Below are 44,719 nucleotides of genomic sequence, written 5' to 3' on the forward strand. Positions count from 1 at the left end.
CCATAGCTTGCGTCCCGTAGAGAAGGGTACATCGGTTTTTGAATGAAAATATAAAACTAAACAAATTCTGCAAGTCTGGAATTTTATATGACACAGCAATAGCGATCGCTCTCGTATTGCAAAATTAACAAAGGAAATAAAAATCTAACCTAGCTAGCTGTGGTCAAAAAATAGTATATATTTTTACTTTGCAGTACTCTTCTTATTCATCGCACGCTATGCATTTTGGCAAAATTTGTATTTACGATAATCCAGACCGGAATTATTACTAGTTGGATTGTATAAGATACTTATGATAATTTAAGCATTAACCACAATTAGAGGTTGAGAATGGCGAGTACATCCAACGTCCAGATTACTATCGCCTTGCAAGAGCCTGGTTTAGATGACGATGAACTGCAAGACCAAACGCAGAGACTATTGCAACAGATGCTGGAACTGGATGAAGTGGAAGATGCTAGTCTTTACCGTGAAGCAGAAGCACCGGAAGGAAGCAAGTCACTTACAGGGCTAGCTGTGGGTTGGCTAACAACGCAGGTGAATGCCAAGAATATTAAAGCACTGATGGGATTTTTAGGCGATCGCCTTGGTAACAAAACTATTGAACTAGAAATCGAGTCTAATGGCAAGAAACTCAAAGTCAAAGCCAGTAGTCGGCAAGAGTTAGAAGCAGCAATTGAGGCAGCACAGAAATTTGTAGCAGGATAGAGAATCTCAAATGGTTAAGGTAGCGTTGCTGATTGGGGTGAGTGAGTATGAGCCTGGGTTAAACCCACTACCTGGTGCTGTAAAAGATGTTGAGGCGATGCAGCAAGTGCTGTTACACCCAGAAATGGGTGGCTTTACTGAGACAGATATTATGGTGCTAAAAAATCCCCAGCGCCAAGATATGGAGGAAGCTATCGAAAATCTATTTGCCCATCGTCAAAAAGATGATCTGTTAGTTCTCTTTTTCTCTGGTCATGGGATTAAGGATGACACTGGCAGACTGTTTTTAGCAACCCGCACCACACGCAAAACTCCCAGAGGTGATTTAATTCGCTCATCGGCAGTAGCAGCCAGTGTTGTCCATGAAAGCATGAGCCGCAGCCGTTCTAAACGGCAAGTTGTCATTTTGGATAGTTGCTTTAGTGGTGCTTTTGCTGAGGGTTTATCAGCCAAAGATGACGGCAATGTAAATATCCGTGAGCAATTAGGAGGAGAGGGGCGGGCTGTTCTCACTTCATCCAGTTCAACTCAATATTCCTTTGAGCAGCAGGGGTCAGACCTCTCAATTTATACTCGTTATTTGATTGAAGGAATTACAACTGGGGCGGCAGACCTAGATGAAGATGGGGTTGTCTCAATTGACGAGCTGCATGAGTATGCCAGCAGAAAAGTTAGAGAAATACAGCCGACGATGAGGCCAGAAATCTACACAAGTAGAGAAGGCTTTAAGATTCGACTTACAAAAGTTCCGCAAGGTGATCCCAAACAGAAGTATCGCAAAGAAGTAGCGCGGTACAGTAGCCGTGGCGATGTTTCTTTTGTGGGTCGCAAGACTTTGGATGCCCTCAGAAGCCGCTTGGGACTATCCGAGATTGAAGCAACTGCAATTGAAGATGAGATGTTAGCAGTTGCTCGTCAGGAATTTAAACAAAAGTTACAGCAATATGAGCGGGACTTTAGTGAGGCACTCCAGCAGCAAGTAGCTCTCAGTGAAGATGATCTCAATATGCTACGACAGAATCTTCAGCAAATTTTGGGGCTGAGGAATGAGGATACAATGCCAATTGAGGCGCAGGTTAAAGCCAGAATTGAAGCATATAAGCAACACCTGCAACTGTACAGGCAGTCGTTAGCTAAAGCAATGCGACAAGAGTATCCCCTAAGTCAACCTACTCGCCATCAATTGCAACAAATGCAGCATGAATGGCAACTTAAGGATGAGGATTTAGCTGCAATTGAAAATAGCCTTAGAGCAGAGGTGGAGGCATATCGACAAAAGTTACAGCAGTTTGAGCAGGCATTTATAAGAGCTGTGCAGCAGGAATATCCTTTGAGCCAAGCAAACCATAATCAACTGTGGCAACAGCAGCAACTCTTAGGTCTAAAAGCTGAAGATATTCACCCAATTACAGCCCGAATCATAGCAGAGGCAGAGGCCTATCAACAAAAATTGCAGCAGTATGAACAAGTAATAACTCAAGCAATTGAGCATCAGTACCCGTTTACAGAAGAGATTCGTGAAGAGTTAAGGCGATATCAGCACGTTTTAGAAATTAGGGATGAAGAAGTAGCACAAATTGAAGAAAAAGTTATTCGACAAAGAAACACAAATCAACCTCAAATTCAGCAATCAAATACTTATGAACCACCAGTAGACCAATCACATTCAATTGATGTAGATAAGTTTTTAGAAGAGGTAAAAGCAGATGAATTACCAACTCAGTTTTTATCAAAGCGAGTAACTCAGGTAATTCCAGAGACTAAGCCAGTCAAAACTCCTAAATTACCGCTACAGTTGATAGTTCCGCTAATATTTGTGGTAGCAACAGGTTCTCTAGGATTGTTCGTGAAGCAACTGCGATCGCCATCAGGCTTATTTCCATTTCTTCCCAATCCCACACCAACTCAAAAGCCTACCGCCGAAGCGACACCCGTAGCGCGATCGCTTGATAATCTTTCTCCTGGTTGGGTAATTAAAACCAATAATGACATCTCTTTGGAAAACAACCAATCACTTCCCCGTGGAGCTTTTTTAGAAGTTATTGAGAAAAAATCAAATCCAAATCCTGCTTCTGGAAGTTTTTTGGTGTCTATGCGAGTCTGTGCTAATAAAAGTACACCAACTCAAACTAATATAGTATTGATGGACTTATCCAAACTAAAACGCTTTGGAGTCTCTGTTTTACAATCAGATGTACCAAATCCATGTGCAATCGTCACGCAACCGTCAGCTATAGCTACTCCATAAGCTGACACCAGTCCAACTTAATCAAATACTCGATATAACTACAGTCTTGATTACTGTAAAATTTCAATAATTTTATTAATCACCTCTGTTAATTTTTCAAGTTTTATTTGACCTGCTTGATATAAAACAATTTGTTTATCAGCAGTAAAAATCCGATTTGGTCTGATATTACTGGATTGATTTAATCGACCGTAACTAAAATCACTATTATCTAGTTGAATAGCATAAATATCGCCAACAGCTTGGCTTGTAATTTGGCAAAGGATCAGATCATCTCCCTGAAGAGTAGCAATAACTAAAGCAGGTCTACGTTTTGTTTGAGTTAAGTCTGAAAATGGAAATGGAACAATAACAACATCACCTTTTACAAATCCTGCCATGCTGAATCTTCCTCTGGTCTTAACCAATCTTTTTGCAGTGATGATTCACTCATAATGGTAATTTCTAAAGTTTTATCTTTCTGGTACTTGGCTTGCAAAAACTGAACAAAATCTAAAATTTCCTGTAACAGAGGTTCAGGTAATTTTTCTAGTTCTTGTGTAATCTGTTCTTTAAGCATAATTGTCTTATTTTGTGTTTCGGCAATATCTAAAATAATATTTATCATATCGGTTTTTGAATTAAAATATAAAACCAAACAAATTCTGCAAGTGTGAAATTTTACATAACACTCAGCAGCGATCGCAGATGATGACAATAGTTATTCAATTTGCGATCGCAACTCCTGATAGCTTTAAAATTAAGGTTATAGAGTATTCTTACTTTAAGATGATGTAAAATTTGTACCCTCAGAATGAGGCTCTTCAACCTCTAGTAGGAGTGTCATGTTCCATTCAGCGCCTACGATGAAGAACTAGGTAATCAAATCGCAGTATATCTGCCTTTTAAATTATGGACTGGAAGTATAAGTGGAAAAATGGCTATAAACCAAGCCGAGATGAAGCGGCAAAAAACCCTCATCTGTTAGATGAGAGTCAGTTCGAGAACGAGCAAGACCGAAAGCTAGCTGAAGAATCAGCAAGGAAGCATTTGGGTATACCTGCACCAACTATAGACGAAGATCAGTCAATACTACCTCATTAGCTTCTTCTAATGAACAAGGTTGATAACGCCATTTCCAAACAAGATTTTGCAACAAATAAACTGGCTATAGGGGCGTACAGATGTACACCCCTAATTATGTATCTCTAGCACTATGTACGCTCCACACCATTAGGAAGTTCGATAAAATGCAGATTTCTCAAATTTTTAATCGATTAAACAATAGCAAATTTACTAAGTTACTCAGTCAAACAGTAGCTTTAGGCGTAAGTGCTTTTGTTCTCCTCTCAACTAGTAATGCCAATGCCGCCGAGCAAGTTGTTTTAAAGTATGGTACTTTTCAGGGGCAAGTTTCTGTTCAAGAATTAAGTCAGTTTACAGAAACAGGCAAGACTACCCCCACATTACAAGCTTATTTAGAGGCAGCCAAACAAGATCCCGCAGTAGCTCGTAAAGCACTGAAAGCACCAATAAAAGCCGATCCTGCCTTTTTAAATAACTTACTGTCAAGCTGGGCAGGGCCAATTTTAGTTAACCAAATTGGTGAAGTAGTTCATCCCCCCGCAGGACAACTAGATCAGCAAGCGCTGCGAAGTGCTTTAAGTACATCTATTCAACAAAATGGTGAAGTTACACTCCTTGGAGCCATTCAGAATTATCCTAATACTTCTGTTGAACTTGAAGGCGATCGCCTCATCTCTGTTTATGAACGCCTAAGCAGTCTTGCAGAACTCTTATGATAGCTAGTTCCTGCTGAAATTTAATACCCATGAGTCTATCTTAGGGTTCTATTCTGTGACTGAGAAATTCCCTAACGTAATTGTAGAGTTAGGGAAAAGTTTATATGACGACTAACGTTTCTAGAAATATTAACAAGGATGTTAATGGAGCGCTGATAAGTGGTGTTCTCCTAAGTGTTTTCGGGGTGATTGCGATCGCAGCGCCTAATTTCACCACCCTATTCGCCGAGACTTGGATTGCGGTGATTTTGATTTTCGCTGGATTTACAAAACTAGTTTATGCCACTCAAACCCGCCACGAAGGAGGTTTTATTTGGAAACTTCTATTGAGCGGACTCTATATCGCAACGGGTATAATGCTGTTTGTTTATCCTTTTACAGGTATTCTCACACTGACTCTGTTGCTTGGTACCTTTTTGGTAACTGAAGGCACATTCGAGTTAATTCTGGCATTCCGGTTACGTCCCCAAGAGAACTGGACGTGGATACTAGGTGATGGCATTATTACACTGGTCTTAGGTGCAATGATTTGGTTCCAGTGGCCCTTCAATGCGCCCTGGCTTCTTGGCACACTAGTTGGTGTCAGCATTATTTTTACTGGAATTTCACGCGTAATGCTGTCATTGAATGCGCGTTCTACCTCAAATCCTCCTGACCAAGCAGCAAATCCTACTTAGTAGATAGAGTATGGGGAATGGGGAAAAACGATTACTAATGACCCATTCCCAAACTTGTTGAGTAGTGAAAGTTTAATAAGAGATTGTAGCAGCGATGCCTAGGTTGGGCTACGCCTACGCCAAGAAAATTGCTAAATTAACTAAGGAAATCAAAATCAAGGCCAGCTAGCTGCAATCTACGATGGTATCTATTGCTACTCCCTTCTCGGATATTCAAAACCATTGGGCACGCTTATTTATTACAGCCTTAGCTCAACGTGGTATTGTCAGTGGGTCGCCGAATGGCACATATCGTCCCGATAACTCACTCACTCGCGCTGAATTTGCCGCCATCATCGCCAACGCATTTGGCACAGTTACTAAGAAGCGGCAATACGTACCTTTTGTGGATGTACCCATAAATTATTGGGCAGCAGCTGCCATTCAAACAGCTTACGAAAAAGCATTTATTAGCGGGTTTCCTGATAAAAGTTTCCGCCCCGCCGAGCGAATTACTAGGGCGGAAGTTTTAATTTCTTTGGTAGCGGGCTTAGAAATTGCCACCAAGATAAAACCAGACCTCCTCTCAACACTCCCACAAATTTATCAAGATTCTATTCAGATTCCTACGTATGGGAGAAATCAGGTAGCTATTGCCACTAGTGCTGGATTAGTGGTTAGTTTCCCAAATATCAAATTACTCAATCCCAATCTTGCAGCTACCCGTGCAGATGTAGCAGTAATTATTTATCAAGCTTTGGTGTATTTAGGCAAAGCAGAAAAAATTGCCTCTAGTTACTTAGTACAGCCGCCAACACTAACACCAACGCCAACACCAATACCAACACCAACGCCAATACCAATACCAATACCAATACCAACACCTATACCAATACCAATACCAACACCAGCTGGTAGCGTTAGGGTAAATCATAGTCGGGAATTCCGAGGGGCGTGGGTAGTATCTGTGTGGAATGGTGATTGGCCTTCTAAGGCGGGACTTTCTGTTGCTCAACAGAAAGCTGAACTCACTGAGATTATTACTAAATTACAAGCGCTAAACTTCAATGCCCTTATCTTTCAGGTGCGACCGGAGGGAGACGCTTTATATGAATCGCAATTAGAGCCTTGGAGTGCCTGGATTACAGGAACTCAGGGAAAAGCACCAGAACCATTTTACGATCCTTTAGCGTTTGCGATCGCAGAATGTCACAAGCGTAATATTGAACTCCATGCTTGGTTCAACCCTTACCGCGCCAGCACTTCCACCGACCCAGCTAAAACAGTACGTCCCCACATAGCAGCGACTAATCCAGAAAGCGTTTATTTATGGAAAACTCAACGCTGGATGGACCCAGGATTGAAAATAGTTCAAGATAGAGCTTACAACGTAATTCTAGATGTAGTGAAGCGCTACGATGTTGATGGCATTCACTTAGATGATTATTTTTATCCATATCCCATCGAGGGGCAACCTTTCCCCGATAACAAAACTTATGCTGCATATCAAGCAGCTGGTGGTTCACTCAACCTTGGTGACTGGCGACGCGACAATGTTAACAAAATGGTACAGCGTCTCTGGCAGGGAATTAAAGCAGCTAAACCCGATGTGAAATTTGGTATCAGCCCCTTTGGGATTTATCGTCCCGGACAACCTGCTGGCATTACTGGGTTAGATGCTTACAATGTGTTGTATGCCGACTCGAAAAAATGGTTAGAAGAAGGGTGGATTGATTATATTGCACCTCAACTTTACTGGCGCACAGATCAAACACAACAAAGTTATTCAGCATTGCTACAGTGGTGGACACAGGTAAACACAAAGCAAAGACACGTTTACGCTGGTAACAATTTGACAGAACCAAGCAACAAGAGTCGAGAGAGTGATGAGATTGAAAAGCAGGTGAAAATTAGTCGTAGCCAAGCAGGACGGTTATCACTGGGCAATATCTTCTTTAATCTCGGTGTTTTGACGCAAAATAGTCAGGGCATTGCTGATAAATTCCAAAGTCTGCTTTATAACAAACCTGCGCTACCGCCAACTTTGCCTTGGCAAGATACAACGCCACCCCCTCCACCCATTGGATTACAAGTCAATAACCGCAAACTGAGTTGGCAGCCTGGAGATAATCAGCCAGTTCGTTCTTGGACGCTTTATCGACAAACTGGTGATACTTGGACAATTCAGCGAATTTTGTCTGCTGGCACAACCTTCGCTACCGTTCAACAAGCGGGAACTTATGCCGTATGTGCGGTGGATAGATTGGCCAATGAGAGTGCGGGAACAGTGATTACAGTGAGTTGAACAAAGGTGCTGCTTAGACATCTCAAAATAATGATGTAGGCACAATTGATGAATTGTGCCTATCGAGAATTTATTTGTTGAAGTTCTCTAATGTGCAAGTCTATCTGCATAGTTTAGGCATAGCGATATCTATCTTTTTGAGGAACAATTGAGATTTGCATAGGTTTTAAGGAACGGATTAACCTTTCGGTAGATTAAGACAGAATCATCAAAACTGTATATTTGGATGGGGTAACACATAATTTGCCACAAAACCTCATGCTAAATCAGTAATTTCAAGATAAACAGATGAAATTTTGATTGAATTCTAGTTAATTTGTTCCTTATCCTCATAAGCCATGACATCCCCTGAGCCTCAAACTGATTTTGGAGAAAAAGCTCCACAAACCTCATTTGAGCCACCTTCTGGAAAACGGCGGTGGCTTTGGTTATTTTTAGCGGCACTACTACTATTGTTAGGGGGCGGAACAGCCCTCGTTTGGCGTTTGCTCACTCCGCAAAATTCAGCGCCTTCAACTACTAACGCTCAACCTCAAGGGGTAAGAGTCAAAGTATCCACAGTACAAAGCGGCATAATTGAGGAAAGTTCAGATTTTATTGCTAGCCTAAAATCCCAGCGCTCAGTCATCCTCCAGCCGAGGATTCAGGGCCAAGTTACCCAAATATTTGTGAAATCGGGAGATCCAGTAGCCGAAGGGGCGGCAATTATCCAAGTAGATCGTCGTACATCACAAGCAGCGATCGCTCCTAACAATGCTGCGCCTCAAGGATTTTTATTGCAACTGGAAACTGCCCGCACTGTACTCAAATCTCTAGAAGCCCAACGAGCATCCTACGTTGCGAATGTGCAATTGTATCAGCAAACCTACGAAAAGTACTCCATTTTAGCTGAACAAGGAGCCGTGTCTCGACAGACTCGCAATCAGTTTGCCGATCGACTTGCCAATGCTAAAACTAGTCTTGATGCAATTGATTCCAGGATTCAAGCCCAAAGATCCAATATATTGCAGGCTGAAAAAACGTTGCAGCAAGCTAATGTAAATACTCAAACACAACAAATCCAATCTGACAAAATTACCGCTCCTTTTAGTGGCACAGTTGGCAACATTGCTGTGAAAGTAGGTGATTTAGTTAATACTTCCACACAATTAGTTAATCTCACGCAAAATCGGCCTTTAGAAGTCAACATCTCTGTGCCACTACAGCAAGGGCCGCAATTGCGTAAGGGAATGCCAGTGGAAGTAATGAATACACAAGGTCAAAAGCTGGGTAGAAGTAGAGTATTTTTCATTGCGCCTACTGCTAATAACGAAACACAAGGGATACTGATCAAAGCACTTTTTGACAATCCTAACGGTCAGCTACGTGCAGATCAATTGGTAAGGGCTAGATTATTTTGGAATCAGCGCCCCGGAATTTTAATCCCCACAACTGCAATGACTCGTGTAGGTGGCGACACTTTCGTGTATGTAGTTGAAACCGAAACATCTCCCCAAGGTGTATCTCAACAAGTAGCTCGACAAAAGCGCGTGAAGCTAGGCGAAATCAAAGGTAATAATTACCAAGTTCTTGAAGGATTACAACCAGAAGATAAAGTTATTATCTCAGGGTTACTCAATCTTAGAGATGGCGCTGCGATCGTTCCAGAATCTTAATTAAGGGGAGTGGGTAGAGACGCGATTAATCGAGTCTCTACTAAGCATTTGGCAAGTGGAGGACATGAGATTAATAACCGAATGACAAAAGACAAAAGACAAATGACAAAATTTAACCTTAGTACAGTACTTTAACAGCAGATAATCACCTTGGTGAAGCAAAATAAAACTAGATTAATCTATGGCATCTTTATCAGGGAAAGTTGCAATTATCACTGGTTCATCGCGGGGAATTGGACGAGCGATCGCACTAAAATTAGCTGGTAACGGCGCATCTATTGTCGTCAACTATGCGGGTAATGCAGCCAAAGCAGAGGAAGTTGTTGCAGAAATTGAAAAGTTGGGAGTAGAAGCGATCGCTATCCAAGCCGATATTAGCAAAGTACCCGACATCCAACGCCTGTTTGAGCAAACACTTGAGCGTTTTGGTAAAGTCGATATTTTGGTCAACAATGCCGGAATCGCCTTCTATAAACCAATTACTCAGGTGAGTGAAGAAGATTTCGATGCGATTTTTGCTATTAACGTCAAAGGTACTTTTTTTACTTGTCAACAAGCCGCGCAACACCTATCAGAAGGCGGAAGGATTATCAACTTTTCGTCATCAACTACGGTGATGATGCTGCCAACTTATAGCGCTTATGTCGGAACTAAGGGTGCTGTTGAACAAATCACGCGGGTATTAGCTAAAGAATTGGGTGCAAAAGCGATCGCAGTTAATGTTATTTCTCCTGGCCCTACCGATACAGAACTATTCCGAGAAGGCAAAACCCAAGAACAAATAGATCGTTTAGCTCAAATGGCTGCTTTTGGCAAACTGGGAGATGTGCAAGAAATCGCCGATGTCGTAGCGTTTCTCGCTAGCGACGAAGCCAGATGGATTACTGGGCAAAACATCCGTGTAAACGGTGGAATCGCCTGAGATAATTAAAGTTCTCCTCATAAACCAATACAGTTCAGATAAGACCAAAACACTTGTCTGGACGGCGATTTATCGCGTCTCAAAAACCCAAAATTTTTGCCAGTAGCCCTTAACCCAAGCGTATTGCCTCATAAACGCGATATTCTCCGTTTCAAAACCTTAGCTAGTAACCTGGGCATTGCTAGTCCTGTTAGGGTAGGCGAAAATGAGACTGCTACTCTGATTCATTCGAGCTTTTTACTCGAATATAATTGTCCAAGAGCAGCTAACAAAACGGATTGCTAAATATGGGCTGAAAAAGTTTGTATAAACCGTTTCTAGCTTATACAAAGAACGGCTCGTTTATCCGGTTGTAGAGTCTGTGTTTTCGTACTAAATATCACTTCGCTGTCATCCAAAATTATGGATTTGTCCAACTTTACTACACTTCAAAACTTAGAAGCTGCCTTCGGTGGTGAATCGATGGCAAATCGCAAGTATTTGTTTTTTGCTGACGTAGCGCGTCAACTTGGGTTTCCAGACTTGGCAAAACTTTTTAAAGAAACAGCAGATCAAGAAACTGAACACGCTTTTGCACATTTTAAGTTGCTGCATCCAGAACTTGTGGTAGAAAATGCGGCTGCTTTAACTGATGAACAAAAACGAGAAATTATATCTCGCTGTTTATCTTTGGCAATTGAAGGCGAGACTTATGAATATACTACAATGTATCCAGAGTTTGCTGCCGATGCCCAACGCGATCGCGACAATCCTGCGGCTGAAGAATTTCTCAAACAAGTTAAAGAATCTACCGATCATGCCAACACATTTCGAGAAGCTGCACACCGTTTTGGCTTGCTAAAATTCATCGAAAATTACCACGCCGATCGCTATGCTGAAGCTCTAGAAGTATTAAATGGAGGACAAACAGCAACCAGAGTTGCAGCTGAAGATCCTAAAACTCGTAAATGGATTTGTAGACAATGCAGCATGATTTACGATCCCGTTGCTGGCGATCCCGATTCTGGGATTGCACCTGGTACACCTTTTGAAGAAATTCCTGATGATTGGAAATGTCCAATTTGCGGCGCTAGCAAAAAAACTTTTAAGCCATTTGAGGAAAAAGTTGCAGCTTAGGACGACAATTAATTAGGCACTCTTTTTAGCATATAAACGCGAAGCGTCTTAAGCATACTTCGCGTTTTCGATTATTTATCGCAACAGAATTCAGGAGTCAGGATTCAGAATGGGTTAAATTACTCGCTACCGGTAACAGAATGGATTGTGACCGAAAAAGATTATATTGCAACGCTTACGAGCATCTTAATTCTGACTCATTAATTCTGACTTCTGAAGTCTTCTTCAATATTCTCAAATTAGCAAGCTAATTACCAGGTGGACACAATTGCTGCACTTTTTGAGGAAGTTGCCGACACATTTGCTGGAATCCTTGAGGATTAATTTGCCACCAAGCAAATAATCCTAAACTTGTACCCCCTACAAGCAACGCAAAAATTCCCCCCAGCATTACCAAGCGTTTACCCCGATTAGGTTTTGTAATTAAGGTTGGTGGAATTTCTGGGCTTGTAACTGATTCCTCTGAAGTATCTAAATCTAGATCCAAATCTAGATCCAAATCTAGCAAAGTTTGCGAACTTTCTGTGAAGGAAATTAATTCCTGTTGTTCCTCTAATTCCTGTTGTTCCTCTAATTCCTCTAATTCCTCTTGTTCTTCTTTTATCTCTGCTTCTATAATCTCTTCTGGCAACGCCGGAGTCACAGGTACTAAATATTCGGGAGAAACACGGCAATAAGTGAGAACAACTGACGTATTATCACGCCCATTTTTTTCGTTTGCCAAGTTAATCCAGTTGCGGACAGCATCTTCAACTGTCATCTGGCCTTTTAACACGGGTATTGCGTAATCTTGCCAATATTGTTCCACCCTGTTATTATCACTTAAACCATCAGAACACAGTAGTAATATGCCATCTTCTTCCACAATAAATCGCTGAATCTTGAGACGTAAAGATTCTGCATTTCTTGTCCCCAACGCTTGAGTTAAGGCAGTAGCATCTGTTCTTATTAATGCTTTTCGATACAAACTTTTGGCAAAGCGGACTTCTCGCGTCGCCACATCATCATCTACTGTGAGTAGCTGACAATAGTTGCGAGTAATCCAATAGGCACGGCTATCGCCAACATTAGCCAAGTAAAGTTCATGGGTATTATTTGATTGCCACCCAGTACTTGTCTGTACTCGTTGTGGAACTTGCAACGCCATGACAATGGTTGTAGCCATACGTTCTTTACCTTGACGTTTTTGTTCGTTATTGCGGGCACAAATCACATTATTTACCACCCGTAAGCTTGCTTCTAATTGTTCTTGCAATAACTCTGGTGATACAAGTGCAGCTTGTTCTGTAACCTCCGCTAGTAAGGCGCGAATTTGCAACTTTACAGACTGCACTGCCAATTTACTGGCAACCTCGCCGCCTTCGTGCCCACCAATGCCATCGCAAACAATTGACAAGTGGGACAATAAAGGCTCATCTAAGTCATTCAAAGTATTCGGGTAGCAAGCATCTTCATTTTGCGCCATAATCGGCCCAATATCTGTAGAGCCTGCCACTTTAAAAACTAGTGGTAATTCTGCCGCAGATGCTAGTAATAAACCATTGAGTTGAGTAGCAACATCATCCAACTCAATTTCCGTTTCACACATCTCCTGGACTATGTTCTGCAACCCTTTAGCTACTGATGTCTTTGCAGAAGCTACCCAAAACTGCCAACACTCCCCCAGATTTTTTAAACTCAGCTTCTCATCTTCTGATGTTTGGTAGAGTTCCAACAGTCGCACACACCAACCTTGGACTCTCAAGTTGTCTACTACCAGTAAACTGCGGCTAAGTCCTAATTCTGATAAAGGTGTCCAAAGTTGGAGAATTTGCCACAGCCAATAAACTTGTCGTACCGCCGTTGCTTGCTCCCAAGCCTCAACAATAGTTGGATAGATATTTCCTGTGTCATCTATCGGCACATTTTCTAATAACAAGATATCAGTTGTATCTTCCTCACCATCACTAGCAAACCCATAAGCTTGGGGCAGATGTAACCGTTCTTGATATAACCGTAGATAAGGAATTACTTCCTTCGGTAATTCTTCAGGGACATCTGGTGGTAGTCCTGGTTGAGTATCCAGCCAAATCTGGCGAGTAATTACTCCATATCTGTCTGCTACTTTTGTGCCTGGTGTAATTTGAGCAGACAATGAGCCAGTAGCCCAAAGATAACGGTGAACCAAGGGAGTTTGGCAACTTGCACAAACACGATCTCCAATAGGATTAATGGGGCTATTACAGCCTGGATTTATACAATAAATTGTCAGTTGAGTAGAAATCATAAAAGTATAAATTTAAAAACCAATCAACTCATGAATTTCGATTACATTTAGCTGGCAATGGCTTGAAGGCTAGAATAGACTGGATTTGTGTACCGCTAGCTACATCTGGTTACTGAAAGTAATCAAAATTATTGGTAAAAAGACCAAGTTTTGCTTTCTGTAAATAACTTACGTCTGGCTGTATCTAATCGTAGAAATGGATTTACGTCAATGTAGAGTCTAGGATGGCACTATGCCAAGTTTGACCTTAATCTGGCTTCTGGCGGGAGCAGTTTTGTGTCTCATGGAACTGTTCTTACCATCGGCGTTTGTCGCCTTCATGATGGGAATTAGCGCTTTTGTGGTGGCGCTGCTGTCTGGAGTGGGTTTGGGAAATGTATGGTTGCAAGTTGTAGTTTGGCTATTACTTTCCACATTTCTAATCATGCTTTCTCGTCGGTTTTTGCAACCACGACGACGCAAATCGAAAATTCAGGATGCAGTCATAGCCGAAACTTTAACCGAAATTCTGCCTGGTAAAACAGGGCGGGTGTTGTATGAGGGAAATTCCTGGCAAGCACGATGTGACGATGACAAATTTACTGTAGCACCCCATCAAAGAGTTTATGTGGTTAGGAGAGAGGGTACTACTTTGATTGTGATACCAGAAAATTTGTTGAATTCTTAATTATTGGGAATGGGGAATTGGGAATTGGGAATGGGGCATTGGTTATTTTCTTTATTTCCCCATCTCGTCCATTTCCTACTCTCTTTGACATTTAATACTTAAAAAATCAGGAGATTCACAATGGAACAGTTTTTTTTGCTCGTACTTTTAGCCCTTGGTGGTTCTGCCGTCGCGGGATCTGTGAAAGTCGTCAATCAGGGCAATGAAGCTTTGGTGGAAAGATTGGGTAGTTATAACAAAAAACTGGAACCAGGACTAAACGTGATCTTTCCTTTCATAGATAAAATTGTCTACAAAGAAACTATCCGCGAAAAAGTCTTAGATATTCCTCCACAACAGTGTATCACCCGCGACAATGTTGGCATTGAGGTAGATGCAGTGTTTTACTGGCGCATCGTGGATATGGAAAAAGCCTGGTACAAGGTAGAAAATCTCCAGGCTGCAATGATAAATATGGTGCTAACTCAAATTCGCGCTGAAATGGGGCAACTGGAGTTGGATCAAACTTTTACTGCTCGTTCTCACATTAGTGAACTTTTGCTACGGGATTTGGACGTTGCTACCGATCCTTGGGGAGTGAAAGTTACACGGGTAGAACTGCGAGATATTATTCCATCTCAGGCAGTGCGAGAATCGATGGAATTGCAAATGTCGGCAGAACGACGCAAACGCGCAGCAATTTTAACTTCTGAGGGTGAACGCGAAGCTGCTGTCAATAGCGCCAGAGGTAAAGCTGACGCGCAACTCCTGGATGCGGAAGCTCGTCAAAAATCGACAATTCTGCAAGCGGAAGCTGAACAAAAGGCGATCATTTTGAAGGCTCAAGCGGAACGTCAGCAGCAAGTTTTGAAAGCGCAGGCGATCGCAGAATCAGCAGACATTATTGCCCAAAAACTCCAGACTAATCCCAATGCTAATAAAGCAGTGGAAGTTCTGTTTGCTTTGGGCTATCTCGATATGGGCGCGACAATTGGTAGAAGCGATAGCAGCAAGGTATTGTTTATAGATCCGCGTACTATTCCTGCTGCTTTTGAAGGTATGCGTTCCGTTATCTCAAATGGTCAGGTTGACTCTAACGAGTTGTTTTCTAAGCAAATACCAGGATTAGAAAATAACCGCCCTGGTTAGGAGTGAGGAGTGGCATTGGTGTCAACTTCAGTTTAAAACCCTTTTCAAACTTCGTTTCCAGTCTCAGACTGGGAACGAGACAATCACAATTATCTACTGACAACCTTTTTCAGCTATTCTGACTGATAATTCCCCCATAGAGGTTAACTTCGCTAAAATCGGCATTATCGAAGTCGTTCCTCAAAATAGCACCACTAAGGTCAATAATGAGGATGGAAGTAAAATACGCTTTATTCCTCTCATAGAATTGGTATGATTATTGACCAATCCCAGTAGCTTGATTTACTTGGCATTGGCTGCACAACCCAAAAAACTCTAGGGTGTGGTAAAAAACTTTAAACTTATGGCTAGATTCTAACTGCTCTTCTAAATCATGCACGGGGCATTGATGAATTGGAATTGAGACACCGCATTGCAAGCAGGTAAGGTGATGTTTGTCTTGCTGGGCTAGGCTATAGAGGGCTTCACCATTAGCCAAATTCCGTACTTGTACTATGCCTTCGAGTTTTAAGGCTTCTAAAGAACGGTAAACTGTTGCTAAACCCATACTCTGATTTGTATTACGTAATTCTACGTAAATATCCTGGGCAGAAATGCCTTTTTTGATAGTTTTCAGCAGGTTGAAAATACGCTCTTGACTGCGGGTGCGTATAGCTCTCATAGACAATTATTTAAATATGCCACTGTAGTTGAAGCTGTTAGATGGGCTAATTGATCAATTAACTTTAACTGCTTCGTAATCTTATTTTCACTCAGTTGGAACAGAAAGTTATAGTATAGCGATCGCAGCATTCAGCAAAAGCCGTGCAAACCAAGTATCTAGCCAAAATTTTTGTGACACTTCGTCCTTCAGTCTTAGACCCTGCTGGTGTGGCTGTACAATCCGGTCTTCAGCAACTGGGATACGATAACGTTGACCAGGTGCGGATTGGCAAGTACATTGAACTCACCATCACCTCGACTGAGGAAAAGAAAGCTCGTCAAGACCTTGATCGCATTTGTGACCAAATGCTAGCAAATCCCGTAATTGAAAATTACCGCTTTGAGTTGATTGAAGTCGAAACCCAAACGGGAGTCTTTTAGGGCATTGGGAATAGGGCATTGGGCATTGGGCATGGGGCATTAAGCATTGGGAATAAAGAAGAGACAAGTCAGAGGGGGAAGACTTGTTCAATAATTCTCCATTCCCCATTCCCCATCCCCCATCCCCCATTCCCCATCCCCCATTCCCCATCCCCCATTCCCCATCCCCCATTCCCCATCCCCCATTCCCCATTCCCCAATCATGAAATTTGGTGTTGTTGTTTTTCCAGGTTCTAATTGCGATCGCGATGTTGCTTATGTAACCAGAGATTTGCTTTTACAACCAACTCGTATGGTTTGGCATCAAGAAACAGACATTGCTGATTTGGATGTCGTCATCATCCCTGGTGGCTTTAGTTACGGGGATTATCTGCGCTGCGGTGCGATCGCACGTTTTTCACCCGTGATGCAGCAGGTTGTCGAACATTCTCAAAAGGGTAAGTTTGTCATTGGTATTTGTAACGGTTTTCAGGTATTAACTGAAGCTCGACTTTTGCCAGGGATGTTAACCAGAAATCGGGATTTGCATTTTATTTGCGATCGCGTCCCCTTAAAAGTTGAGCGTACCAATCTCTTATGGACGCAAGCCTATACCAATAGTGAAGTTATCACTTTGCCTATTGCCCACGGAGAGGGACGATTCTACGCGGATGAAGCTACTCTGGCAGAAATTGAAGATAACGGGCAAGTCGTGTTTCGTTATGAAGGGGAGAATCCCAACGGTTCACTGAACAACATTGCCGGGATTTGCAATCGTCAGGGCAATGTGTTGGGAATGATGCCGCACCCAGAAAGGGCATCTGACGCAATGCTGGGTAATAGTGATGGCTTAAGGCTCTTTCAGGGCTTGTTAGAGAAGGTAGCCGCATTAGCGTAGCCTAGAGCAAATATGGGGCGAGATCGCTTTCTGAAAGATAGATGAAGATTCTTCTAAAGATAGCGATCGCTCCATCACATCAAGTTTTAGAATTTGCATCACGAAACAGTCCATCGTAGATATCACTTCTACAAATTAACGCAAGAGTCAGTATTCCCCTGCCCGCTTTTTCAACACAATTACTAATTCGTAATTCGTAATTAAAATGGTTTGAGTAAATAGCCAAATTTTTTTAAAATTATTTAAAATTAGCGGTCTACAATTAGTTGCAGATTTAGACTCCAACTAATTCAATTACGAATTACGAATTATCAATTACGAATTATTTTAACGTACCTCTTTAAGACTATCAATTTGCTTGGTAAACAACTCAGTAAATAAACTAAGCACAGTCCGTTCTTCGCGTACTTTTATATTGGCACTGATTGACATACCTGATTGCAATGTGACGTTTTTACCCTTAATTACTAAAGATTGTTTATCCAATGAAATTTTTGCCGGAAATCTATAAAATTGATGTGTTTGGTCTGGCGGTAATGCGTCTGATCCTATCCCCATCACTTCCCCTTTGATATCGCCAAATTCGCTGTAAGGAAAAGAATCAATTCTCACATCTACTTTCATGCCTTTTCGCACAAAACCGATATCTTTGTTAGTGATGAAAACTTCAGCTATATAGTTTTCCTTTGGGACAATTTGCAGCATTTTTGTCGTCGGGTTCGCTACAAATCCAGGATTTTTCGCTTGTAAATCGAAAACTGTTCCAGCTACAGGCGCACGAAGTTCTTGATACTTAACGTTTAACTGTGTTTGAGAGATTTTACTATTGACATCTGCCAAACGCTGTTCATTATCTAGGATAACTTTCATGAATTGACTATCTATTGCGGCAATACGTTGTTTGTTATCAGCTATCTTATCCAAAACGTTTTTATCAGAAACAGCCACCGTATTGCTTAATTCTTGTTGGCTCTTCTCTATATCAAACTGGAGGCGTTTTTCTTCCTCACCTAGTTGTGCTACTTCCGCCGTGCGGTTTTGTACTTCTTGTTGCTGGTTGAGATACTGAAGTTGAGAAATACCACCTTCTTCTGATAATATTTTCAATTTATCTAAAATACCCTGTTGAATGGCTAAACTCGCTTTACTATCTTCCAGCTTAAATTTATTTTGAGCTAGTTGTTTTTTGATTTTTTCTACTTCCAACTGCGCCGCAGCAGAACGAGAATCTAATTCTTTTTTGGCAACTCGGAGACGTTGTTGCTCATCAATTCCTAAAGTAGAATCTCGACCAGAATTTCTTAATTGAGTCCGTAATAAGTCATTTTCTTCTACTAACGCTACCCGACTTTTCAGTAGAAAAGCAGTTTCTTGTGGCAAATTACCGCGCAAATATAAAAGTTCAGATCCCCCGGCAGTAGTTGCCCCCATTAATCGCCGATAAATTTGATTTTCTTTAATTAATGCAACACGAATTTTATTCAAAGAATTTAATTCGGCAACACTGGCTATGGAATCAAAAGTCAGCAACAAATCTCCTGGCTTTACCTCTTGTCCATCTTTAACATTAACTGTTTTCACAACTCCACTAACAGGAGCCTGAACTTCTTTTATTGTTCCTTGCGGCTTTAATTGACCTGTTGCTGGCACTACTTGCTCAATTTTCGCAAAATAAGCCCAAGCAATTCCAAAGCAGGCTAACCCCATGAGAGTAACCATAATTGCCCGCGACCAAACTGGAGATTGACGCAAGACAATTGCTTGCTCAAATTCCTCATTACTTGAGTTAATTAAAGACTCTTGAGCAGCTTTCTGTTGTTTTGTAAGTACCGGTGAATCTTGTTTGACTCCATTTTTGTGATTCCCGTTTTTCTGATTGCCGTTGTGGTGATTCCCATTAAGTTGAGTCATAACGATTTTGGGTTTTGGATTTTAGATTTTGGATTTGTTCTTGGGTGAACACTGTTCAAATTATGTAATGCTATGCCGCCAATAATAACTAACTATAAATTCACATCTTGTTGCTGATACAGATAATAATAATGACCTTTAGTAGCCATTAATTCTTGATGGCTACCTTGTTCTATAACCCTACTATTATCCATTACAACAATCATGTCTGCATTACTGACGGTGTTTAGTCGGTGGGTAATAAAAAATACTGTATCACCCTTAAATGCTTTGGCTAAATTGAGACATATTTGCCGTTCTGTGGGATAGTCTAGGGCGCTAGTTGCTTCATCTAAAACTAATAATTTTGGTCGTTGTAACACAGAACGAGCGATCGCAATTCTTTGTCGTTGTCCACCTGAAAGTGCAGAACCCCGTTCTCCCACGCGCGTGTTGTAACCGTTGGGCAAGTTCATAATAAACTCATGAGCGCACGCAACCTGAGCCGCTTCGATTATTTCTTCGGTTGTCGCATCGGGATTCGTCAGAGCAATATTTTCTTGAACGCTACCGTCAAACAACAATGTTTCTTGGGGAACTACGCCAATTTGTCGTCGCAGTGAATAAAGTTCGACTTTGGCAATATCATAACCATCAATCAAAATTCTGCCGGACTCAGTTTCGTAAAGTCTCAGCAGCAATTTCATCATCGTACTTTTACCCGATCCACTTTGTCCGACGATGCCAATAAATTTTCCTGGCGCAAATTCGAGGTTGACGTTGGAAAGTTGCAGAGGGCCACTCGTCCCAAATCGAAAGGAAACATTTTCATATTTTACTGCTCCCTTAATCGTCGGTAAGGGTATGTTGTAGCGGTCTGTTTCTCCTTCTTGTGGCGTATCGACAATATCGCTTAAACGTTCTAGAGACAAGGCTGTTTCTTGGAAGCTTTGCCAGAGTTGAGCTAAACGTAATATTGGGCTGGTGACGTAACCCGATATAATTCTAAAGGCAATTAATTCGCCTAAAGTTAATTCTTGTTGCAGGACTAAATAAGCTCCTACCCACAAAACTAGTAAACTGCTGAGTTTGTTGAGAAAGTTACTGGTGGAGTTCGCGAGGGTGGAAGTTACAACTGTTTTAAAACCAGCAGCGACAAACCGAGCGTAACGCTCTTGCCAAGAAAAGCGCGATCGCAATTCAATATTTTGCGCTTTTACGGTTTGAATTCCTGACATCACCTCCACTAAATAAGATTGAGTTTCGGCATTGCGTTCGGCTTTAGCACGTAACTGTCTGCTAATGGTGGGAGATGCAATTAAGGTAATCACGATAAACACGGGAATTGTGCTTAAGCCTACCAAGGTGAGTTGCCAACTGTAAATCAGCATTACACCGATATACACCACCGAGAACAGAGCATCTAATCCCACTGTTAAGGCAGTACCAGTCAAAAATTGGCGAATATTTTCTAATTCGTTGATGCGAGTGGAAAGTTCACCCACCGGTCGGCGTTCAAAATAACGCAGTGGTAAACGTAATAAGTGGTCGATAATTTGCGACCCTAAACCCATATCGATCCGGTTAGTGGTATCGACAAATAAGTAAGTTCGTAAGGTAGTCAGTACTGCTTCAAATAATCCGACTACTAATAGTAAAATCCCCAAAATATGTAGTGTGCCAATACTATTTTGAGTGATAACTTTGTCGATAATTAACTGAACTACCAGAGGATTTGCTAATGCTGCCAACTGCACGAAAAAGGAGGCGATAAAAACCTCAATCAACACTCGACGGTGCTTTGACAAATATGGCAGAAACCACCGTAAACTAAAACGTTCTTGGGGTGTTTGGTTGGTAGCACTGAGCAGTAATACTCTAGCTTGGGGCGGAAAGTTGGTTGGATCAACATCTAATTGTTCAACCAATTGAGCAGGTTTACAGCGCACAATTCCTTTGGATGGGACACCAACAACCACCGTATTTGCATCTGCCGCATATAAAACTGCAAAATTATCACCATAGCGAATCAATGCCGGTGTAGGAATACGCGTTACTGAGGAGACTGGTATTTCTATTAACTGCGCCTTAAGTCCGATTAATTCTGCCAGGTAAGCAGTAACTTGAAACGATATAAGACCCTGACGTTTGACTTGCTCAGTTAAGATGCGGCGAACCACTTCTCGACGAAACGGTATTTCTAGGTGCTTCGCGATCATTTGGAAGCAGGCGAAGGCTGTGTTTAATTCTCCCTTACCACTAAAAAACGGGTATTTTTGTTTTGACGAACTCTTTGAGGTATCGGGAACTGTCTGGGGAACGATTTCGTCTGATGCGTAAGGGATATCTAATTCATCATCATTTTGGCTATCTACTGGGGTGTTATTTACCGCCAGTACTATCTCATGACTATCTTCTAAGATCAAATCTGACGGATGGATACCAAGCAACCTTGAAGGGTTTTGACCTATGACCTGGATCTTGTCTCGGTCGTCGTCTGCTTCTAGGCGATCGCCAGGTGATAAATTCGTGACTGTACCACCGCCACTTACAAACCAGGCCCTTGCGCTATCCAGTTGGTTAAATGCAGTTTTTCCTGGAGGTAAGTAATGGATTTTTGCCTGCGGTAAGGCTTTTTCTGTCAGTTCTCTGAGATTTAAAGTTGCGATCGCTTGCTTTTGCCAATAGGAGGCGAGAATATCAAAAACTTCTATCAAATAAGTGCGATTCTTGCGGGCTTCGGCAAAAGCTGGGTATGAAGCGAGAAAACTAAAATATGCCGATGCACTCAAGGTTAAACATACTACTTCGGTAGAGGCGATCGCAGTCTCGCAGGCAACATCGCGCAACAAACTAATTTCACCAATAATTTCTCCAGGTTGCAGCAATTTTAGGGTAATTGGCATTTGCGTCTGGGGATCGTATCCCAAGAGGCGTACTTGTCCCTCATAAATAATGGTGATGCGTTCCGGGAGACTTTCTTTACCAATGATTTTTTGACCTATGCGATAGCGCCAGGCTTGCAGTTGTTCTGATAGATTAGCGATCGCTCCATCGGGTAACTGTTCAAACCCTTCTATGCTAGTAAGAAATTCGGGAAAAGTGTTCTTAATATAAGTCATATAAAACAACTAAAAAGTGAGGAATTAAGTTGAAAATATTAGGGAGTATCTCTTTTACTAACAGTGGTAGTGTTTAGTTTTATGCTAGTAGTGGCACGACTTCTGTACAATTCAGGTGCCTAAATATGTAAGAGTACAGAGGATAGTTTCGTCTAATTTAAGACCTGTATTTAGATCACACGGTTACGATTGTTATGCGCTTTTCAAACCAAAGCATAATATAAATGGATCGAGGACAAGTTATCACTTGGTTAACGATATATAATTTATACAAAATTTAAATCAATATTTAAGTATCGCAAATATGTAAGATGGATACTCTACTCATCATCAAACCAAGACATATAAAGGTGGTTGTTAAATTTAGTGTCGCATATTTTAATTTATGATAATCAACATGAAAATATCACAGATGCCTTCCTAAGTAAATACTCTAGTTAAAAATCATGTAATAAAAAAAACTTTAAATTTCTGAATTATTTTTTACATATTCAAGAATATAGGGATTGACAAAATCACTAATGGCGAAGGATGGTGAACTTTCCTTGTTAGATAGTGCCATACCCGAATTTATGAAAGAATTATCTCTTACTTTTTTGGTAGCTTAATTTAATAAAAATTAACTGCAAAATCAATAGGTAAAGATTTATTATGACCCTAGAGGAATCAACTATTAAATTTATGAAGGAAAGACAATAATTGCCTTCAGTAAATTCACCAGTTTAATCCATATTGAGTCTCGTTAATAGCTGCGCATAAAAAAACTCATCTCGCAACTGGGATGAGGTTGTTTGATTCATCTAAGTAATTACTTGTGCTTAATATTAGACAGTACTGGCACTCAAATTTAGCTGTAAAATCATGTCGTTGTAATCTTTCTCATCACTATTTGGTAGATCCTCAAAACCAAAGGTGTTATTCCCCAACAGGTGGATATGATCTGTCTTATCGAGGTTAGCGCCCAAGAATGTAAAGTAAACCTGTTCATAGTTTTTTAATTGCAACTGTTGTGTTCAAAACCCTTATAGCTATTGACTGTAGCAAGATTGCCTATTGCCTTATCCCAACGACAATTATTTACGCCTACTTACTTAAGTTTTATTTAATACTCAGTAAATACACTAGCCAAGCTATAGTCTAGTACTTCTACAAAGGTTTTTTAGCGATCGCATTTACACATATATCAAGTCGCCAGTGTAATTTATTACTCGCAAATAAAACAACCCCATTCCGCAAGTGAGATGAGGTTGGAAAGCTATAACTACACAATTCAGAAAGAACTTTGAGCGGGTCAAAATAGCTTTTATATCTGGCTTAAAGACTTAAGTTTTGTACCTCACTGAGTTACTTCTTTCCTATGGTTTCTGCAATAATTTGATCTATGCAAGACTTCATTTTTTCGGACACAGATCGTACATGGGGTTCTTTAAAAATGGAATTATGAATCCCAGAAATATCATAAATATCCACTCCCCCTAATGCCAATTTACCCCAACCCATTTTGGAATCAGCCTCTCGTTGTCCAACTACAAGACCATCTTCTGTTCGGAATACAGTTGCTTTACCTGAGTAAACTTGTAGAACATATTTTCTTAGTGCTTGTATAGTGGCATGTTCCACCATAAATTTCCGGTTGGAGTAAGGTAAGGGGCGACCGAGAATCAAGTGACAGTGAAAGACAAACCGCCAGAGTATCTCTTTGATTTGATACTTAAACCGTTCTGTATTCCCTTTTACCTGCTCAATAAGATAGTTAGATGCAATTGCTAAAAGACTCTTCCAATCATGAGAGGCTGGCTTTTGCAATAATAGAGATTCAGTATTTTTTGAACCATAAGTATCAAATAGAACTAACAAAGCTACTTCCTTACCTTGTATGGTCAATTGTCGAGCCATCTCGTAAGCAATTATACCGCCAGAGGAGTATCCACCGATTAAATAAGGCTCATGTGGCTGAATAGTCTGGATTTGTTGAATGTAGTGCGCTGCCATGTCTTCAATTCGGGTATAAGGAAGCTGTTTTCCATCTAACCCTTGTGGTTGTAGTCCATAAAATGGTTGATCTGATCCTAAATGCACAGCCAATTCACGGAAACGTAGAACTTCTCCACCCAAACCATGTACACAGAAGAAAGGAGGCTTAGAACCGTTGGGCTGAATAGCTACTAAAGATGACCAAGGAATTGATGTTTCAGATTTGACATCAGCTGTTGGCACCGCCGCAATCCCAGGTTTTGAGCATATTTCTCGCTCAACAATATTAGCTAACTGCTCAATAGTTGGGGCTTGCAAAAGGATAGATAGAGCTAGATTTTTGCCTACTATCTTTTCAATCTGAGAAAATAGACGTACTGCCAGCAGTGAGTGTCCACCCAAATCAAAAAAGTTATCTGTTATTCCAATCGGATGAATTCCTAAAACGTTTTCCCAGATTTCTGTTAATTGAAGTTGTAATGGATTTTCTGCTGTAGCAAATATTTTTTCTCTTTCAATATTAGTTGGATTGAGAGCAAGTAAGGCTTGACGATCAACTTGATCATTAGCATTCAACGGCAGAGAATCAACTATGACAAAGGTAGGCAACAAATGCTCCGGTAGCTTTTGCTGGAGAAAACTCAGTAGTTGCTCACTCCCAATTGTCTCGTCTTGTTTGGGAACAAGATAAGCAACTAAATGTTTGTCCCCGGAAACATCTTCTCTGGCAATCACCGCAGCGTTCTGCACGCCTGGATATTGAGCTAAAATTGTCTCAATTTCTGTCAATTCAATCCGAAAACCGCGAATTTTAGCCTGATTATCTCGGCGGTCAATAAACTCAATATTGCCGTCACTTAAGTAGCGTCCAAAGTCGCCACTTCTGTAAAGGTATGACCCAGATTCACTGCTAAAGGGATTGGGGATAAATTTCTCAGATGTTAATTCGGGACGGTTAAAGTAGTCTTGTGCAACACCGATACCACTAATGTAGATTTCGCCAGTAACGCCAATTGGCAGGGGTTGCAATCGCTGATCGAGAATGTAGATTTGGGTATTAGCGATCGCTTTTCCTATAGGAATTTCTGATCGATTGTTACTGGCTTCAGTGGCAGTTACCGGATCGTAAACCGTGGCGGTTAAAGTCGTTTCTAGCGATCCATAGGCATTAAGCCAACGTACTTGCTTGCCAACTTTTTCTACCCAAATCAAATAAGCATTACGTGAGACTTTTTCTCCACCAACCATGACTAAGCGCAAGCTGACTGGCAAGGTTTGTGGAGATAGAGACGGCTCTTTAACTAACTGATGCCAAAAATACGTAGATAGATTAACAACGGTAATCTGTTGTTGAGCAATGAATGGGAAAAACTGCGCTGTCGATTGTAGCTCTTGAGACTGGAGAATTACAGTAGCACCAGCAATCCAAGTGGGGAATAATGATTCTATAAAAGAATTGCAAGTGATACTAGGTAAGAGTAGGAGGCGATCGCTCTGGGTCAACTCCCAAGTGTGACTGATTGCGAGGCTGTGGGTGACAAGATTACGGTGGGTAATGGCTATACCGTTGGGTTTTCCATTGCTGCCGGATACATACATCACACAGGCGAGAGTCTGATCTGTGGTATAATAATCTTGATTTTCTGTTGTGTGTAGTGCAATCGCTTCCCAATCATTATCCACACAGATAACTTTTACCTGATGCTCAGAGAACTTCTCAACCAATGAGCTTTGGGTTAACACTACGGATATTTGGGCATCTTTTAAAATGAAAGACAGACTATCTTGCCCAGATGTCGGAGCTATGGATACGTAAGTTCCCCCAGCTTTCAAAATACCCAACAGCCCCACAATCATCTCTAGCGAAGGCTCTACATAAAGACCGACAAGTACCCCCGATTTTACCCCTAGAGTTTGCAAATAGTCGGCTAATTGATTTGCACGCTGGTTGAGTTCCTGATAGGTTAGTTGCTGATTTTCAAAACTTACTGCAATATTATCTGGAGTTCGTTTAGCTTGAGCCTCAAACCACTGATGAATACAAGTCTTCTGTGGATAATCAGCCTGTTTGCCATACCAATCAACCAATAATTGATGCTGTTCAGGTGCTGTCAACAGAGGTAATTCAGATATCGGCTGATCGGGATTAGCAACAATACCTTCGAGTAAAGTTTTGAAGTGTCCCAACATTCGCTCTATGGTACTGGCATCAAACATCTCGGCATTGTAATCAAATACCATACCTAGACCATTATCCTGTTCCCGTAAGACTAATGTCAGATCGTATTTGGTTTTACCATGATAGATGTAACCAAATAGAGAAGTAATAGTCAAATCAGGTAGTTGCAATGCTCCCATACCACGACCGTTTGACCAAGGAGGATTGAGGGAAAACTTTACTTGAAATAAAGGCGAACTGTTCCGACTTTGTTGTTCTGGTCTAAGTTCTTCAATTAGTCTCTCAAATGGTAAGTCTTGATGGGTATAAGCCTCTAAGCAATCCTTACGCACGCGGTCTAACAATTGTCGAAAAGTTGGATTTCCTGCTAAGTTACCCCGCATTACAAGAGTATTAGAGAAAAATCCAATCAGCCGCTCGGTTTCTACTTGTCCCCGACTTGCACTTGCAAAGCTAATCAGTAGGTCTTCTTGCCCAGAATAACGGTAGAGCAATAGCTCAAACACTGTCAGGAGAGTCATGAAGAGGGTAACACCCCATTTTTGACTCAGGTCTGTCAGGGCATGGTTCAGCGTCTTTGATAGCAGCAGAGCAGCGCGATCGCCCCGATATGTCTGCACACCATGAGGACGCGGATGATCGTAAGGTAACTCAATGATCGGTAAATTGCCTTCTAGCTTTTGCTTCCAGTAGTTTACCTGTGACTCTAAAACCTCTCCTTGGAGCCACTGATATTGCCAATTGGTAAAATCGGCATACTGCACTGGTAAGGGAGTTAAGGGAGAAACCTTTCCCGCCGACAATGCTTTATAGATGGTAGTGAAGTCTTGATAAAATATATCGGAAGAAGCTCCATCACAAACTATGCAGTGCATATTCCAGATTAGCAGATGCTCGCGATCGCCCAACCGCAGTAGCAGCAACCGCAAAATCGGCCCATTGGCTAGATCAAAAGGTTGATGAGCTTCTTTAGTTGCCAGTAGGAGAGCTTCAGCCTCTCTTTTTTCATCTGGTACTTGCCGCAAGTCAATTATTGGCAGCGTCAAGGAAACATTGGTGGCAATAACTTGAGTGGGCTTACCATTTACGGCTGGAAAAGTTGTCCGCAGGACTTCATGGCGGCGGACAACTTCTCTCAAACTTTCCTCTAAGAAAGCAACATTGAGATTCCCCGTAAAACGCACCACAACGGGCATATTATTTGAGGAACTATTAGGTTCAAATTGATGCAGGAACCATATCCGTTGCTGACCAAAGGAAAGCGGCAAGTTGCCATTCCGTTCACAAGCGACAATTGGGGGAATCTGTGAACTGGCGGCTGTAGTAATTTGTCGCAGAAAGTTAATGATTTCGGCTTTTTGAGTTTTTAACTCGGTGAGCAATTCTGGTGTGAGACTATCTTTTGCTGCCCGATAGCGTAAGCGATCGCCCTCTAGCCAAAGTTTGACATCGCGCTGACGTAGTTCAGAGAGTAGTTCATCTAATGTTTTCATAGCTCACCTTCCTCGTAATCATCAGCTGTTTCACTATCAGCAGCCTGAACTCCTTGGGTGGCCCAACGCAGAGTTTCCACTCGTTCAGCCAATTCTGCCACCGTTGGTAATTCAAATAAATTGGACATGAGAATTTCTACTTGCAAGGCTTGGCGCAGTCGAGAAACCACTTGAATTCCTAGTAGAGAATATCCACCCAGTTCAAAAAAGTTGTCGTAAATCCCAACCTGCCTGACATTTAAAACCTGTGTCCAGATATCTGCAATCTGCTGCTCAATGGCAGTGCGAGGCGCTACATAATTTGCTTCCAGTTCTGGACGGAAAGAATCAGGCTTTGGTAGTGCCCGACGATCAACTTTGCCGTTAGCATTTAGCGGCAAGGCTTCCAGTGCCATAAAAATCTTGGGCACCATATACTCAGGAAGCTGCTGTTTTAAGAATCGACGTAACTCGGAGATTATTTGCGGGTTATCTTGACTAGTTTCTGCTACAAAATAACCAACCAGCACTTTCTCACCAGGAGCATCTTCTCGAACAATTACTACCGCTTCTTTTACTGCCGGATATTGCAAAAGTGCAATTTCAATTTCACCCAATTCTATGCGGAAACCGCTCACTTTTACCTGATTGTCAATCCGACCCAGGTATTCAATCTTTCCATCTGGCAAATAGCGAGCTAAGTCTCCACTTTTATATAAGCGTGATTGAGTATCTGAGCTAAAGGGATTGGCAATAAATCTTTCAGCTGTAAGATCCGGGCGATTGAAATATTCTCGTGCTAAACCATCGCCACCAATATACAACTCACCTGTGATTCCAATTGGGACGGGTTGTAAATGGGAGTCTAATATATAAACTTGGGTATTAGCAATGGGGCGACCAATAGGAATAGAAGCCCCTGGCTTTAGTGGTGCTGTAATGTCATAACAGCAGGTAAAAGTTGTACTTTCTGTCGGACCGTAACCATTAATTAGTTTACAGTTTTCTACTGTGTTGATAAATTTCTGGACATGGGTAACGGATAAAACATCACCACCTGCTAACAGTTGACGTAATGGTTTTAAAGCATCAATTTTTTCGTCGACTATGAGATGGAATAAACCCGCCGTTAGCCATAAGGTTGTCACCTGATATTGCTGAATAAATTGCCCTAATTCGTCTAAAGATGGCGTATGGGGAGGGAATATTATTAGTTTTCCACCATTAAGCAAACAACCCCAAATTTCAAAAGTTGAAGCATCAAAAGAGATAGGGCTAATTTGCAGAAATACTTCTTTGTTAGTAAGGCTTACATAGTTAGTTTCTTTGACTAATCTAACTACACCTTGATGGATAACACTAACACCTTTGGGCTGACCTGTAGAACCAGATGTGTACATTACATAAGCCAAGTTGTCAGCCTTGACATTACTAATTAAATTCTCTGGCGTTGCTTGGTTGATAGTATCCCAGTCAGTATCTAGACAAATTACACTTGCTGCGTGAGCAGGTAGTTTGTCAATTAACTGTTTTTGGGTCAACAGTAATTTGATCTGGGTGTCTGAAAGCATAAAAGCCAAACGTTCTTGCGGATACCCCGGATCTAGGGGGATGTAAGCTCCACCTGCTTTCAGAATCCCTAAAAGACCTACCACCATTTCTAAGGAGCGATCGACGCAGATTCCCACAAGAACATCTGCACCTACTCCTAATGTTTGCAGGTATTGCGCTAATTGGTTGGCGCGAATATTTAACTCTCGATAAGTAAGTTGTTGTTCTTGAAATACCAACGCCACAGCATCAGGGGTGCGTTCTACCTGCTCCTCAAATAAATGATGAATGCATTTATGTTGGGGATAATCTGTTTGTGTCTGGTTCCATGTTGCTAATAAGTGTTGCTCTACTGCCGGTAAAATTGGCAATTTAGCAATACTTTGATTGGGGTTAGCAACTATACCCAATAACAACGTTTCAAACTCTGCCATCCGGTGGCGAATAGTGTCAGCGTCAAATAAATTAGTGTTGTACTGACATTCCAGGGTCATCTGACCATGTAATTCTGTGGCGTTGATGAACAGTTCAAAATTCTCAAAAGCGCGGGGGTTAGAGAAAAATTCTACTTCCAATCCAGTGAAAGGGAGTTTATCACTATCTAAACCCTGATCGATATTAAATGTAATGGGAACTAAGGGAATGCGGCTAGAATCCCGTGCCAAAACTAATTTTTTGACCAGACTGCCAAAGGTAAATTGTTGATGATCGTAAGCATCTAAGACAGCCGATCGCCGCGATCGCAAATAGTCGCTGAAAGATTTTTCGCCATCAATCTGGCTACGCAATGGTAATAAATTTACACAGTGTCCTACGAGATTATATTGCCCCAAAGCGGCTTGTCCGGCGGCTGGAATCCCAACAACCAAGTCGTTTTGCCCTGTTAGACGGTGTAGCCAAACCTCAAATCCTCCCAGGATAGTAGTCATAAAGCTACAACCAAGTTTTGTGCCTAGTTGTTTGAGGTTGGCAACTAGTTCGGGACTTAAATGCCAATCTTCACGTGCGGCGTTAAAGGTTCTGAGTGGTGGACGGGGGCGATCGCTGGGGAAATCTACAACAGGTACAGTGTCAGCGAATTGTTCCAACCAATATTTTTCTGTGGCGATCGCTTCTGGACTATCCGCCTCTTCTTCCTGCAAAATCGCATATTCACTTAAATTGTCTGGTTCTTCCAATTCAGGAACAATACCCTGTTGCAAGCCAGAATAAAGTTTACCCAAATCTGGCATCAACACTGCCCAAGACCAACCATCACAAATAATATGATGTGCTGTCAAAGTAGCTAGATGCTCCTGCGCCTGCAATTTGACAATTTTTGCCCGAAATAGCGGACCATGTTCCAAATCAAAAGGTTGCTCTACCTCTTGCCGCAAGATACTAGCTAATTTTTCCTGTTGTTCTTGTGGTTCCAGGTTAGAAATATCAATAATAGGGATTTCAATTTGCCGAGAAGCAACAATGCAGAGTGTATTGCCATCGGTGCTAAAAGTTGTCCGTAGTGCTTCATGACGTTGTACTAACTTTTCCACCGCAGACTGGAAAACTTTGACATCAAGTTCGCCTTTTAGTCGCAGAGATTGGGACTCGTTATAAGCACAATTGGCAGCATCCCCCATTTGTACAGAAGCCCAGATTTCTTTTTGTGATTCTGTGGCAGGGGCGGTTAGAAGTAATTCTCCATCTGCAAATGGATCAAAATCAACCGCAGTTAAACTGGATTGGTAATCTACAGGTAATAAGCTCATAAAATTCTATTATTTTCTCAGTTTATTCAAAGTAAAATTTAATTTTTTCTTGGCAAATCATTGGCATTTAAATTCATTGTTTAGCCAAGATTGTAGACTTTAAATAATTACGCATTGGAACCTCTACAAATCTATATGTCAATGATGCGGCCAATATGATAATCATAAGAAATACTCCTAGAGATGTCAAGACTTCATATTCTGTGAATCCTTTACCAAAAGCCTGGTGAAATTTATAAATCCATAATGTTTTTAACAATTCTTGAACAAACCAATGAACCATGTAAATCGAGTAAGATATAGTCCCGAAATACAGCATCAACCGTGAATTTAAAAATTTTGATATTAAACTATTATTGTTGATAGATACAGCTAAAATTAGAAGAGAAAAAGCTGGTAAAACTAGCCAATCATGAAGACTACGCCAATAAGTCCAGTAGTAATTCATAATCAGAACTATCCAAGTTATAGCTATTATTGCTAATAAATTAAGATTAAAATGATTTCTATAATTACCTCTGCGATAGATTTTATAAGTTATGATACCGAGTATGCACTCTAGCCCGCACCTAGCTATGGAAGGTATGCCAATAATACTATCTAGGTTTCCACGGGTAAAAGCGATTAGTAGTAATATACTGAAGAGAGCAAAAACATAAATTTTCAAATCCATTTTTTCATTATTTCGTAATAACAAAAACAAGAGAAATGGAAATATGCAATAAATAACAAACTCTACACTAATTGACCAAGCTGGCTCATTCCAATAAGTATCACACCAAAATAAAGGTGGGCAATTTAAGTCGAATGCTTGGAGAAGGAAAATATTAGCAAAAAGGGCAGTTAAGTTAAATTTAACAGTAAAAGCAGAATTATTTAGTAAAAATATTTTTAAAGTTTCTAATCCGATAAATAGAGATAAAATAAATATATGTAAAGGATAAATTCTGGCAAAACGTGAAAATAAATATGATCGATATTTAGTTGAATTAACTTTTAATGAAAAATCTTCAATATAAACGTGGGTCATGATAAAACCACTCAGAATGAAGAAAAAATCAACCCACAAATATCCATTACGAAAAAAATTGCTATATGCTGATAAAGTTGAACCAGTTTTAGGTAAAGTGTAATATGAGAAATGATGTACAACAACAATCAAAGCTGCAATACCGCGCAGAGCAGTGAGCGAATTGATTTGGTTATACATTGATATTTTTGGCATTGAATTATCTCAAGAATATAAACAGTTAGATATTTTTAGGATAATATTGATGGTTTCATGGGATTTATGAAATACAAGTATGCTAAACATTGTTCACCAGATTATGATTTTGGTAGGCATTGCCCACGCTATTTATAATAATTATTTTGCTATATCAAATCTGTCAAAAGTTTAGCTTTTAATTTCTACTATGATCTGGTTAGGACTGACTTGAACCAGCTTTAAGTAGATTATCAGTTAATATAAAAATCCCTAATCGATGAGTATTTAATATTTGCAAACACAGTTAATTTTTGGTGTTGCTGAATTGGAGTAGGAATTGACATTTTTTGATATGGCTTCATACTTTCAATCAGCAACGCCAATTTTTTAAAGTACTCAGGAAACACTTGCAACTTGTAAATACTTCCCAGGTCGCTCAGTATCGGGGATATACCAGGCGGGGTTGCCTTGGGGATCTCGTCCTAATTTGGCATTAGGTTGCGGAGGACGATTACGTAGGCTGTTATTGGTAACTTCGCTGTTTGTTACTTCTATGGGCGGTGCAGACAAAAAGCCAGCAGACTGCATTTCGGCAATACTTTCTTTAAAAGCTGCCATTACAAAAGCTAGATCGGCTTCGGAATGAGCTGTTGTCAAAAAGCAAGGACGGTGATCCCAAGTATGCACTCCCTTATCCCGCAGTAAATAAAATAGTAAGTCTCCATAAGGAAACTCTGGCGCAGATTTCACCATAAACAGGGAGCCGAAGTTATAAGCTGTAAACGGAGCCTGAACTTTCTCGAAATAGCCCATAAGTTCCGCTACAAACTTATCGGTTCTTGCATTGAGATTTTGCTGCAAGCTGGGGCCACTCTGCTTTAAATGTTGGAGTACTGCTTTGGCGGCTGCTAGTGCTAAAGGATGACGGACAAAAGTGCCGGCAAAGTAAGTCACGCCTACTTCTGGAACTGAGTCATCCCCAAACTGCCAAAATCCACCATCTAAAGCATCCATATATTGCGATTTGCCAGCAATGACTCCAATCGGTAGTCCACCGCCCACAATCTTGCCGTAGGTTGCTATATCAGCTTTGATACCAAAATGTGCCTGAGCGCCACCTGGATGAATTCTAAATCCGGTAACGATTTCATCAAAAATTAGAGCAATACCAGCTTCTTCCGTGAAATCACGCAATTGCTGAAGAAATTCCTTGGGCTGGTATTCAGGGCGACGGCTTTGCACAGATTCAACCATCACTGCTGCTAACTCATCAGCCCGGCTTCTAAGGATTTCTAGAGACTCAGGCGAATCGTAGTCCACCACCAAAATGTTCTCCACCATTTCAGGTGGAATACCGGGAGCAGCAGGAATTGACCGGAGTTTTTTTGTCCCCCGAACAATTACTTCATCCAAAATACCGTGATAAGCTCCCGAAAAGATGGCGATTAAATTACGCCCTGTGATGGTGCGTGCCATCCGCATCGCTCCCAAAACCGCTTCTGAACCTGTGTTGCAAAAGGCTGCTCGGTCAAAGTTGGTCAACTCACACATCAGCTTTGCCACTTCTCCAACCAAGGGAGTCTGCGGCCCAATTTCCATGCCTAGTTTCAGTTGCGCTTCAATTGCTTCGGTAATGAAAGGTGGCGACCAACCAAACAAATTCAAACCAAAGCCATTGCTTAAATCGACATATTCATTACCATCAAGATCCCAAAGTTTAGAACCTGATGAACGAGACGCTACGATGGGATAAACCATCTCTTTCATCGTCGGGTTAAAGCCAGAAACAGTTCTTGGATCTGCCAAATAAGGGCGATGAAATTGAGTGTATTCTTTAGATTTTTGAGTCCGTTTTGTATATCTTTGGATAATTTTATCTAGATGATTGCGTTGTTGCGCTGTCAGAGTTTTAGTCTGAGTTTTTTCAATTCGAGCAGCCGCACCAAATGCCTTTTTAGCACCATTTGATTCCGTCTCTACCGATGCAGGTGATTCTTTGCTCGTTTGAGTAGCTGGGATAGATACGGCATTTTGTGGTTTGACATCATTATTTTGAGGTGTCGCCGCAGGTACAACTGGGATTGTTACAGGTTGACTGTTGTTACCCAATAGTGCCAATTGCTGACTCATGATTTGTAGCTGCTGATTAATCACATTTTCGAAGAAACTGGATGCAGCAGGTTGCGGAGAAATCTGAGGTGCAGATCCATTTGTATGAACTTCATGCACTACCAAAGTGGGTGATGTGGTTGCAGGTGCTGGTAATGGTACTTCGGGAATTGGTTCTGTAACGGTTTCTGTTAATCCTAATGCGGATAAAGTTTCGGGAGACAAAGCTGGATTGATAAAGTCAGCCAGTGTTCCTAAATTGGGGTAAATTTCTAGTAACTGCCTAAGTGTTACCTTTACTTGAAATTTTTTCTTTAACGCTAGCCCCACTTGAGTCAGTGATAAAGAATCTAATCCCATTTCTAAAAATGTTGTCGAATCGTCAACACTAGCGATTTCCAATCCTGATGTTTCTTCAATAATTTCTTTTAGCAGAGGAATAAGCTTTTGCTGAGGAGATTTTGTCATATCTTGGGTCTTTTCTAACTGGGGATTTGAAGGTTTGGGAGTTGCTGTGCGATTGGGATGAGGTAAAGGATCAATCCAGAAGCGTTGGCGTTCAAAGGGATAAGTAGGCAGAGGAATTCGTTGTCGCGTTTCCCTTTGATAGAAGTTGCTCCAGTCAATAGATACTCCTGCTAGCCACAGTTGTCCTACTGCCTTGAGTAATGCTGTCCATTCGGCTTCATTCTCAGCGTTATCACTCAGAGAAGCGATCGCTATCTGTTGTTTAATATCTTTTGCTTGTTGGCGGGCTAAGGTCGTAGTTGTAATTCGCGGCCCAACTTCTAACAATACGCGTTCTGGTTGCTGCCATAAGGTTTGTATCCCCTCCGCAAATCGCACAGTCTGACGTAGATGTGTAGCCCAATACATCGGATCAGTTGCTTGCTGGGCTGTAATCCAGTCGGCGGTAACTGTGGAAACAAAGGGAATTTGAGGAGGTGATAATTTAACTTTCCTAACTACCTCTGCAAAGGGGGCTATGATGTCATCCATCATTGGGGAATGGAAAGCGTGGGAGGTGTGTAAACGGCGACAGACAACTTCTTCGCTTTCTAGTTCTTTTTGCAGAGCCGCGATCGCCTCTGTGGGGCCAGAAACTACACATAGGGAAGGGCCATTAATTGCTGCGATCGCTAATTCTGGACTCAATCGCGGCTCTACCTCTTTGGCTGGTAAGCGCACTGAGAGCATAGCCCCTTCTGGTAAGTTCCACATGAAGCGACCGCGATTTGCAACCAACATCAGCGCATCTTCTAAGGTGAATACACCCGCAATACAGGCGGCGACAAATTCGCCAATGCTGTGACCAATCATCGCTTGGGGCTTGACTCCCCAACTTTGCCACAGTTGCGCTAAAGCGTATTCAACGACGAATAATGCTGGTTGAGTAAAGCAGGTTTGCTTTAGGGCAATAGCCGCAGTTTCGCGATTGCTTGGCGCGGGATATATAATTTTTCGTAAATCACCGCCCAGTAATGGTTTAAGGATTTCTGCACATTCATCTACTACCTCCTGAAACACAGGTTCGCGGTTGTAGAGATTCAGTCCCATATCCACATATTGCGACCCTTGTCCGGGGAACATGAAGGCAACGGCTGGATTACGGATTTCTGTATGGCGGGTATTTACTTGATTGGGATCTAAAGATTGTAAGGCCGCGATCGCATCTGTGATGTCGTGACAAACTACACTACGTCGATAATTTAAGGCTTTGCGCCCTCGCTGTAGGGTATAAGCTACATCGGCTAAGTTAATTTCAGCATTGTACTGGAGATGTTGCTGCAAATTTGCTGTTGCAGCTTCTAAGGCTGTACTAGTTTTTGCCGAGAGCAACAATAGCTGCTGTGGACGAGAAGATCCAGAATTTTGAATTTGTGGCGCTTCTTCCAGCACAATATGAGCATTAGTTCCACCGACACCAAAAGAACTTACACCGGCTCGTCGCGGAGTTTCACCTTCTGGCCATTCAGCTAGTTTGGTATTTACATAGAAGGGGCTGTTGGCAAAGTCAATCTTGGGATTGGGAGCCTCAAAATTTAAGCTAGGTGGAATCTTTTTATAATGGAGGGCAAGAACAGTTTTAATTAATCCTGCTACCCCAGCCGCCGCAACTAAATGTCCGACATTGCTTTTCAGAGAGCCGATCGCACAAAATTGTTTGGCATCTGTATGCACACGAAATGCTTGCGTCAGCGCTTCAATTTCAATGGGGTCGCCTAAAGGTGTAGCTGTGCCGTGAGCTTCAATATAAGAGATGGTTTCTGGGTGGAAGTTGGCATAAGCTTGCGCCATTGCAACGGCTTCTGCTTGTCCGTCTACGCTGGGAGCCGTAAAGCTTACTTTATCAGCGCCATCATTATTAATACCTGAACCACGAATTACGGCATAGATGCGATCGCCTTCATTGAGTGCATCTTCTAAACGCTTGAGGACAACTATTCCTGCACCATTGTTGAACATTGTGCCCTGAGCGCTGGCATCAAAGGGACGACAATGACCATCTCCAGACAGCATACTGCCTTCTTGAGCCATATAACCGCTATTTTGGGGTGTAGTCATGGATACACCACCAGCTAAAGCCATATCGCACTGATAGCTGCTTAAGGCTTGACAAGCTTGAATAATTGCTACTAAAGAAGTAGAGCAAGCTGTATTAACACTGACAGCCGGACCTTTAAGGTTGAGCTTGTAAGCAGCACGGGTGGTTAAAAAGTCTTTTTCATTTGCTAACATCGTCTGGAACTCGCCGATGCGATCGACAATTTCCATACGTCCAGAAATATGGTTGGCAAAATAAGTATTTTGACCACAACCAGCGTATAAACCAATCAAACCATCGAAAGATTCTGATTCATAACCAGCATTTTCTAGAGCTTCATAAACCAACTCTAGAAAAACTCTGGCTTGTGGGTCCATAACCACAGCTTCCATTGGATTAATGCCAAAGAAGGCAGCATCAAAAGTTTCTCCCCCAGGAATGATTCCTCTAGCTTTTACATAACTGGGATCTTTGCAAAGGTTCGGGTCAATGCTGGGATCTAATTCTTCATCTTGAAAAAAAGTCGTTGACTCTAATCCCTCACACAGATTGCGCCAAAACTCATCAACATTGCCAGCGCCAGGAAATCTTCCTACCATGCCGATAATGGCAACACCATCAATAGGATCTTGGTTATCTGAGGTTTGCATATTTACCATTGCTTAAACACCTTGTTGATGATTACGGCGACGAGCTTGGGCTGCTTGTTGGCGTTGAGCGCGATTTTGCAGCTTGTTATGAGACGGTTGGCTGTTCTGGTTTGAATCCAAATATTTTGCTAAAGAGCCAATCGTTGAATACTGAAATAGCTTCACAGCAGGTAATTCAATACTAAGTTCCTGTTTGACTCGTGCAGCAACTTGCAGAATTGAGATTGAAGTTCCTCCCAAATCAAAGAAATTATCATCAATCCCAACGCGATCGATTTTGAGCAATTCAGATAAAATACCTGCAAGCAAACGTTCTAAATCAGTTTGAGGAGCAATGTACGCTTGTTCCAGTTGCGGACGTTCTCTACTTGGTGCTGGCAATTTATGTCTATCTACTTTGCCATTTGCGGTTAGAGGCAGTGATTCTAACATCACAAACGCTGATGGCACCATGTAATGAGGTAGTTGCTGCTGTAAAAAACTACGTAAATTATTGTGTGTATATTTACTGTTATAGTGAGGAACAATATAAGCAGTCAACTGCTTTTCACCTGTTTCATTCTGACGAGCTAAAACAACAATTTCCCGAACATCAGGATGTTGTGCAATCTCCCGCTCAATTTCCCCTAGTTCAATTCGGAAACCGCGAATTTTTACCTGATTGTCAATCCGACCTAAAAACTCGATATTGCCATCTGGAAGATAACGAGCTAAATCTCCAGTTTTGTAAAGGCGGGTTGCCAAATTGTTATCAAATGAATGAAAAATAAATTTTTCGGCAGTCAATTCGGGGCGATTCAAATACCCTCTAGCTAATCCATCTCCAGCAATGTACAATTCGCCAACTTCTCCAATTGCTACTGCTTGGAAGTTGTTGTCTAATATATAAACTTGGGTATTAGCAATTGGGCGACCAATAGGAATAGATACACCTGGTTGCAGTGGCGCTGTTATAAGATGGCAGCAGGTAAAAGTTGTATTCTCAGTTGGCCCATAACCATTAATTAGCCGACAGTTCTCTACTGTTTGGAGAAACTTCTGCACATGGGGAACAGATAAGACATCGCCACCCGATAAAAGTTGACGCAAAGATCTTAAAGCATCAATTTTTTCATCCACTATGAGATGGAATAAGCCGGCTGTCAGCCAAAGAGTAGTGACTTGATATTGTTGAATAATCTGCCCTAATTCTTCTAATGATGGTGTATGAGGAGGGCAAATTACTAGTTGCCCACCGTTAAGTAAGCAACCCCAAATTTCAAAAGTTGAAGCATCGAAGGAAATAGGAGCAAGTTGCAGAATTATTTCTTCAGCCGTGAGGTGAGCATAATTAGTTTCTTGGACCAATCTAACTACACCACGATGGATAACGCTAACCCCTTTGGGTGTACCTGTAGAACCTGATGTATACATGACATAAGCCAAGTTTTCAGCAGTAACGTTAGTGCTTAGGTTCTCTTTTTTATTTTGGGCGATTATATGCCAATCTGCATCTAGGCAAATTACAAATGCTGTATGAGTAGGTAATTTAGCAACTAGGTCTTTTTGACTTAATAGTATAGACACCTGGGTATCTAATAGCATAAAAGCTAAACGTTCTCGTGGATACCCTGGATCTAGTGGTACATAAGCTCCACCCGCTTTGAGGATAGCTAAAAGTGCTACAACCATTTCTAAGGAGCGCTCTATGCAGATACCTACAAGAGTTTCTGCTCCTATACCTAGTGTTTGTAGATATTGTGCCAGTTGATTAGCACGACTATTCAAATCTCTATAGGTGAGATGCTGATTATTAAAGATTAATGCTACAGCATCAGGTGTTTTCTCAACCTGTGCCTCAAACAACTGATGAATACACGCTTGCTGAGGATAATCCGTTTGAGTCTTATTCCACTCGATTAGTAGGTCTTTTTCGGATTCTTTCAAGATAGGTAATGTTAAATTATATCGTTCTAAGTTCTTATCTGATGATAATGATGTTTGAGACTCAGTTACCAGAAATTGATTTTTATTTTTAGCTAATGAATCAGTTATTGCTTTCATATTTTATTTCCGCCAAAAATATATCTTTTTGCAAAACTTGTAGTTTTTAAGTAGTGCTGCATTTTTAACTCAACAAATCTCAAGTTCAACCATGCAGCTAATGTTACTACTAAACTATACAAAATCAGAATTATTACTGAGTGAAAAATACTAAGGTTTGTTCTAAAATTCATATTGAAAGATACTTTTATATAGATATAGATTTTTGGATAAACCACTAAACTATGTAAGTGGAGTAGGATATTGTTTCGAGATAAATAAGTAACGATGAATTATGATGTCTGAAAACTAAATATAGCTCCAACAACACGCAAGGTTTGTTTAAACACTAGTATTTTAAATTACATTTTTTAGTCATATTTTTAATTTTTAAATTATATTTCAAGACTAATTTGACAATAAATCATGCCGCAATCCTATAATGTTTATATGAAAGGGCACTGACTCTTGGATTTAGTTTTTTTATTTTGACCTATTTCCTCAAAATCTGAGTTATTTTCAATACATCTTCATTGAAAATTAAAACTTTAGAGGTGATTTGCAATGAGAGTATTAACTGTATGTTCGCTTATTTGAGAGGATAAGAAGAATCAATGCCTTGATGGGCAAGCAAGACAGCGATTTTAACAGCTGATAAGCAAGCAATGGAATCCGTTTGGAGGTAGGTTGAACTCCAGGCTATGACCAGCGAAGTTTTTTGTGCCCTAATTCTACTTATTAATACTTAATACTTTCAACATTTTATAGTATAAAACAGTTAGGACTTATACAATTAGCATAAATCTTTGCAACGCATCAGTCGGCTGTAGGGGCGTATAGATGTATGTCCTTCTCTAAGTATTTGTATCATGTATATTGTAAAATATGAAGCTGTTCTACATTTAACTTGGATGATTAGGGCGGGCATCAATACTTTTCGGTTAAGGGGGAAAGGGGAAAGGGAAAGGGTTTGAATTTACTTTTCCCCCAAGCCCAGTAACCTTTCCCCAGATCAAAAGAGAGATTGTTGGGTTTATCCGAAAAGTACTGGGGCGGGCAATAACTAGAACAGCTTTAAGAATCACAGGATAAAACAGGATATCAAAGGCGAGGGAGTATTACTCCCCCGCAATAGCCAACTTACTACAGCTTAATTGTTGAATTTAAAGCTGTAATCGTAATCATCTTTAGGTTAAATTACAGTAGCTGAGAAAACGAAGTCATTTGCTGTTAGGCTAGTCGATGTAACTCCAAGCAATGAAGCCAACTCTGTATTTCCGGCTTTCACCAAAGTATCGCTACCCTGTTGCAACAGTGTTAAGGCACTAAATTGAGTAACACCAATACCGCCCAGCCCAATTTTATCAATGCCGATCGCAAAATCAGTCACGATGTTCTTGCTAGTTGGCAGACTGGCGTTAGCAATCCAGAATTGGTCAGCACCAGTACCACCAGTTAAGCGATTACCGCCCTGTTGACCGGCAAATAGCACATCATCGCCATCACCACCAAACAGCGAATCATTCACACTGGAGAAGAGTTTGTCATCTCCAGAACCACCGTAGAGGCGGTTATTGCTACCGTTACTCTTGAGGGTATCGTTACCTGAGCCACCGAAGGACAGTTGACGCGAACCTTCAACTACTGTGAGAGTATCAGCACCTGCGCCTCCAAACAAATTATTACTACCATTGGCTTCCACTACGGTAACTTCGTCATTACCATTGCCACCATCGGCACTAGTGTTACTAGCAGGGCTATTTACGCCAATAAAAACTTGATCGTTACCATCTCCTGTGGACACTGAAGAGCCACTGCCGACTAGCACCGTATCTTCACCGTTACCAGTCACGATTGTGTTACCTTTAGTACCTTCTACAAAGTCTGCGCCGTCACCTGCAAATAAGGTTTGATTTGGCTTGAGGGTGTCATCATCACTATTAGTAGAACCAAATTGAAGGTCTAGTGTTGTTAGTCCAACAGTGCGACCATCAAACCCTGCGGCTGTAAAGTACTGAGTATTGCCTACACTCTGAAAATCCAGAATTGTTGCTTGGCCATTAGCAGTTTCTTCCGAAGTTAAGACTTCTTTAGTGGAGGGAACTATATCTGGGCCTCCCACCAACGCTTCTGTAATGGCACGACCTTTCAAATCGCCATTACTGGGAATATCTAACCCTAAAATACGAGCAAGTGTAGGTGTTACATCAGCATTACTAACGGGTGCATAGTCCACATAGCCTTGTTTAAAATCAGGGCCAATAGCCTCCATGTTATTGAAGGTATCACCTCGACCAAAGCTGCCATGCATTCCCTGTCCTTGCTGCAAAGTTGTATCAGCAATTTCGACCTGAGCTTGAGGGTTGTTTGGGTTGCTTGGATCGGTGCTAAAGGTTTTGAAGTTGATAACTATAGATGGAACTGGTGTTTTAGCATCACCTTTTAGCCCGATCGCACTTAGTGGTAAAGCACCTGGGATGTCTCCATAAGCATCGTCTACAAAAATCCCACTGATGTAATCTTTTTGCGAAAGCAAATTTACTACCTGTTTGGCTAAGTCAGCATTGCCATTGGGCAGATAAATCAGGTCAGATCCACCATTGGCAGCTACAACTATCTTTGTACCTGGGTCAAGTTGGCCATTAATTACCTTACCTGTACCACCAATTACACCATTCCCAGAAATAGGACGTTGGCCTTTTGTAGCATCAACAGTTGCATACTGGATCTGGTTGAGGTCTGGGGGAAGGGTTGTAGGGTTAGGATCGTATAAGGGTAAACCTAGATCGTGAGCCAAATCAATTGCAACAAAACCTGCTGGTAGAAATCCCAGATTTACACCCGCATAAGTTTGGGTGGCAGCATAACTTGTAGTTTTTGTGCCTTGGCTATCAATAGCTTGTTTGCTGATGGTAGAAAAACCGTGGTCAGCAGTAATAAAGACATCAGTAGTCTTGTCTAAGCCAGTGCTTTTAAGATAGTCAAGAAGCTGCTTTAAATTATCATCAGCATTTTTGACCCCAGCTTTGGAAGTAGAACCATTAATACCTGGTGTCAAGGTGTTTAAGCTATCACCCTGATTATGTTGACTACCATCGGGATCTCTTGACCAGTAAACCAATGCAAATGGTTTACCATCTTCCTGAAACTTAGGTAAAATTACTTTGGTTGTGGCATCTGCAAAGTATTGTTGTTGAGCTACATTGGCATTGAGAGTACCTGGAGTTGTGTTGTTACCAGCTGGCTGGACTCGTGTTGTCGGTTTTACATCTAGACCAGCTGCTTGTAAACGACTGACAATATCTGGATCGAGTGGAACGGCAGAAGGTGAACCTGCGGCTGTAGGCGGCGGGGTTGCACCATTTGTAGTGTCATCAATAATAATTGTATCGGGAGTAGGAATAGTACCTGTAGTACCACCTTCTCGGTTAACTTGGGTGACATCTTGGATGGCAACTGGGCCTAATTTACCGACTGCTGCTGTGTTGAAACCCTGCGATCGCGCGTAAGCTAAGAGTGACTCTTCATCTAAAAAGTTGTTACCGGGAAACTTTTCATCGATATCCCCCAGGACTGCATCATTTTCAATGAATGGTGTGACAGTACCATTAGCATTAGGACTAGGAAAACCAGTGTAAATAGTGTTGCTAAAGTCACCTGTATCGCCAAGATAATGCCCAGTTGCGATCGCAGAAGCATTCGGGGTGGTAAATGTGGGAAATAATGAATGGCTATTGGCGAAACTAACTCCCTGCTGACGGACACTATATAAGGGACTTCCAAAGAATAAATTATTCCAAGAAAAACAAGAGACAGGTTTTCTCAAGAATGATAATCATTTTAAGGGGGGAGAAAAGGGGTTGCCGAGGGCAACCCCTTTTCTCCCCCTCATCTATGCATGAAGAATCTATACACTTGTCGTCTGCTTTGAAGTTAAACAGTGTAAAATTAGTATGTTTTGTAGCTAAATAAATGCTGTTATTAAAATCAAATAACTTTTGTTTTACTACAACAAATATCAATAAACCAATTACCTAAATTTGGGAAAACTTCATGAGTGGAATTGGTTAGCCGCTCAATCTGTTTTTCAATTTGAGCCATAGCTTTTTTTGTAAGCTTTACCCCATTCTCATAAGTTTTGTGTACTAGCTTAACTACTGGATGAGAACCTTTCCATTTCATAGTACTAGCAAACTTTAAAGCCGTTTCTAGTTCATCTAAAATACTGCCGTTCCAATGATTTTCTAGTATTGCCCATGTTCTTTCTATGGGATTATACTTACTATGATAGGGTGGATAGTAGGCTAAACGTATATTTACTTGATGCTTGTGAGCAAACTCTACTATACGTTTCATAAATTGGGTACGTCGTGAACTATTCTGTGGCCCATTATCTTGATTGAGAAGTAGGGTTTGAATATCGGAAAAACGATGCTTTTGTTCTAACCAAAAATCTTCTAAAATATCAACAATAAAATCGCTTGTAACTTTCGATTCTGTAAAGTACAAAAATAGCTCATCAAGCTCTGGAAGAAATATACCATAAGGAGTTACAGTTGTTTTTGGGTTATAATCATGGTCGTCAGCTTTCGCTCCGTCCCGACTTTTACCCCCGCGATCAAATGAGCCAATCTTAACGCGAGCTTTTGCGTCCATGCTTAGACGTAAAATACTTTTATCTTCATCTGCATCTTTATTTACTAGGTCTAATTGCTCAAAGATGGCATCAGTTTGTGGGATTTTTTTTGAGGTTGAACTTTCTTTACCCTTCTGAGCTTGTAACCTAAATTATTTAATTTGACTCGAATTGTTTCTGATGTATGTAAATTTTCATCACT

At 41.2% G+C, this 44,719-nt stretch carries 26 protein-coding genes and 1 pseudogene; 13 read left to right on the top strand and 14 right to left on the bottom strand.

The genetic code is table 11. The features are described 5' to 3' along the window. Window positions 1–330 precede the first annotated feature (330 nt). A complete protein-coding gene (locus IQ274_RS09240; RefSeq protein ID WP_163929037.1) occupies window positions 331–708 on the top strand; it encodes a hypothetical protein in 378 nt (125 codons plus the stop codon). Between the two features lie 10 nt (window positions 709–718). Then, window positions 719–2,956: a caspase, EACC1-associated type gene (locus IQ274_RS36415; protein WP_228058113.1), complete on the top strand. Its 2,238-nt coding sequence runs from the start codon at window positions 719–721 to the stop codon at window positions 2,954–2,956. Between the two features lie 50 nt (window positions 2,957–3,006). Here IQ274_RS36415 and IQ274_RS09250 read toward each other — a convergent pair whose 3' ends face one another. Together IQ274_RS09250 and IQ274_RS09255 are read right to left on the bottom strand one after the other, a co-directional pair. Further along, window positions 3,007–3,336, bottom strand: coding sequence for a type II toxin-antitoxin system PemK/MazF family toxin (locus tag IQ274_RS09250; RefSeq protein ID WP_190964313.1), 330 nt, complete (start codon window positions 3,334–3,336; stop codon window positions 3,007–3,009). Then, complete coding sequence (locus IQ274_RS09255; RefSeq protein WP_199346479.1) at window positions 3,321–3,563, bottom strand: DUF2281 domain-containing protein; 243 nt, start codon at window positions 3,561–3,563, stop codon at window positions 3,321–3,323. The genes IQ274_RS09250 and IQ274_RS09255 overlap by 16 nt, the downstream gene beginning before the upstream one ends. Before the next feature lie 284 nt (window positions 3,564–3,847). Between IQ274_RS09255 and IQ274_RS09260 the strand changes: the two genes are divergently transcribed. The 7 genes from IQ274_RS09260 (at window position 3,848) to IQ274_RS37700 (ending at window position 11,391) form a co-directional block, all read left to right on the top strand. Then, on the top strand, window positions 3,848–4,039 hold the full coding sequence (locus tag IQ274_RS09260; protein WP_041565802.1) for a hypothetical protein: 192 nt from the start codon (window positions 3,848–3,850) through the stop codon (window positions 4,037–4,039). A gap of 146 nt (window positions 4,040–4,185) precedes the next feature. Beyond that, a complete protein-coding gene (locus IQ274_RS09265; RefSeq protein WP_163929036.1) occupies window positions 4,186–4,737 on the top strand; it encodes an alpha/beta hydrolase in 552 nt (183 codons plus the stop codon). Between the two features lie 104 nt (window positions 4,738–4,841). After that, complete coding sequence (locus IQ274_RS09270; RefSeq protein ID WP_194142062.1) at window positions 4,842–5,414, top strand: HdeD family acid-resistance protein; 573 nt, start codon at window positions 4,842–4,844, stop codon at window positions 5,412–5,414. 181 nt (window positions 5,415–5,595) lie between these two features. Then, window positions 5,596–7,698, top strand: coding sequence for a glycoside hydrolase family 10 protein (locus IQ274_RS09275; protein WP_194142063.1), 2,103 nt, complete (start codon window positions 5,596–5,598; stop codon window positions 7,696–7,698). 338 nt (window positions 7,699–8,036) lie between these two features. Beyond that, entirely contained in the window at window positions 8,037–9,353 is a 1,317-nt protein-coding gene (locus IQ274_RS09280) for an efflux RND transporter periplasmic adaptor subunit (protein ID WP_194142064.1), read from the top strand. 181 nt (window positions 9,354–9,534) lie between these two features. Continuing rightward, window positions 9,535–10,275 carry an SDR family oxidoreductase gene (locus IQ274_RS09285; RefSeq protein WP_163929032.1) on the top strand — a complete coding sequence of 247 codons (741 nt, stop codon included), beginning with the start codon at window positions 9,535–9,537 and terminating at the stop codon, window positions 10,273–10,275. 402 nt (window positions 10,276–10,677) lie between these two features. After that, window positions 10,678–11,391: a rubrerythrin family protein gene (locus IQ274_RS37700; RefSeq protein ID WP_163929031.1), complete on the top strand. Its 714-nt coding sequence runs from the start codon at window positions 10,678–10,680 to the stop codon at window positions 11,389–11,391. Window positions 11,392–11,638: 247 nt separating this feature from the next. Here the strand turns inward: IQ274_RS37700 and IQ274_RS09295 are convergent, their stop codons facing one another. Next, entirely contained in the window at window positions 11,639–13,657 is a 2,019-nt protein-coding gene (locus IQ274_RS09295) for a protein phosphatase 2C domain-containing protein (protein ID WP_194142065.1), read from the bottom strand. A gap of 232 nt (window positions 13,658–13,889) precedes the next feature. On the opposite strand from IQ274_RS09295, the gene IQ274_RS09300 reads away from it, so the two are divergent. Continuing rightward, window positions 13,890–14,324, top strand: coding sequence for an NfeD family protein (locus tag IQ274_RS09300; protein ID WP_163929029.1), 435 nt, complete (start codon window positions 13,890–13,892; stop codon window positions 14,322–14,324). A 120-nt stretch (window positions 14,325–14,444) separates the two neighbouring features. Beyond that, entirely contained in the window at window positions 14,445–15,452 is a 1,008-nt protein-coding gene (locus IQ274_RS09305) for an SPFH domain-containing protein (RefSeq protein WP_163929028.1), read from the top strand. Window positions 15,453–15,708: 256 nt separating this feature from the next. Here the strand turns inward: IQ274_RS09305 and IQ274_RS09310 are convergent, their stop codons facing one another. Further along, window positions 15,709–16,113: a Fur family transcriptional regulator gene (locus tag IQ274_RS09310; protein WP_163929027.1), complete on the bottom strand. Its 405-nt coding sequence runs from the start codon at window positions 16,111–16,113 to the stop codon at window positions 15,709–15,711. Between the two features lie 143 nt (window positions 16,114–16,256). Here IQ274_RS09310 and purS point away from each other — a divergent pair, with 143 nt between their 5' ends. Beyond that, window positions 16,257–16,535: a phosphoribosylformylglycinamidine synthase subunit PurS gene (purS, locus tag IQ274_RS09315; protein WP_012412776.1), complete on the top strand. Its 279-nt coding sequence runs from the start codon at window positions 16,257–16,259 to the stop codon at window positions 16,533–16,535. A 202-nt stretch (window positions 16,536–16,737) separates the two neighbouring features. Next, complete coding sequence (gene purQ / locus IQ274_RS09320; protein WP_114080347.1) at window positions 16,738–17,412, top strand: phosphoribosylformylglycinamidine synthase subunit PurQ; 675 nt, start codon at window positions 16,738–16,740, stop codon at window positions 17,410–17,412. A 327-nt stretch (window positions 17,413–17,739) separates the two neighbouring features. Here the strand turns inward: purQ and IQ274_RS09325 are convergent, their stop codons facing one another. The 10 genes and pseudogenes from IQ274_RS09325 to IQ274_RS09375 form a co-directional block, all read right to left on the bottom strand. Beyond that, entirely contained in the window at window positions 17,740–19,323 is a 1,584-nt protein-coding gene (locus IQ274_RS09325) for an HlyD family efflux transporter periplasmic adaptor subunit (protein WP_194142066.1), read from the bottom strand. Window positions 19,324–19,415: 92 nt separating this feature from the next. Beyond that, window positions 19,416–22,424, bottom strand: coding sequence for a peptidase domain-containing ABC transporter (locus IQ274_RS09330; RefSeq protein WP_194142067.1), 3,009 nt, complete (start codon window positions 22,422–22,424; stop codon window positions 19,416–19,418). A gap of 824 nt (window positions 22,425–23,248) precedes the next feature. Continuing rightward, a complete protein-coding gene (locus tag IQ274_RS09335; protein ID WP_194142068.1) occupies window positions 23,249–23,428 on the bottom strand; it encodes a DUF4114 domain-containing protein in 180 nt (59 codons plus the stop codon). A 340-nt stretch (window positions 23,429–23,768) separates the two neighbouring features. After that, the gene (locus IQ274_RS09340) at window positions 23,769–28,070 is read right to left on the bottom strand and encodes a non-ribosomal peptide synthetase (RefSeq protein WP_194142069.1); all 4,302 of its coding nucleotides are present in this window, start codon (window positions 28,068–28,070) and stop codon (window positions 23,769–23,771) included. Further along, the gene (locus tag IQ274_RS09345; protein ID WP_194142070.1) at window positions 28,067–31,348 is read right to left on the bottom strand and encodes a non-ribosomal peptide synthetase; all 3,282 of its coding nucleotides are present in this window, start codon (window positions 31,346–31,348) and stop codon (window positions 28,067–28,069) included. The genes IQ274_RS09340 and IQ274_RS09345 overlap by 4 nt, the downstream gene beginning before the upstream one ends. A gap of 73 nt (window positions 31,349–31,421) precedes the next feature. Further along, window positions 31,422–32,573 carry an acyltransferase family protein gene (locus tag IQ274_RS09350; RefSeq protein ID WP_194142071.1) on the bottom strand — a complete coding sequence of 384 codons (1,152 nt, stop codon included), beginning with the start codon at window positions 32,571–32,573 and terminating at the stop codon, window positions 31,422–31,424. Between the two features lie 378 nt (window positions 32,574–32,951). Next, on the bottom strand, window positions 32,952–37,868 hold the full coding sequence (locus IQ274_RS09355; RefSeq protein ID WP_194142072.1) for a type I polyketide synthase: 4,917 nt from the start codon (window positions 37,866–37,868) through the stop codon (window positions 32,952–32,954). A 3-nt stretch (window positions 37,869–37,871) separates the two neighbouring features. Beyond that, a complete protein-coding gene (locus IQ274_RS09360) occupies window positions 37,872–39,902 on the bottom strand; it encodes a non-ribosomal peptide synthetase (RefSeq protein WP_194142073.1) in 2,031 nt (676 codons plus the stop codon). Window positions 39,903–41,073: 1,171 nt separating this feature from the next. Continuing rightward, window positions 41,074–43,707, bottom strand: a complete 2,634-nt coding sequence (locus tag IQ274_RS09370; RefSeq protein ID WP_228058114.1) for an alkaline phosphatase family protein — start codon at window positions 43,705–43,707, stop codon at window positions 41,074–41,076. A gap of 161 nt (window positions 43,708–43,868) precedes the next feature. Continuing rightward, a pseudogene (locus IQ274_RS09375) lies at window positions 43,869–44,719 on the bottom strand (ISAzo13 family transposase); the annotation flags it as partial.

Origin of the sequence: Nostoc sp. LEGE 12447, from assembly GCF_015206985.1 — a bacterium.
Lineage (GTDB): Bacteria > Cyanobacteriota > Cyanobacteriia > Cyanobacteriales > Nostocaceae > Nostoc.

Coding starts and splice junctions, on each gene's coding strand:
- IQ274_RS09285 (WP_163929032.1), top strand. CDS start 9,535: ATGGCATCTTTATCAGGGAAAGTTGCAATTATCACTGGTTCATCGCGG.
- IQ274_RS09300 (WP_163929029.1), top strand. CDS start 13,890: ATGCCAAGTTTGACCTTAATCTGGCTTCTGGCGGGAGCAGTTTTGTGT.
- IQ274_RS09260 (WP_041565802.1), top strand. CDS start 3,848: ATGGACTGGAAGTATAAGTGGAAAAATGGCTATAAACCAAGCCGAGAT.
- IQ274_RS09240 (WP_163929037.1), top strand. CDS start 331: ATGGCGAGTACATCCAACGTCCAGATTACTATCGCCTTGCAAGAGCCT.
- IQ274_RS09255 (WP_199346479.1), bottom strand. CDS start 3,563: ATGATAAATATTATTTTAGATATTGCCGAAACACAAAATAAGACAATT.
- IQ274_RS09250 (WP_190964313.1), bottom strand. CDS start 3,336: ATGGCAGGATTTGTAAAAGGTGATGTTGTTATTGTTCCATTTCCATTT.
- IQ274_RS09340 (WP_194142069.1), bottom strand. CDS start 28,070: ATGAAAACATTAGATGAACTACTCTCTGAACTACGTCAGCGCGATGTC.
- IQ274_RS09275 (WP_194142063.1), top strand. CDS start 5,596: ATGGTATCTATTGCTACTCCCTTCTCGGATATTCAAAACCATTGGGCA.
- IQ274_RS09270 (WP_194142062.1), top strand. CDS start 4,842: ATGACGACTAACGTTTCTAGAAATATTAACAAGGATGTTAATGGAGCG.
- IQ274_RS09350 (WP_194142071.1), bottom strand. CDS start 32,573: ATGCCAAAAATATCAATGTATAACCAAATCAATTCGCTCACTGCTCTG.
- IQ274_RS09280 (WP_194142064.1), top strand. CDS start 8,037: ATGACATCCCCTGAGCCTCAAACTGATTTTGGAGAAAAAGCTCCACAA.
- IQ274_RS09330 (WP_194142067.1), bottom strand. CDS start 22,424: ATGACTTATATTAAGAACACTTTTCCCGAATTTCTTACTAGCATAGAA.
- IQ274_RS09345 (WP_194142070.1), bottom strand. CDS start 31,348: ATGAGCTTATTACCTGTAGATTACCAATCCAGTTTAACTGCGGTTGAT.
- IQ274_RS09305 (WP_163929028.1), top strand. CDS start 14,445: ATGGAACAGTTTTTTTTGCTCGTACTTTTAGCCCTTGGTGGTTCTGCC.
- IQ274_RS09295 (WP_194142065.1), bottom strand. CDS start 13,657: ATGATTTCTACTCAACTGACAATTTATTGTATAAATCCAGGCTGTAAT.
- IQ274_RS36415 (WP_228058113.1), top strand. CDS start 719: ATGGTTAAGGTAGCGTTGCTGATTGGGGTGAGTGAGTATGAGCCTGGG.
- IQ274_RS37700 (WP_163929031.1), top strand. CDS start 10,678: ATGGATTTGTCCAACTTTACTACACTTCAAAACTTAGAAGCTGCCTTC.
- purQ (WP_114080347.1), top strand. CDS start 16,738: ATGAAATTTGGTGTTGTTGTTTTTCCAGGTTCTAATTGCGATCGCGAT.
- IQ274_RS09325 (WP_194142066.1), bottom strand. CDS start 19,323: ATGACTCAACTTAATGGGAATCACCACAACGGCAATCAGAAAAACGGG.
- IQ274_RS09360 (WP_194142073.1), bottom strand. CDS start 39,902: ATGAAAGCAATAACTGATTCATTAGCTAAAAATAAAAATCAATTTCTG.
- IQ274_RS09310 (WP_163929027.1), bottom strand. CDS start 16,113: ATGAGAGCTATACGCACCCGCAGTCAAGAGCGTATTTTCAACCTGCTG.
- IQ274_RS09355 (WP_194142072.1), bottom strand. CDS start 37,868: ATGGTAAATATGCAAACCTCAGATAACCAAGATCCTATTGATGGTGTT.
- IQ274_RS09265 (WP_163929036.1), top strand. CDS start 4,186: ATGCAGATTTCTCAAATTTTTAATCGATTAAACAATAGCAAATTTACT.